Origin of the sequence: Vibrio frigidus (assembly GCF_042465995.1) — a bacterium.
GTDB lineage: Bacteria > Pseudomonadota > Gammaproteobacteria > Enterobacterales > Vibrionaceae > Vibrio.
The window spans coordinates 57672-115342 of the sequence record NZ_JBCDMC010000011.1 but is presented as its reverse complement, the minus strand read 5'-3'; the positions used below and the strand labels follow the sequence as shown (position 1 = coordinate 115342).

Sequence of the window (57671 nt, the reverse complement as noted above, 5' to 3'; positions counted from 1 at the left end):
CGAAAATGATAGTATCACCAACTTTAACGTCCAAAGGCTGAACAGTACCGTTTTCTAAAATACGGCCATTGCCTACCGCTAGAACTGTGCCGCGAGTAGATTTCTCCGCAGCAGAGCCTGTTAGAACAATGCCACCTGCAGATTTTGATTCAACTTCTTTGCGTTCAACGATAACACGGTCGTGTAAAGGACGAATATTCATTGGGTCGTCTCTCCTGATTGTTGTTTCCATTAATGTAATTTAGTACTGAATTATCAGCGCGTGAAAGTTAAGTGGGGGACAAGAGGCAAAATCCCAAGGGTAAAACCAAATTTTTTACGATAGAAGTCATTTTTTTTTAGCCTAAACCGAGTTTTTTAGACAAAAGTCCGTTTTTGTATGACTGGACGTACTAATTGCACTGCACCTCAGACTAGTTCAGAATCGAACTAAGTGTCTAACTGGTACAAAAATCATGGCTTGTAAGGATTGTGAAGATAACTGGTTTTGGAAAAAAATAGGTCGTTGCAAACGATGTATGGACCAACTAACCGTGCTTTCTGTTCTTTGCTGGATCGTGTGGTGGTTTGGTTACAGAGATGACTTTAAAAGTGTCGAGTCCATTGCATTAATATTTTCTGGTTTTGCCTTTAATATTCTTCTTTTTTTGCACCTCTGGTTTAAATTTGTGATATTCCCAATGCAAAAAAGAAGACATCGCGAAGGTAAAAAAACCGCCCGTAGACGGTAATTCCGTTCGCATAAGAAAAAGTATTCGTCGTCATTCCCCTGAAAACGGGAATCTGTGTGGGTTTAGATCCCCACTTTCGTGAGGATGACGAAGTTTGATGTCTTTAAGTTAACAGCATTAGCTCGTAGGCGGCTTAAAGTCAGCATTAACTCTTTCTATTTAGAAAGAGTTAATGCTTCATTCATAACATGATAAAGATAGTTCTGCTCAACCACACCTTGGAACAGGTAAGCCTGTGGACCTCGAGCAAATACGGCTACGTCTTCCCCTGAGTGTGTTTCTGAACTTAAACGAACGAGTGACTGTTGCTTATAATCTAACGCCATTACTTGCGACTCGGTTAAGTCTGAGCGCTCTCCTTTAACGGCACCGGGACCATTTCCATAGGTGAGCGTGGTGTACTTTTTACCAAACTCATCTTGGCTAAATTTGCCCTTTGATTTAGATAAACCCAAAATATTGTTACCACGAACTGAGTAACCATTCATGACAAGTGTATGCGCGTGGTCAGCAGTAACAATGACTAAGGTGTCGTCTAAGTTCGTCTTCTCCAACGCCGCTTTGATTGCCTCATCATAAGCAATGGTATCTTCTAGCGCACGTTTTGCATTACCATCATGGTGAGCATGATCTATACGTCCAGCTTCAACCATCAATACATAGCCTTCGTTGTTTTTAGACAGTATATCAATCGCTTTAGAAGTCATTTCTGCAAGAGAAGGTTCATCATTACCACGATCCGCCTCATATTTCATGTGACTGCTTTCAAACAAACCAAAGGCGCGGGTTGTATTCGCATCAAGCTTGTCGAAACCCGTTTGATCATAGACATATTGACCTTCAGGGTGTTTAGCCTGCCACTCTTCTACAAGGTTACGGCCATCTTTACGCTTTCCGTTCTTACCTTCTGAATCCGTCACACTTGCCGGTAAAAACTCACGGCGACCGCCACCAAAAGCGACCTGAATACCGTCACCTTTATCAAAGTTCACAAACTGAGTAGCAATATCGACACAACCTTGATTTTTAGCAATATTAGGAACATCGTGCTCCCAATTACGATCAGCGCTATGTGCATACGTTACCGCAGGTGTCGCGTGAGTAAGTCGTGCTGTACTTACAACACCAACCGACATACCTCGTTCAGCCGCCAGTTCCCAAGCAGTTGTCGTCTCATTACCTAACGCCGTATTACAAAAGCCACGCTGTACATTGTCATTGACCGAGATAGTACCCGCTTTGGTCTTAACACCTGCGACCATCGCAGACGCTGTACCTGCCGAATCAGGAATCTGCATATCTGTATTGTATGTTTTAACCAATGCCGCATGAGGTAAGCTTTCCATCGCCAAGCTATATTCTTCCCCCAATAAACCGCGACGTTGACCTTCAAATATACGGGCTGCCGTAATAGTACCAACGCTCATTCCATCACCTATGAATAAGATGACATTTTTTGCTGGCTTGTCGATTGGCATCGTAGTTTTCGCTTTGGCGATAGCGGCTTGTGCCTCGGTGTACCACACATCGTTTTGTTGTGGTATTTCAACCGCTGTTGTGGTGCTTGAACTATTGCTGCTACAACCCACTAGGCCTACGAGCAAACCGCTGATAGCGAGTGTTAATTGACGTCCTTTCACAAGGTTTCTCCAATTTAGAATTAAATGATTTATTGCATACATGATTAACAGCTAAATAGGCTAACGAACGATATGTGACAGGAGATAACACTCAAGTGAAGGTTTTTTGAAGGTTTTGTTAACTGGTAATGATATAACATAACAAAAACAATGTGTTATGTTGTGCCAATTTAAGTAATTTTGTGCATAATTATACCAATTTCACTCACTCACTGGCTATAAAAAGAAAAAGCCCCTAATCCAAACCGGATAGGGGCTTTCTTAGATTCTTCTAAGAAAAAGCAGTGGTACTTAATAAGACCGGGCTTTTCCTAAAATGTTCCCCAAAAAAGATCATTTATTTTTTATATGTGCTAATACCTGTCTCTTTTACATTTTATTTCAATAGATTAGGCAACGCTAACACGAATAATTGTTTGCTCACAAAGATCAATCTCTAATGCAACTTCATCACAAGCATGGATTCTCGGACACTGCTCACAATCTTTCAGTACTTTTTCAGGAAGCAAGCTTTTCGACGTCGGTAAGAAATTCTGTTTCATAAAGAACTCTGGAGTACGCGTTAGCACAAAAACTTTCTGTATCGCCATCTGCTTAGCTTTCGTCACTAAATGTTGCACAATTGCGGTGCCTTGGCCTTGTCTGTGCCACCCAGCTTCAATCCCTAGTGATCGTATTTCAGCTAGACCAGAATCATATACATAGAGTGAAGCACAACCGGTAACCTCACCTTGATGCTCTACCACAGCAAAGGAACCAATATCTCGAATAAGCTCACTGCGATTACGAGGTAAGTTTTCACCCATATTAGACCAATAAGCCACCATTCCCTCTAATGCATCGATATCGGTAAGTCTCGCAACTCGAACCTTAATTGCAGAGACATTTCTCTTCTCTAAACGTTGTTGTGCATGATCTACGGCATAAGCGACCTGTTGAGGAGAAACCCCACCAAGCGCAGAACGTTTATCTAAACATGATTCTATCGTCAGTATCTCGTATACGTCATCTTCAATAACGTTTGAGAACACCTTCAATTCCTCAATCGAAAGTTCTTCTAAAGCGCACCCTTTTTCTATCGCTCCCACTACCGCAACACCGACGATATGATGCGCTTCACGGAATGGAATATCTTTCGCGACTAAATAATCGGCTAACTCTGTCGCATTCGCGTAACCTTGCTTAGCCGCTTCTAATGTACGTTCACTATTTACTTTCAGACCATCGAAGCAAAGCGCCGCCATTTCCATGCAATCGTTCCACGTATCTAACGCATCAAATAGTCCTTCTTTGTCTTCTTGCATGTCTTTGTTATAAGCAAGAGGAAGAGCTTTAACCGTCATCATCATGGCCGCTAATGAACCATATACACGACCACATTTACCACGGATAAGTTCTAATGCATCCGGGTTTTTCTTTTGCGGCATCAAAGATGAACCAGAGGTGACGGTATCGGCTAACTCTATGAAGTTAGACTCACCTGAATTGTAGAAGATCATATCTTCAGCAAGACGAGAAAGGTGCAGCATTGAAATAGAAGCAATAGACATCAGCTCCATCACATGATCACGGTCAGAGACTGAATCTAAACTATTACGAGTGGCCCGACGAAAACCCAAGTTATGAGCAAGATCTTGACGATCCATTGGATAAGCGGTTCCCGCAAGGGCACCAGACCCCAATGGGCATGTATCAAGACGATTTATTGCATCCCCCAAACGTGAGTAGTCACGCTCAAACATCTCGACGTAAGCGAGGCACCAATGGGCAAATGTTACTGGTTGCGCTCTTTGTAGGTGTGTATAACCGGGTAAAACGGTACCTTGATGTTGCGATGCAACATTAACGAGTTGGTTTTGCAAACGATCTAGAACAATAAGAAGGTGTTGGCCTTGTTGACGACACCATAGTTTTAGATCGGTTGCTACTTGGTCATTACGTGAACGGCCTGTGTGAAGCTTCTTGCCAAGATCACCGACTTTACTAATGAGCTGTTGCTCTACCCAACTATGAATATCTTCTGAATCAGATTTAAGAATCTGCTCAGGATCTTCCATGACTTCTAACTTTAATTCGTTTAAAGCTAGCTCTAATTTTTGCTGTTCTATCTCGCTTATAACGCCCACAGAACGTAATGCTTTCGACCAGGCTATTGAACCGACAATATCTTGCTCAGCTAATCGGTAATCAAAGCGAAGTGAATCGTTGAACTCTTTGAACCGAGTATCTGCTGCTTGGGTAAATCTGCCACCCCATAATGCCATTGTGTATCTCCTGATCTAAACGGAAGCTAATTATTATAGTTAGTTAGTGTGCTATTGGGTGCTAAACACCCGGCTGTAGATACTAGCGATATACAACCGAGAATCAAGCTTCTGTTATATTACTTTTGCGAATTACCTTTACTTCTGCATGTTCATAGTACGAATACGGCTTGCTAGTGAATATAAACGGATGAATCCTTCGGCATGGCTTTGGTCATAGACTTCATCTTCACCAAATGTCGCAAATTTTTCACAATATAGACTGTTTTCAGAACGTTTCTGAGTCGCCGTAGCCTGACCCTTGTAAAGTTTAATTACCACCTCACCGTTTACGTCTTGAGCAAGGCTCTCTGTTGCTGCAAGGATAGACTCGCATAACGGAGTGAACCAACGGCCATCATAGATTAGGTGAGCGGCTTTTACGCCTAATTCTTCACGGAATTCAAATGAGCTTTTATCCAGTACGAGTTGTTCAACGGAACGGAGTGCTTCCATCATAATAGTGCCACCCGGCGTTTCATAACAACCACGTGACTTCATTCCTACTAAACGGTTTTCAACGATATCAATACGACCAATGCCGTGCTCAACACCTTTCTCATTCAGGTACATTAGCGCGTCGTATGGCTTCATATCTACGCCATCAACAGCAACAACTTCGCACTTTTCCACTTTGATTGTTACATATTCGGCTTCGTTAGGTGCCTCTTCAGGGCTTTTTGTCCATGCCCAACAATCATCATTTGGTGCATTCCACGTTTTTTCAAGAACACCACCTTCTGTTGAGATATGCCATGCGTTCGCATCACGAGAGTAAATCTTTGTTAAAGACGCAGAGCATGGAATATTGCGTGCTTCTAGGTAATCTAAACATTCTTCACGGCTCACTAAATCCCACTCACGCCAAGGGGCAATAACGTGTAGATCCGGGGCCAACGCAGCGAATGCACCTTCAAAACGAACTTGATCATTGCCTTTACCGGTACAACCGTGTGCGAGTGCATCCGCACCAACCTTCCGAGCGCACTCAACCTGCGCCTTGGCGATTATTGGGCGAGCCATTGAGGTACCTAAAAGATATTTACCTTCGTACAATGCACCCGTTTTTAAAGAAGGATAGATATAATCCTTAACCATCTCTTCTTTAAGGTCTCCTATATAGACTTCAGACGCGCCAGAAGCGAGGGCTTTTTCTTCAACACCTTCTAACTCTTCAGCACCCTGTCCAACATCCGCCACAAAAGCGACCACTTCACAGTTATAATTCTCTTTCAACCATGGAATGATTACTGATGTGTCTAGACCGCCGGAATAGGCTACGACTACTTTTTTTACTTCAATCTTGCTCATTGTGTTTCTCCTGGTCTCCCGGACTGCTCTGGCGGTCAGTACATCGGGTATAAAATCTGTTGTGTTAAAAGTTATGTTTATCTAAATTTTTACTGCGGCAAGAACTGCGTACCTATGCTCTTACCTGCGAACAATTCGCTTAATTTGTCTGGATAACGCCACGTTGCAACTTCGATTGGTCTGCCAAGTTCGTTAGCGGCATCAAGTGCGGCTTCTACTTTGACGATCATACCGTCTGTAATCACCTTGCTTTGAATCAGGGCCTGTGCCTGTGTTTTGTCTAGGTTAGGCAGCAAGTGCCCCTTTCCATCCAACACACCACTGACATCAGAAAGCAGCACTAGCTCTGCGTCTAAAGCGCTTGCTACGGCGACCGCGGCTTGGTCGGCATTCACGTTCATCATCTGGCCTTTGTCCGTTAAGCCAATCGAGCTAATAATAGGCAATGCACCTGTGGCTAATATCGCTTTCACCACCGCCGGGTCACCGGCGCTCGCTTTACCTACTGCCCCGAGTGCAGGATCCAGCTCTTCCACCTTACAAAGACCACCGTCTGCCAAACAAAGGCCGACGGCTTTGAGTCCATTTTTAACGGCTTCACCTTGCAGTGATTTGTTTGCTGTCCCAGCCAATGCGCCCGCAATAACCGGTATTTGGTCATAAGGTGTAACCCGCAATCCATTTTTCTTTACTGTCTTAAGTTGAAGCTTATCCATCAGATCATCAACAAGGTAACCGCCACCATGAACGATAACGAGTTCCCTATTTGCCTGATGTTTATAGTGGTCAATAGCGTTAAAAAGTTTGCCTAGAGTATCGGTACTTGAAAGTGCTGCGCCGCCTAGCTTAATCACTAATGGTTTTAGATTTTGATTCATATTTATTCTCACAGAAGCGAAGTAAGCGGCTCAAAGCCGTTACGAATATTTAAACACTGCATCGCGTGGCTAGATGCCCCCTTCAAAAGGTTATCGATAGCCGAGACAACGATGACGTGTTCACCTTCCACCTTCCAACCGATATCGCAAAAAGGGGTAAACTCTACATCTTGTATCTTTGGAATGTCTTGTTGCTTTAAACGAACTGCAGGTTTATTTTGATAGGCTTTCTCGAAAGCGTTACTTACATCTTCAGCCGTTACGCCGACTGCAAGCTTCATTGTAATCGTGGCTAAGATGCCCCTTTTAAAATTACCTAAATGCGGAATAAAAATAACGTCACAGCCGAGATGAGACGCAATTTCAGGTTTGTGCCGATGACTGAACAGCCCGTAAGGTTGTAAGCTCACTTCACAAAAGCTATTGGTCATGCTCGCTTTGCGACCCGCCCCCGTTACGCCACTTGTCGCGTTAATAATTGGCCATTGATTAAGGTCTAACATGTTCATTTCGACCAATGGTTTTATCGCGAGTTGTGAAGCTGTGGGATAACAACCTGCAACAGCAATAAGGTCTGTATTTTTGATCTCTTTTTCATTCCACTCAGCAAGGCCATATACCGCGCCTTTAAGTAGATCAGAATGTTGATGGTCAAAACCATAATATTGGGAATAAAAGTCATCGGCTTGAACGCGATACGCCCCAGACAAATCAAAAACCTGACAACCCTGAGCCAAAAACTCAGGAGCCAAGTCATGACTAACTTCGTGAGCCGTCGCAAGAAAAACAACATCGCACGCCTCGGCGACAGCTTGAACGTCCGTCAGGGGTTGAACAAGCATTTCAACAACACCAGAAAGTTTACCGTGTAATGCGCTAATCTTTTTATTCGCGTCTAGACTATTGGCGGAAACATACAATCCTGTTAGCGTTAGCTCTGGATGTTTTGTGACCATGAGAGCAAGTTCCGCTCCGGTATAACCGCTTGCACCAATAATTGTGGTTTTTAACATCTTAACTTATCCAAATATTTGGGTAACTGACGACAGTCAAACTTGACTATTCATACTCAAAAAACGTCATTATTCGGTTTTTTATTCATAAATAATGATTTAATATGCTTTTTAACGTCTTAATGGTTATCTGTCAATAGGAGAAGCGAAGATAATATGCAATTACCTAAATTTATCGATGTATACAAGGGACTCATTTCGACCTCTTCTATCAGTTCAACAGACCCAAGTTGGGATGAAGGGAACAGCCAAGTCATCGAATTATTGGCTGATTGGTTAAAACAGATGCACTTTGAAGTGGATGTGGTTGAGGTTGAAAAAGGCAAATGCAACTTAATTGCTAAACGAGGTCAAGGCGAAGGCGGGCTGTTATTAGCAGGACACACTGACACTGTCCCCTTTGATCAAGGACAATGGAGTTTTGATCCACATACACTGACCGAATCGAACAACCGTTTTTATGGGCTAGGTACTGCGGATATGAAAGGGTTTTTCGCTTTCATTATTGAAGCGGTAAAAAAAATAGATTGGAAAACTCAAACCAAACCTCTGTATATACTCGCGACATGTGATGAAGAAACAACCATGCTCGGCGCGCGTCACTTTACCGATGATGCACCGATAAAACCAGATTATTGTATTATCGGCGAACCAACTAGCTTAGTTCCCATTCGCGGCCACAAAGGACACGTTGCCAATGCGATTAGAGTCACCGGCAAATCTGGCCATTCTTCAGACCCAGCATTGGGCGTTAACGCCATTGAGATAATGCATGAGGTGATGTACGCCCTAATGCAGCTAAAAAACCAGTTGGTGAAGGAATACCACCATCCGGGATTTGCCATCCCGTCACCAACGTTAAATTTAGGGCATATTCATGGCGGAGATAGTGCAAACCGAATTTGTGGTTGTTGCGAACTCCATTACGATGTACGGCCTCTACCTGGAATAAGCCTTGATGGCCTAGACAACATGTTGCGCGGGGCGTTAAAAGAAGTGGAAGCTAAATGGCCGAACCGTATTGAGATCCGTCCTTTACATGAACCTATCCCAGGATATGAATGCTCCAACGAACACTCTTCTCATCAACATTCATCACATGAACATACGTCACAAGAACTCGCTCCTCAAAAAAATAGTTTCATTGCAGGGATGGAAGCCATATGTGGGATGGAATCAGAGACCGTAAACTATTGCACTGAAGCGCCTTTTTTACAGCAGTTGTGCCCAACATTAGTTTTAGGTCCTGGATCTATAGATCAAGCCCATCAGCCAGATGAATTCTTAGCGTTTGAATTTATCGACCCAACTATTAACATTCTTTCTAAGGCAATTCGCCAGTATTGCTTCTAATCTTTAACCATAAGATCCAATCGTTGATCTTATACTTTTGATGCCATGTATAGGGTTGTGAAATTTTATTTCACAACCCTATAACTTAATCTGTTTTAGATGTGATCGTGGTCAAGTTAACGCCATTAAAATCATTGTGTCTTTGTCTTTATTTGACTCAAAGCACGGATATTCGCTAGATTGTACAGCTAGGAAGAAAATACACTGTAATTAAATTACGAGGCAGAAAGGAAATGAACGAGAAATATGCTGCTTTAAAAAGTAACGTGAGAACACTAGGTCACTTACTTGGCAACACAATTAAGAATGCGCATGGCGAAGAGATTTTAGAAAAAGTCGAACTAATACGCCAACTTTCAAAGTCTGCCGAGAGAGAAAACGATCAAGAAGCTCGTGAAGAACTCATTCAGGTAATATCTAACCTACCGGATAACCAGTTAAATCCGGTTGCGAGGGCATTTAACCAATTTCTGAACCTAACGAATATAGCAGAGCAATACCATACGATTTCTCGCCATTGCGATGCAAATATCTGCGAACCAGACGTTATCCACACACTCTTTTCAAAGCTAACGCAAAACAGTGTGAGCAAATTAGACACCGCACAGTCTATTAAAGATCTCAATATTGAACTGGTTCTTACTGCGCATCCGACTGAGATAGCTCGTCGCACCATGATAAATAAATTGGTGAAGATTAATAAGTGCCTTTCACAGCTCGAACTTAGTGACCTCTCTCCTAGAGAACGTGTAAAGCAAGAACGCCGACTAGAACAACTGATAGCTCAATCTTGGCATTCTGATGATATGCGTAAAGAACGCCCAACACCGCTTGACGAAGCTAAGTGGGGCTTCGCTGTTGTTGAAAACTCCTTATGGCAGGCGGTGCCCGAGTTTCTGCGTGAATTCAATGACAGCGTAACTGACTACCTTGGCGAAGGGATCCCTATTGATGCTCGTCCGATTCATTTCTCTTCTTGGATGGGTGGCGATAGAGATGGAAACCCATTTGTTACCCACGAGATTACTCATGAGGTTCTGCATCTATCACGCTGGAAGGCGGCCGACCTCTATCTAGCCGACATTATTGAGCTCGTCAGTGAGCTTTCAATGATCGAATGTACAAATGAATTAAGGCAACTAGCTGGTGATGCACATGAACCTTACCGTGCTGTACTTAAACAGATAAGAACACTACTCACAGACACACTCGAAGTACTGGATGCAAAAGTAAACAAAACGGAAGTTCCTAACAAAGCCATATTAGAGAAGGTAAGCCAATTATGGGATCCTCTCTACGCCTGCTACCAATCATTGCATCAATGTGGAATGGGCGTCATCGCTGACGGAGCATTGTTAGATAACCTTCGTCGGGTTAAAGCATTTGGTGTCCATCTTGTACGCTTAGATATCCGCCAAGAGAGCACTCGCCATTCAGATGTACTATCTGAACTTACTCGCTATTTAGGTATCGGCGATTATGACCATTGGAATGAACAAGATAGAATTTCTTTTCTAGTCAATGAATTAAGTTCAAAACGTCCACTTCTACCTCGTAACTGGCAACCTTCTGAACAGGTACAAGAGGTTTTAGACACCTGTAGGATAATTGCAAGTCAGTCTCGCGAAGCCTTCGGTTCTTATGTTATTTCAATGGCACGGACCGCATCGGATGTGTTAGCCGTTCATTTACTGCTTCAAGAGTCTGGCTGTCAGTTCCGTATGGACGTATGTCCACTATTCGAAACACTCGATGACTTGAATAATTCAGAAGCCGTCATCAAACAGTTGCTCGAGATTGATTGGTATAGAGGCTTTATCCAAAACCACCAAATGGTCATGATTGGCTATTCTGACTCAGCTAAAGATGCAGGAGTTATGTCTGCGGGTTGGGCCCAATATAGTGCCATGGATGCTTTAGTACGTGTTTGTGAAGAAGCCAACATCGAACTCACACTCTTCCATGGCCGTGGAGGCACCATTGGCCGTGGTGGTGCGCCAGCACATGCTGCGTTACTTTCTCAACCACCGAAAAGCTTAAAAGGGGGGTTGCGTGTAACGGAACAAGGAGAAATGATCCGCTTTAAGCTTGGGTTACCGGATATCGCAGTAAATAGCTTTAACCGCTACGCCAGCGCAATTCTTGAGGCCAACCTTTTACCGCCCCCAAGCCCGAAACAAGAGTGGCGCGACCTAATGGAAGTCTTGTCACAGGTCTCTTGTGAAGCATACCGTTCAATCGTTCAGGGGGAGCCCGATTTCGTTCCTTACTTTAGAGCGGCGACCCCAGAACGAGAGTTAGGCAAGCTTCCTCTCGGATCGAGACCATCAAAGAGAAATCCTAACGGTGGAGTGGAAAGTCTAAGGGCGATTCCATGGATATTTTCATGGAGCCAAAATAGATTGGTTTTACCCGCTTGGTTAGGGGCAGGTGAATCGATACAATACTCAATCGACAAGGGACACCAGAACCTATTAGAAGAGATGTGTCGTGAATGGCCTTTCTTCTCTACTCGCCTTGGTATGTTAGAGATGGTGTACACCAAAACCAATATCGAAATTTCCCGATATTACGATCAGAGACTAACGGACAAGTCACTTTGGCGAATAGGCGATCAATTGCGGGACCAACTGCAAAAAGATATTAAAGCTGTTCTCAATGTTGAGAACAACGAAAACTTGATGCAGAGCGACCCATGGGGGTTGGAGTCTATCCGATTGCGTAACGTCTATGTTTTACCTATGAATATTCTTCAAGCTGAGCTTCTATACCGAACTCGCCAATCAGATCAACCCTCTTCAGAACTAGAAGAAGCATTGATGGTGACTATAGCAGGTATTGCTGCTGGTATGCGCAACACTGGGTAGAATAAAAACCTAACAACAGGACAGTATGACTAGCAAAACTAGCATACTACTCTGTTTACAATCCAATTCGAGAGGTTTATCATCCTTTTGAGACAATTTGCCCTTTTTTTTTATTTTTACAACAAAATTTAGTGGTATGCTTACGCCCCGTTGTGCCCCAAAGATCGACTATACTCATAATAGGCATAATAATATGGAATCAAACTCCGCAAGTATCTAGGTGGAATTCGGCTGAAGATAGGGAATGACGAACAAACATAGATTTGTCGCTATTCTGAACTGCTAATAAGCAGATCTGTCGTTATTCTGAACTGCAAAATAATTAGTGTCACAAAAAGCACGGAAGCAGTTCAAAGTTGTGAGTTATTTGTATTACTAATTATTGGATTTAAGATATGTCATTACCACATGTAATCCTTACCGTTTTAAGCACTCGCGATGCTACCGGATATGATATAACCAAAGAATTTTCATATAGCATCGGCTATTTTTGGAAAGCGAGTCATCAGCAAGTTTATCGAGAGCTCAATAAAATGGCTCAAAATGAACTTGTCACCTGTGTTTTGCATCCCCAGGATGGGAAGCCAGATAGAAAAATTTACTCCATTGCCGAAGCTGGGCGTCGTGCACTCGGTGAATGGTTTGAACAACCAACAGCACAGGCAACAATAAGAGATGAGTTCAGCGCTAAGTTAATGGCTTGCGCAATCCAACCTACTGCTCCTTTCAGAGAACAAGTATCTATACTTATTGGTGAATCCAAACAGCTAGTCAGTCATTACAAAGAGATTGAAGCGACTTATTATGGTGATCCAACCAAGCTAGACAAGCACGCTAAATTAGAACGCCTTACTTTAAGACGTAACCTGTTAATACGTGAAGCTTGGATTAATTGGGCGGAAGAAGTTGTTGCTGAATTAAAACCCATGGACTAAAACGGCTTCGTTCTAGTCTTTGCTTTTAAATAAAAAGGGGTCATGTGAAAACATTGACCCTTTTTATTTATTACAGTTTATCTTGTTGGTCTTACTCCTAATGTATGGCACAACGCAAACGTCATTTCAGCACGATTAAGAGTATAGAAATGAAAATCTTTCACGCCTTCTCTGCTTAAAATTCTTACCATATCAATAGCTTGACTCGCACCAACCAATTGTCGAGTTGTTGGGTCATCTTCTAAACCGCTAAATTGCTGTGCCATCCAACCCGGTACTTTCACGTTATTCATTGCGGCAAAACGAGAGGCTTGCGTAAAGTTAGAAACGGGCAGAATCCCCGGTATTATCTCTGCGTCAATACCCGCACTCACACAACGATCTCTAAATCTTAGGTAGCTTTCAACATCAAAGAAAAATTGAGTTATTGCACGATTAGCACCTGCATCCACCTTTCTTTTTAAATTAAGTAAGTCTGACTGTGCACTTTTTGCTTCTGGGTGAACCTCGGGAAACGCCGCCACTGAGATATCAAAATCATGTCGCGACTTGAGCAAAGTAACCAAGTCCGATGCATACATATTTGGTACACCACCACCAGCCGGAATATCACCGCGTAGTGCGACGATATTGCGTATACCATTTGCCCAATAGTCATCCGCAATATCTATAAGCTCATCACGGCTTGCGTCAATACAGGTTAAATGTGGCGCAGCCACCAAGCCTGTCTGATCTTTAATTTCTTTGATAATAGAATGGGTACGGTCACGTTCACCAGAGTTTGCCCCGTAGGTAACCGACACAAATTTAGGTTGAAGTGTTTTCAAACGGTGCACAGAGTTCCACAACGTTTCTTCCATTTTTTCGCTACTTGGCGGAAAAAATTCAAAAGAAACATTAATATCACCAAGCTCCGCGATATTCTGATTTAAGGCATCTAGATGACTAGCGTGTGAATAACTCATAGTTCTCTCTCATTCGGGCTGATCGAATTTGTATTTCTGTTTTGACGTTTAGACGTCTATATGTCTGTAGAATGTAATGAAATGGGATTAATGTCAACATGATGTTCATGAAAATTTTTCATGATATTGGTGAGAGATATTCAAGGGGAATGTAGGACGGACTAAGGTTGGTTAACATGAATTCGGCTCTGGAGATAGATCGATATCCCCATGATAATGACAAGTAAAACCGCCACTGCCCCTTTAAAGGCAGTAGCTAGCGTTTATATTTAAAACAGGTTTGATAATCGATTAATATCCGATTGGATCGCCCCGGCGGTCACTTCTCTGCCCGCACCTGGTCCTCTAATCACCAACGGGTTGTCCTTATACCAAGCACTTTCTATCGCAAAGATATTGTCACAGGGAAGCAAGTTAGCCAAAGCATGCTCTTTATTTAGCGCCTCAATGCCTACGGTTGCTTTACCACCTTTCTGTAAACGAGCCACATAACGCAGTACTCTATCTTCACGCTGTGCTTTTTCTAGACGTTCAGCTAGCTGTTCACTTAGCAACTGACCTTGGTCGAAAAACTGATCGATGGACAGATCTTTCAACTCGTCCGGAACAAGAGACGCCACTTTTACGCTCTCTGGTTCAATCGTCAACCCTGACTCACGCGCCAAAATAATAAGTTTCCGCATTACATCTGACCCGTCTAAATCGCAACGAGGATCAGGTTCCGTTAACCCTTGTTGCCAAGCCAATTCAACCAACTCGCTAAATGGAATAGACCCATCAAATTGTTGGAAAAGCCACGATAGAGTACCTGAAAATATTCCAGAGAATGCTGTGATTTCATCGCCACTTTCGCGCAAATCACGAACCGTATGATTGATCGGTAACCCTGCACCCACAGTTGCATTATATAGCCAATGACGCCCTGTTTTTGCAAATGCATCCTGTACTTTATGGTAAAACTCACTTGAAGCAGAACCCGCAACTTTATTGGCAGAAATTAGGTGTAAGCCTTTTTCAGCAATAGTGGGGTATTTCATTGATACCGCCTCACTCGCCGTCACGTCGAGTACGATTACCTCATCATACTCTTGTTGGTGACTGAGTTGCTCTAGCCATTCATTACCATCACTTTCTATTGCTTCATCTTCATAACGACTAAGTACACTCGAGGCCTCAATACCGGCCATATTCATCCAATACGTCTGGCTACCCACGACACCTATTAATTCAAAACTCATACCTCGACGTTTTTCTATTTCGCCTTTCTGTTTAGCGAATAGTTCGAGCCAACTAGAACCGATATTGCCTTTACCACATAAAACCAAACCAATTCGCTTTTGTGCTTGAAAGAGTTGAGTGTGAATTCCCTGAACTAAAACAGAGGTATTAGACGTACGTAAAACGGCCGCTAGGCTCAAACCTGATTCCGCTTCACACATAAATTCGACTGGTGCATTTTTTAGCTGCTGATAAAAGCCATGACTATGAATTGGGTTTTTCGTTACACCAGCACCAACAGCGGCGACCATTGAATAGCCTTCTTTAAGCCGAATATCTGCCTCCGTTGCCGAGTCATGTAGATAACTAAGGGCACCGGATGCGACTTCTGCTGTGTAGGCAAGAAGCAGCTCGCCTTGATCCGCTTGAACTTCATAAGCCAACGGTTGTAACTGAGCGCGTTGGAGTCTTTGTAGCACTTCTTCTTTGGCTCTTTCAAATTCATGTGCGTGGCTAAATATCAGCTCAATAAGCAAAACTTCATCAAGGGAGGTCACTATCTTCGCCCCTCGACCCGAAGCCAACACCCTTTCGATTCTGGTTGAGCCGGCTTCTGGTTGGTAGCTACATCGAAGCTCTAAATCCATCGCACTTTGAGCCACGGGTTGCAGTGTTCTGCTATGTAGCACAGGTGCTGCCAACCTAGCTAACTCACTGGCCTCATCTAAGCGTAGAAGAGGCAATAAACAGGCATCATTAACCTTTCGAGGATCGGCACTATAGACACCACAGACATCGCTCCAAATAGTCACTCGATGAGCTTCCGCTAATGCACCAATAACCGTCGCAGAGTAATCAGAACCATTTCGGCCAAGCAAAACCGTATCCCCTTGACGATTCTTGGCCATAAAACCGGTAATTACTAATCGGTGTTGAGAATGCTGTGCCAATACGTCTTTCAATAATGGCCATGAGCTCGAACGATCAACCTCTGGTTGCGTGCCGATATCCGCTCTCAAAAAGTCACGTGAATCGATAGCGACTGCCGCCATTTTTGCTTGACACAAGAGCTGTGAAAGCAACCTTGAAGACCACACTTCCCCAAGCCCAAGAACCTGAGCTTCTTGCTCTATTGTTAATGGGCTTTGTAAATCACCTAGGGCAGTAAACTCGGTATGAAGATGGTCCAACATTTTATTGGGTTCATCAATTAACTGTTGTATCAAATCTGACTGAAATCGACGCAATTCCGTCAGTATCTCATGTGCCGTTCGTCCATCTTTCTTTAAAGCACTCAGCCAATTGATGAGTTGATTGGTCGTGTCTCCAGCCGCAGAAACAACAATTAAATCTTCACTTTGAGAGTACTCGGCAAGAATATTTCTTACTCGTTTATAACACTCTGGATTGGCTAAGCTGCTTCCACCAAATTTATGAAGTTGACGTGTAGCGGTCATTTAAGCTGTCTCCTGAACTTTTTTAAATGCATTATCAAGATCTTCGATGAGGTCTTCACTATCTTCTAGCCCAACCGATAGCCTTAACAGTGTTTGTGCTATCCCTGCCTCTTTTAAGGCCTCTTCACCCATTGCTCGATGTGTCATTGAGGCAGGATGACAGATTAAGCTTTCTACGCCACCAAGGGACTCGGCTAATGAAAAGAGCGATAAAGCGCCAACAAACGCTTCAAGCTTATCCATCGGGCCATTAAAATCAAAACTCAACATAGAACCAAAACCGGATTGCTGCTTTTTCGCAATTTCGTGGCCTGGGTGATCTGGTAGACTTGGGTGATATATAGTGCCAACAAGATCCTGTTTTGAGAGAAACGCTAAGATCTCACGAGAACTCTCTTCATGAATTCTCATTCGAGCGCCTAAGGTTCTTATGCCGCGTAACGTCATGTAACTATCAAACGGCGTTCCCGTCGCCCCAATACAATTTCCCCACCAAGCAAGCTCTTCGGCATGCTCTTCTGTCTTGGTAACGATAACCCCACCAATCACGTCCGAATGACCATTAATATATTTGGTTGTAGAGTGAATCACAAAATCCGCACCCAGATCTATAGGCTTTTGGTATATAGGTGTCATGAAGGTATTATCAACCGCGACCAGCGCGCCAACAGTGTGCGCTTTCTCGCACGTTTCTTGAATATCAACCACTCTAACCAATGGATTAGATGGTGTTTCTAGTAGCACCAACTTCGGTTTTTTGGCTAATGCTTCATCCAGTGCGCTTAGATCAGACTGATCAATAAATAAAACGTTAAAGTCCCCTTTTTGAGCCCGAGTATTAAAAAGTCGGTAGGTACCGCCATAACAATCATTCGGTGCAATAATAAGGTCATTAGGCCCAATAAAAGTAGAAACCCAAAGGTTTAGCGCTGACGTTCCGCAATTAGTGACTACCGCACCCTTTCCCGACTCTAGATCGGAAAGGGTTTGCTCTAACATGCCCCGATTTGGATTTCCTGAACGGGTATAATCATATTTAGGCACATCACCAAAACTTGGAAAGCTATAATTGGTCGACAAGTAAATTGGAGGCACAACGGCATGAAACTGAGAGTCAGATTCAATGCCCGTTCGAACGGCGATAGTGGCGGGTTTCTTTTGTTTCATGTGCTGGCTTTCCTTTGCGATCAATTCAGTTTTCATTTTTCTTTATCCGCTAACTATAACTGAATCTCGAACGTTAGAATTAATAACAAGACACTTTACTGTTAGTTTTTTAAGACGTCAATAGCTCTAGACGTCTATATGTCTTTGCTTATGGCAGTAAATCCCGCTAGAATTCTATCCCATAATTGTTTTATGACTATTTTGACAAAGGTGAGCAATGGCTGATTGGAATGGCGAATACATAAGTCCATACGCAGAACATGGAAAAAAGAGTGAGCAAGTTAAGAAGATCACCGTTTCCATCCCTCTGAAAGTTTTGAAAATTTTGACTGATGAACGAACTCGTCGTCAGATTAATAACCTACGACACGCAACGAATAGCGAACTGCTTTGCGAAGCATTCTTGCACGCTTATACAGGTCAACCATTACCAACAGATGAAGATTTGAGAAAAGATCGCCCTGATGATATTCCAACTGAAGTTAAAAAATTAATGACAGAAATGGGAATTGAATTTGAAGCGTTTGACGAAGAATAATTAATCGGTTGGGGGAGATACTTCAACCAATTGAATTATTTACACAAGCGGGATTATTTTTCTATTTACTTAATACCCATAAACCCGTCATTCCTGATATCACAGGAATGACGGGTTTATGGGTTAAAAACGATCAATGTGTTCTATTTTGAATCGCTGTTAGCACATGTAGTTCTCTGGTAGTTCAATTCTCGCAACACCAGACTCTACTGCGGCTACCGCGACGGCTCTGGCAACACGTGGAAGCAAGCGTGGGTCCATTGGCTTTGGTATAATATACTCTTTACTGAACTCTAGTTTACTTACCCCAGCAGCCTTCAATACACCTTCCGGTACAAGCTCTTTAGTCAATTGACGAATCGCCTCAACTGCGGCCAATTTCATCTCTATGTTTATTTCACTTGCACGCACATCTAACGCGCCACGGAAAATAAATGGAAAACAAATAACATTGTTTACCTGATTTGGGTAGTCTGAACGACCCGTCCCCATAATTAAGTCATCTCTGACTTGGTGTGCAATCTCGGGTTTAATTTCAGGATCTGGGTTTGAGCAAGCAAATACAACGGGTTTATCAGCCATCAATTTCAATGCTGCAGCTGGTAACAGATCTGGCCCTGATACACCTAAGAACAGATCAGCACCTTCAATAACATCCTCCAACGTACGTTTGTCTGTATTGTTGGCAAACATTTTTTTATATTCATTTAGATCTTCGCGACGAGTATGGATAACTCCCTTGCGATCCAACATGTAGATTTTCTCACGCTGAGCACCACACTTAATTAAAAGTTCCATACATGCTGTAGCGGCAGCACCTGCACCAAGACAGACGATGGTTGATTCCTCAAGCGTTTTACCTTGAAGCTCTATGGCATTAAGCATGCCTGCTGCTGTAACAATCGCAGTGCCATGTTGATCATCATGGAATACAGGTACATCACAACGCTCGATAAGTTGACGTTCAATCTCAAAGCAGTCAGGGGCTTTAATATCTTCTAAATTGATACCACCAAAGGTATCCGCAATGGCTGCGACTGTATTTACAAACTCTTCGGTAGTCCGATGTTTTACTTCAATATCGATGGCATCTAAATTAGCAAACCGCTTAAAAAGCAGTGCCTTACCTTCCATCACTGGCTTTGACGCCATTGGACCTAAGTTACCTAAACCTAAAATAGCAGTACCATTAGATATGACAGCTACCGTATTGCCCTTCGCCGTGTACTTGTACACGTTATCAACATTCTGTGCTATCTCGCGTACTGGCTCGGCAACGCCGGGGCTATATGCCAGCGCTAGATCTTCGGCAGAATCGGCAGGTTTAGTGAGTGCTATCGCCGTCTTACCTGGAGTCGGGTAAGCGTGATAATTAAGTGCTTGTTGACGAAAGTCATCTTGTTGGTTGTCTTCGGACATCAGATTTATTTCCAGTTGTAATTGGCAGGGGAGGTTTTTAGTATTCAGATAGATAGTAAATGATCGCGACAGAACTTCCTACATAGAAAAAGGTTTAAGTCATAAAGTTTATTTTTACTGTGAGATCAAAAAAAGGACGCATAAGCGTCCTTTTTTATTCGGAATTACAGCATAGCAATTACTTGCTAGATAGTGCACCGAAACGTTTGTTGAAGCGATCTACACGTCCGCCGGTATCAACGTTACGTTGCTTACCAGTGTAGAACGGGTGACATTTGTCACATACGTCTAAGTGGATAGATTCTTTTGCAAGAGTTGAGTTAAACTCAAAAGAATTACCGCAAGAACAAGTTGCGCTAACTGCTTTGTATTCTGGGTGGATACCTGTTTTCATGGGAAAACCTCATTATAGGCCGTGTCGCCATTCGATTCTAAGCCGAACACCACACGTATTTACACAAATTGGCATAAATTGATATACCGTCAAGGCGCAGTATACTAATGAAACACGCCATTGGAATCAACTCATTTGAATCTTTTTTCAACAAATTCTTCTTTTCGCGCCTAAATGACTCGCTCTGCGCACATTTTATGTCTACCACCTCCCTCTCGTAATTACATTGCGCATCAACTACACTATCTCCCTCGTTTCATTAAGCTGACTACTCATCAATAATGCGTCCAACCATTGCTCAAATAGCCCTACCAGTGCCGCTAGACAAGAGGTTTGATTATCTCATTCAAGCTCATCAATTTCCGGTTATCGGTGGTCGTGTATCCGTTTCATTTGGTAGACAAACACTTGTTGGAATAGTTACTGCAATGGTTCATCAATCCGACTTCCCAATAAATCAGCTAAAAAGCATCAAGCAGGTATTAGATGTCGAGCCTATTTGGCCAGATAAGCTTTACACACTTCTTAATTGGTGCAGTCAGTTCTACCAATACCCTTTGGGCGAAACTCTTAGTAATGCGCTACCAACGGCTCTAAGAAAGGGCAAAGCTGCTGAGTTTGCCTCGCTTATAGAATGGCAGATCACTGAAACTGGCAAAAATCAATTAATGAGTGGCCTTGGTCGTGCCGTGAAACAAGCTAAGGTAATGCACTTACTTGAAAATGGTTCGATAACACATCAACAAATGATTGATGAAGCGATATCCAGTTCAGTATTAAAAACCTTGGATGAAAAAGGTTGGATTGTTTCTACAGAAACAAAACCCAAGACGGCTTGTTGGCCTGAGGAACTAGAAAATGCAGATGAAAAACCAAAATTAAACGAAGAACAAGCAATTGCTATCGCCACAGTAAACAGCAATAGCAACTTTGGTTGTTATCTATTAGAAGGCGTAACAGGATCCGGAAAAACAGAGGTTTATCTGAATCTGATTAAACCTATTTTAGACGCTGGCAAGCAGGCCCTAGTTCTTGTCCCCGAGATAGGACTCACACCACAGACCATCAATCGATTCAAAAGAAGGTTCAATGTTCCCGTTGCCGTTATTCATTCTGGATTGAATGACACTGAAAGGCTCAATGCTTGGTTATCAGCAAGAGAACAACAAGCCGGCATTGTTATCGGTACTCGCTCCGCATTACTAACTCCATTTAAAGATCTCGGTATTATTATTGTCGATGAAGAGCACGACACGTCTTATAAGCAACAAGATAGCCTGAGGTATCACGCTCGCGATGTGGCCATAATGCGAGCTCATAAAGAAAATATTCCTATTGTTTTAGGTTCGGCCACGCCTTGCTTTGAAACCTTGCAAAATGCCATATCAGGCAAATATCATCATCTTATATTAAGTAAACGAGCAGGTAATGCCCTACCAGCCACACATAAGGTTTTGGATATAAAAGGCCTCTATTTAGAGGGCGGATTATCGGCGCCTTTAATTGCTGAAATGAGAAAGCACTTGGAGTCGGGCAATCAAGTCATGCTATTTCTAAACCGTAGAGGGTTCTCTCCTGCATTGATGTGTCATGAGTGCGGATGGATAGCGGACTGTAAAAGGTGCGATGCATACTACACCTACCATCAAAATAAAAATGAAATGCGATGCCATCATTGCGGCTCTCAACGACCAGTAGTCAATCAATGCCAGGGCTGTGGTTCGACGCAACTCGTCACGGTAGGCGTAGGCACAGAGCAATTGGAGCAGCAACTCGAATCACTATTCCCTGAATTTAAAACATTGCGGATCGATCGCGATAGCACAAGACGAAAAGGCTCATTGGAAGCAGCGTTAGAGAGCATTCGGAACAATGAAGTTCAAATACTTATTGGCACTCAGATGCTCGCAAAGGGCCACCACTTCCCTGATGTTACTTTAGTCGGTTTACTTGATGTGGATGGTTCTTTATTCAGCAGCGATTTTCGAGCCTCAGAGCGTTTAGCTCAACTCTTTATTCAGGTTGCAGGTAGAGCGGGTAGAGCAAGCAAACCGGGTGAGGTTTTATTGCAAACACATCACCCAGATCACCCTTTATTACAAGCACTTCTCTACAAAGATTACCACCACTTCGCACAAACTGCGTTGCTAGAAAGGAAGCGGGCGATGCTCCCTCCTTTCACCTATCTAACGTTATTTAGAGCGGAAGCAAATAACAGTGATTTGGTAGAAAACTTTTTGAGACAGGTCAGACACACACTTGAGTCCAATCCATTATTTGACAACTATTCTATGATCATGGGACCCACACCTGCACCTCTAGCAAAACGGGCAGGGAAAGCGCGATGGCAACTCCTACTGCAAACGCCACACAGAAGCACGATGCAAAAACTTTTACATAGTGCAAAGGCGGCCATACAATTGTTACCTTTAGCCAAGAAAGTTCGCTGGTCTATAGATATAGAACCCCAAGACTTAAGCTGATGATTCATCAAGCGAATGCATCGCGCTATTTATATTCGCCAATGCGACAAAGCTCACACAACTTATGCAAAATTTGTTACTCTACCCGTAAATTACATTTCTCTAAAGCAATACACTTAGAGCATAAACATATAGTTACATAACAGTTATCATCGTTAGGATATCAGAGGTTAATTATTTATGGCGACAATGAAGGATGTTGCCCAGCTTGCGGGTGTTTCAACCGCTACGGTCTCTCGCGCTTTAATGAACCCAGAAAAAGTTTCTGCGTCAACTAGAAAACGTGTAGAAGACGCTGTACTAGAAGCTGGATATTCCCCAAACTCTTTAGCTCGAAATCTCCGTAGGAATGAATCCAAAACAATTATCACCATTGTTCCAGATATTTGTGATCCATATTTTACAGAGATCATTCGTGGCATTGAAGACGCAGCGATGGAACATGGTTATCTAGTTCTACTTGGTGATAGCGGCAAACAGCAAAAAAGAGAAAGTTCTTTCGTTAATCTGGTTTTTACTAAACAAGCTGACGGTATGTTACTGCTTGGCACCGATTTACCATTCGATGTCAGTAAACCTGAACAAAAAAACCTCCCTCCTCTGGTAATGGCTTGTGAATACGCTCCGGAATTAGAACTACCAACCGTGCATATTGATAACTTAACATCCGCATTTGAAGCGGTTAATTATCTAACTCAAATGGGTCACAAAAAAATTGCGCAAATTTCTGGTCCAGAAAAGGCAGCGTTATGTAAATTCCGACATCAAGGTTATCAGCAAGCTTTACGCAGAGCCGGAATAGCACTCAATTCAACTTACACCACTCAAAGTAATTTCACCTTTGAAGGTGGCGCTAAAGCACTTAGAAAACTACTTTCATTACCAGACGCGCCAACAGCCATATTTTGCCACAACGATACCATGGCGATTGGTGCAATACAGGAAGCGAAAAAACTGGGTTTGCGTGTGCCTCAAGATCTGTCAGTGGTTGGTTTTGATGATATTCAATTCTCTCAATATTGTGATCCTCCATTAACCACAGTTTCTCAACCTCGTTATGAGATTGGACGCCAAGCAATGTTAATGATGCTAGAACTACTTAAAGGTAGAGACGTAAGAGCTGGTTCAAGATTACTTGAGACAAAACTTGTTATCAGAAATAGCGCAGCTCCCCCTAGAGCCTAGTGATTCAATCTGAAATAGAGATCTCTAGTTCACTCTCAAGCGGTGCTTTATGGCGCCGCTTTTTAAACTACAATTGTCTTCCAGATACATTTTGGATTACCATATTGATACCTAAATTTGGCTGACATGTTATGGCAAATAGAGATTACGTAAAACGGGGTCAAGGCACTCGTAAAAGCACGAGAAGCAAAAAGACGCCTACAAGAAAGCCGTGGAAAGCGGGTTTACTTGCCGTCCTTTTATTAGGAGGGTTTGGTTATGGCCTATATATCTTGAGTAATGATCCTGAGCCCCCTATTCCACCTGAAGTGAAACAAACGTCCAAACCTAAGACAACAACCAAAAAGAAAACCAGCTTGCCGGAATTGCCCAAAGAAGAATGGGATTACGTGAAATCTCTGCCGAACAAAGAGATTGAAGTAGAGGCAAAAAAACAGGTCGTATCAACCGTTCCATATATTATGCAATGCGGTGCCTTTAAGTCGCTGAGCCAGGCAGAAGAACGCAAAGTTAATATTGCCTTTCAAGGCATCAGCAGCAAAATTCGCAAGAAAGAAGGCAGCAGTTGGTATAAGGTGGTTTTAGGACCATATAAGCTCAAACGAAACGCAGAAAAAGACAAGCACGCATTACAAAGGGCCAAGATTGAACCCTGTGCTATTTGGAAAGAAACGCAATAAGCGACGCAAAAACAGAATATTATTCCCCCAAAAGCGAGATAGTTAACTATCTCGCTTTTTTCGTCCTTGAAATCCTTCTAGATTATCCTCATATATTCGCTATCTCACTAGTGAAATGAAAAGAGGCTATTCTCGTGACTACCATTGTATCTGTACGTCGTAATAATAAAGTTGTTATTGCTGGTGATGGACAAGTATCCCTAGGCAATACCGTAATGAAAGGGAATGCTAAAAAAGTTCGTCGTTTGTATAACGACAAAGTGATTGCAGGGTTTGCAGGCGGCACTGCTGACGCGTTTACTTTATTTGAACGTTTCGAAAGCAAGCTACAAATGCATCAAGGTCACCTCACAAAAGCCGCCGTTGAACTCGCCAAAGACTGGCGCAGTGATCGTGCACTTCGTAAACTAGAAGCGATTCTAGCTGTCGCAGACGAGACAGCGTCACTCATCATCACGGGCAATGGTGATGTGGTTCAACCAGAGAACGACTTAATTGCTATTGGATCTGGCGGCAACTTTGCTCAAGCTGCGGCTATCGCACTCTTAGAAAATACCGAACTGGATGCACGTGAAATAGCAGAGAAATCACTAAACATAGCGGGTGATATTTGCGTATTTACTAACCATCACCACACAATCGAAGAATTATAATTCTCTGCTCAGAATTGAGGAATAAATACATGTCGGAAATGACACCCCGTGAAATTGTTCACGAATTAAACCGCCACATTATTGGTCAAGAAAAAGCAAAACGTGCTGTGGCAATAGCACTGCGTAATCGTTGGCGTCGAATGCAACTTGATGAAAGCCTACGCGTAGAAGTGACGCCAAAAAATATTCTGATGATTGGCCCCACTGGTGTTGGTAAAACTGAAATAGCACGCCGCTTAGCCAAACTTGCGAATGCGCCTTTCATTAAGGTCGAAGCTACTAAGTTCACGGAAGTCGGTTACGTTGGTAAAGAGGTAGAAACCATTATTCGAGACCTTACCGATGTTTCGATTAAAATGACCCACCAACAAGCGACTGAAAAAGTAAAATATAGAGCTGAAGAACAAGCTGAAGAACGTATTCTAGACGCATTACTCCCACCAGCACGCGATGCATGGGGCGAGAATGAGAAACAAGAAGATACCTCGTCGAACACACGTCAGATTTTCCGTAAAAAATTGCGTGAAGGCAAACTAGACGACAAAGAGATAGATATTGACGTTGCGGCTCCGCAAATGGGTGTAGAGATAATGGCGCCTCCTGGAATGGAAGAAATGACCAATCAGCTTCAAGGTATGTTCCAAAATCTGGCGGGCAACACACAAAAGAGCCGTAAGATGAAAATCAAGGACGCCTTTAAAGCGCTAATTGAAGAAGAAGCCGCCAAACTCGTCAACCCTGAAGAGCTCAAAGAACAAGCTATCTACAATGCTGAAAATAACGGGATCGTGTTCATAGATGAAATTGATAAAATCTGTAGACGAGGTGAAAGCTCAGGCCCTGATGTGTCCCGTGAAGGTGTGCAGCGTGATTTATTGCCTCTGATTGAAGGCAGCACAGTGTCAACCAAACACGGCATGGTAAAAACAGATCATATTCTGTTTATTACCTCTGGTGCATTCCAAGTATCGAAGCCTTCAGATTTAATCCCTGAACTTCAAGGCCGTTTACCTATTCGAGTAGAACTAGAAGCGCTTTCTAGTCATGACTTTGAACGCATACTTACAGAACCAAAAGCTTCCCTAACTGAACAGTATATCGCCTTATTAAAGACAGAAGATGTTGACATCGAGTTCTCTGAAGATGGTATCCATCAGATAGCCGAAGCTGCGTGGCGCGTAAATGAAACCACTGAAAATATCGGCGCCCGTCGACTGCACACTGTCATGGAGAGATTGATGGATGAAATATCCTTTGACGCAACAGAAAAACCCGGTTCTAAGATGGTAATAAACTCAGCCTATGTACACGAACGTTTGGCTGAATTTATTGAAGATGAAGATCTCAGTCGATTTATTCTTTAATTAATAAATCTTGATCAAGCCCGTCTACCTCTTTAGATGGGCTTTTTATTATTTGTGCAATTGGTATACTGCTCTCAATAATGTAAGGTAAACAATCTAAATGAAGCAGTCACTTGTAATCTGGTTAGACGCAGCAAGGCCAAAAACGCTACCACTCGCACTCGTCACTATAACGACGGGCAGCAGTTTGGCCTATTCCAATGGTAATTTTTCTTTTGCTGTTATGGCCCTCGCTCTACTTACCGCGATTCTTCTACAAATATTGTCTAATCTAGCCAACGATTATGGCGATACCCAACAAGGTACTGATAACGATGACCGCTTAGGCCCAACACGTGCAATGCAGTCGGGTGTCGTCACTCAGGCAGAGATGAAGCATGCTATTCTCCTAAATATTTTCTTAACGATTCTTTCCGGTTTGGCACTGATTTTCTATTCCCTAGAAAGTTTTACCAATATCCTCGCATTTTTAGGCTTGGGCCTACTCGCTATATTAAGTTCCGTCGCTTATACCGTCGGTAATAGACCTTATGGTTACGTTGGGCTTGGCGACTTATCTGTATTTGTATTTTTTGGATTACTCGGTGTTGGTGGAACCTATTTTCTTCACACTGGATTTATTGATTTTGATATTTTCATCCCTGCGATAGGATGTGGATTATTAGCTGTCGCTGTACTTAATATTAATAACATGCGTGATATCGATAATGATCGTGCATGTGGCAAAAAAACTATCGCAGTAAGACTGGGAGAACAACCAGCGAAGTATTATCACATCGTATTGATTGGATTAGCCTTTGTCTCTTATGTTTACTACCTATTTAGCCACAGTACGACTATTTGGATAATTGTTCCTTTCTTTTTATCTGCTATTACGTTGGCAAAACATGGTAAAGAAGTACTCCAATCAAGCTCTCCCGTCGCCATTGCGCCAATGATGCCCATCATCGTCAAATGCGCTTCAATTACTAACATTTTGTTTTCATTGGTAGTTGTAGCTCAAACAATAGTTAGATAATTGAGCCTTGTCATTGCATTGACTCAATGAGTCGATATAATTAAAAACCTTTCAGTAGCGAATAGAAGACAACGCATATGGAATACAACACCTCTGCACTTTGTGATATTTACTCAGACCAAGTCGATGTAGTAGAACCAATGTTCAGTAACTTTGGTGGAAGTGCCTCATTTGCAGGTCAACTTACTACCGTAAAATGCTTTGAAGATAACGGTATTATACGTTCCATATTAGAAGAAGATGGCGCTGGTCGTATTCTATTAATCGATGGTGGTGGTTCATTACGTAGGGCTCTTATTGACGCGGAAATTGCTACATTAGCAGAAGATAATGACTGGGAAGGCATTGTTGTTTATGGCTGTGTTAGAGAAATCGATGAGTTAGAAGATATGAGCATTGGCATTCAAGCTCTCGCATCAATCCCTGTTGGCGCAGCAAGCCAGCAAATTGGTGAGATAGACGTTCCTGTCAACTTTGGGGGTGTAACCTTTTTACCTGAAGATTATCTTTATGCTGACAATACCGGCATTATTATCTCACCAGAACCATTAGACGCAGATCTAGAGATTATTGCAGAGAGTGATGTTGAAACTGACGACAACGATTTTGAGCGCTAAATAATTCGTCAAAACTATTCTTCTGACATTACACCATACCCATATGAAAAGCGGCCCACTCGGCGGCTTTTTTAATTTATAACAACGACATTCTCATTTATAAACTGGCCCAGTCATTCCCTTTAAGTTGCTCTAACGCATCATGACGGCAATGTACGTTCATTTTCTTGTATAGTTTATAAATATGCGTTTTAACCGTACTTTCTGCTAAAAATAAATCATTAGCAATTTGCTGATTTGATTGGCCATTTGCAATATGGGATAGGATTTGCCTCTCTCGTTTTGTAAAGTCTAGCTGCAAGGTATTAGCAAACACACTAGGGTGCCTATAGTACCTCACCATTTTTTCTAAACAATTACGAGGCATCCACATACCGCCACTCAAAATGTGGTGAACACTTTTTCTAAGGTGCTCTATAGGAGCAGTATACGGAAGCACTCCTTTTACGCTCTTCCACTTCATTATTTTTTCTTCTACACTCCCCTTGGGAGCGCTGAATATAAGTATATCGTAACCCAATCCATCTACAAAAAAACCATTACAAAGCCCATCCTCAAGTACTGAAAAATCAAGCATGACTAAATTAATATCTTCTTGAACTTTATGCAATTTAAGTTCTTTAAGTGTCATATGCTCGACGTCTAAACCTGGCATCTCTGATAGTTCTTTTTTTATTAAACTTATTTTAAATATTTCATCCCCAACGACAACCAATTTATAACGCATAACATCGCCCTCACCATCTATCCATATAATACTCACACATAAATTTACACTTAATTTTTGGATTAAATTTTATACCAAGTATAATCCAAGCTGACCTTAACATCCAAAGTCACATGATAATTAATATATAATTTCATTGTTAGAAACATACCAATCCTCATATCAAGACTTGTTACATTCATTTCACAAACAATTGAATTAACATCATAATATAACGCCCACATAAAACAACTCACGCTAATAAACAACGAAAAAAAACAACATATACAACTAGTTAATCGTATTTAAACCCGCTAATACAGGTTCCTTAAAAAAGTTATTAATTTAATTAATCATTTGATTACAATGACTTACACTTTACCTGAGAATATGGTAAAATGTAAAATACAACTACAAGATCACACTACTAATAAAAAGGTTTATATTACAAAAAACAAGTACCCAAAAAACAGCACTTCGAACAACCAATAAACACAACCTTCTAATACCTTTATAATTAAACTACAAAATTATTAATACTTTTCATATAGTTGAAATAGAAATGATTTCATCCATTTAATAAAAAAACGCTCTGAAAATAAAAGTCTCACCAGTGAGACTTTTATTTTTTGCATTTTCCCTATACTCAACATTACCTACCTCAGATAGGTATGCAACAATAAATAGCAATATACTTTTATAAGTTAACAATACAAAGAAGTAACTCAATAAAATATGGAGCACAATCATGAAATTTAACAAAACAACTCTAGCTATGTCTATTCTCGCTTTTACATTCACTTCTGGATCGGTTTACGCTATAGACGATATTACGGCTGATGATATTGGTATCGACAATGATGATATCAGTCTATTAAGTGACAATAACACTGAACTTCTCAGTGATAATGATCTTCAAAATGTTGGTAACTCTGACAATGACCAATACGACAGCAATAATGACTATAATGCCGAAGATTTCGGAAACGTCGATGATGTAGGTAATGTGGACGATTCTGGTAATGTGGAAGATTCTGGCAATACAGACGACAGCTATAATGATGTATTAAGTCATAACACACTCCAATCTCAATCTTGGGATAATGACTCTATGACGAATACCGCCACTAGCACTATCAATATCGATTCTACTACTGTCGTGAACTACTCCGAGATGGATTCTAGCGTATCTGGAGCTACCGTTTCTTACGGCTTGAATGATACTGACGCAGACTTTGCTTTATTTGGTCTCGAAGTTGGTGGACGTGACAGAGATAGAAACGCAATGTCAGTGAGCCAACAAAATAACATTAATGGTTCATTTAATGCTGCAGCGGGTATTACAACCGCAGCTCAAAATGCCGGTAATGCATCTTCAATTCAACAATCGGTATCTACCAACGCGACAATTATGCCATAAGAGATTTGGAGAAAGTCATGCGTACAGCGCTATTGCTAATAGGCACTATGCTTTCGGCACCGTCTTTTGCAGACCAATTATTGCTTCCTGATGACGCGGTCATCTCTGAAGAAGAATTGGAAACCTCTCGAGGTGGTCAATATCTGGTCGATATTGATTATGTTTCAGCGACATCTGAACTCGATGGCTCTAGTGTTGGCAACAATGCATTGGGAACCTACTCCGGTAATAATGTTATTACCAATGGTTCGCTAAGCAACAGTTCTGGTATTTCGAATGTCATTCAAAATACAGGTAACAATGTTGTTATTCAAAACTCAACTGTCGTGAACTTAACGTTGCATTGATGAATATGAAATGTTTCTTATTAACTTGGGTTGCGGTGCTTTTAAGCACCTCAACCCTTGCATTAGATTACCTCCCAAGCAGAGGTGTTTATAATGTTGCTGTAAAAAGTTATCAAGAACAATTGTTTGGCGATGTACTTCGCCAAAAGTATGATTTTAGCTGCGGTTCCGCCGCCCTAGCTTCATTGCTCTCTTATCACTATCAAACGCCTTCAAACGAGGAAACTATATTTACGGTCATGTTTGATAAAGGTGATCAAGAGCGTATCAAGCAAGAAGGATTCTCGCTTTTAGACATGAAACTGTACTTAGAAGGTATTGGTTTTGATGCTGATGGATTTCAGTTGAGTACCACCAAAATAAAGAAGGTTGGCGTTCCCGGGATTACCTTAGTTAATTTTGATGGCTATATGCACTTTGTGTTGGTTAAGGGCATAAATTCAAAACATGTCATTATTGGTGACCCATCTAGAGGAACGGTAAAGATGCGCGTAGAAGATTTTAATCGCTATTATCAAGGGATAATTCTTCTCATAAAGAACCATGCTGAAAAAGGGAAAGCGTCATTTATATTTGATGACAGCTTTGCAATTTATACACCATCACCTGTTAATTCTGCGGTAACTCGTGACTCACTCGGTATTTTTAGCACGACACTCCGAGAATCGGGTGAAAACTAAAAGGAACGCGTTATGAAAAAACAAGGTTTAAGAATCTTTGGCATTTCGCTGTTGCTATGCACCTTGCCAACATCTGCAATGTCCATCAAAGATGTAGGAGTGCCGCTATCTAACACCGAATTAAGTCAGTATAGAGGGGGCTTTAGCTTTCCGTCTAATCGGTTCATAAACATCGGTATTAGTATCACTACATCTTTAAATGGTAGAACTTTTTTCAATTCGCACATTGCTAACCTTTTGATTAAAAATGGGCAAGTTGAGTTAGATACTCAAAAACCAGCGAGTGAAACGGGCATAACTAATGTTGTTCAAAATGGTTCGGGAAATCAATTTGAGGGTATTTCTTCGCTTAAGGACGAGCAACATAAAATTACTAAACAATATTTAGCAAACACTACTCATACTGAGAAACCAGTGACGAGCAGTTCCGCCACCATCAGCAATATTATCCAAAATACCGTAAACAATAGTGTACTTGGAATATCAACTGTCGTTGATATAAATGCTCCTGGAACAATAATATTAAGGAGTTCACAGTTAAGAATGAAATTAGACGATGCGATCATGTTAAGTCTGCCATAAATGCCGCGGTCAACATTACTTGCATTGATTTCCGGATGACGGCTAATACTTCTACTCTAGAAACTATAAGGTACCCTGATTGTTAATTGAAAATCAGGCGTATCTTCTGTCAATCCTGCCGCTGCACTCACGTTTACCGATAATTTCGGATTAATGGCCAAGTTGGCACCAAAGCTTACCGTATCCAATTGCAACAGTTGAGCACTATCAGCACTGGACCCATTGACTTCACTTTTAAGGATAGTTTTGTGAGCAAGACCAAGAGAAAAAGAGAAATTAGGATTAACAGCAAAGCCCATTCCAGCTCCTAAAGAGATCGTATCACCTAGTGCAATGTCTGCCTCGCTGTCACCAAAATCAACCGTATCTTCAAAGTTGTAGATATAACCAAGATTCACAAAAAGAACCGCAGGGTCTGTCGGGTATATCATTGTTAAACTTGGTTCAACACTCCAAAAACCCGACCCCGTTGGAACATCGGTAAACGTATTGGTTGTTGTATCGAGCTCCAAATCATAAGGGGATTTACCCGTTGTCGATTTAACTTTTAACCCACCTACCCAAAATGGCGCGCTGTCCATATTTAGCTGATAACGCAATGCCGCTTCAATATCTCCCATAGCAGATCCATCCAACGTCAACACTTCTGTGTCATCAGAGGCGCCATCTTGAATTGGTCGCGTAGAAATTTGGTCATTTCGATAAACCCACGGAATACGCACCTCAGCTTCAAGTCGATTGGTAATACCATATCGCCCCGTTAGTCCTACGGTGATAGTCGTACGATCTGAGTCACTGACTTCTATTCGTCCAACGATTAACGTTGGCAAAATTGTATATCCTACGATAGAAACTTTGTTTGATGAGTTCTGAGAATAATTAAATGAGGCGTCTAAAACGAAGGTACCCCGTGGCGTTAATACACCGGGCTGCTCAAATACATCCGCCACCGTTTGGATTCTTTTTTGAGGCTCTTCTTGTTGAGTTTGGTTTGATGGGCTTTGTTCGCCTTCCGCCAGACATACCGTTGGCAATAAACTGCAGCACACCCAATATAATTTACTATTGATTTTATTCACGGCTCACCTCTCCAACACTATTATTTTTTACTCATTAAGAAGTAATAGTTGTTGTACTAGGAAGACGCCATAATGCTTAAGGACCAAATCATCCGCATCAAATAATGTTAGAAGTACTACTTGATAAATAAAAAATAGACTGCTGCTATTTTCAATACTCTGATAGACAGCCGAACCATCGAAAAGAGAGTACCAGTGCCATCGCTCTGATAATCTCTTTACTCTTGTTCAGACGAGAAAATGTTACTCTACGTCTTCCATCTTACCTAGTAAAATACGAATTCTTTGTTGCCAAGCCTCATGCTCTTCGACCATCTGTTGGTTTTGCTGCTCTAGGTTTGAACAGTTATCTCTTAGTGACGTTGTTTCTTGCTCCAAACCTTGGTTTTTTTGCTTAACTTCTTCTAATTCCATCTGTAATAGAGTGATGGTATCAACGGCTGTTTGGATTTTTGTTTCTAACTGCTCTAGCACTTCTAAAGACATACATTCTACCTTTACTTTGTTCTGGTTGACTAAAAGATAATTCAGTCACGAATAGCTTCATTCTACTCACGCTTTTCAATATAAACACGTCTAATATCATGATTCTTGAGTTACATGCTCATTTTTAGAGCACCAAGCTACATTATCCTGAATTTTCACGTGTTCCGTCAATGTTCATATCGCTCTAAACCAACCTAAATATATACATCGACTCAATCAAACCAAGTGACCAATGAAGCAGGGCCAAAAAGGCAAACGTTTACTATTTTGTATGATAGAATCCCCGCAAATTTTTTACCTCTTTTTTACTATTTTGGAGTAGTCATGAAACGCGATTTAGCATTGGCATTTTCTCGTGTAACCGAAGGTGCCGCGCTTGCTGGTTATCATTGGCTTGGACGTGGCGATAAAAACGCCGCAGATGGGGCCGCTGTTGAGGTAATGCGTACGCTACTCAACAAAACAGAAATAGAAGGCGAAATTGTTATCGGTGAAGGTGAAATCGATGATGCGCCAATGCTGTTTATCGGGGAACATGTTGGGTTAGGAGGAGATGCCGTAGATATCGCTGTCGATCCTATTGAAGGCACTCGCATGACCGCAATGGGTCAAGCAAATGCTTTGACTGTCCTCGCTGCTGGTGAAAAAGGCAGTTTTCTTAAAGCACCTGACATGTACATGGAAAAGCTCGTGGTTGGCCCACAAGCAAAAGGTGTTATCGACTTAGACAAATCACTGACAGAAAATTTAGAGAATATTGCCAAAGCGATGGGTAAACCTCTAAATACACTAGTGGTGACAACCTTAGCTAAACCACGTCACGACAAAATAATTAAAGAGATGCAAGCGATGGGCATCCGCGTCTTTGCTGTTCCAGATGGCGATGTCGCAGCGTCTATTCTCACTTGTATGCCTGATAGCGAAGTCGATATTATGTACTGTATTGGTGGTGCTCCAGAGGGTGTTATATCCGCTGCTGTTATTCGTGCACTTGATGGTGACATGCAAGGCCGCCTGCTGCCACGACAGGAAGTGAAAGGCGATACCGAAGACAATCGTATCCACGGCAACCAAGAACTGGCTAGATGCAAGGAGATGGGCGTTGAGGCACGTGTTGTATTAAAAATGGAAGACATGGCATCTAGTGACAATGTTGTTTTCTCAGCAACAGGGATCACTAAAGGCGACTTGCTCGAAGGGATCACTCGCAAAGGCAATATCGCCACAACGGAGACGTTAGTGATTAGAGGTCGTTGTAGAACGATTCGTCGCATCAAATCTATCCACTATTTGGATCGTAAAGACTCTGAGATTAAAGACTTCATTCTCTAATTTGACCCCAACAGATCACGAGGCGTAGCTATTTTAGCTGCGCTTTTTCATTTGTCGACTAATTAACCTAAACATAGGTTAGTTAAGAATTTGCTTTATTAATTACTTTATTCATAATGAAAGCTGTAGTTATAAGTTACGAGCATAACCTTAGGTACTTGCGGTGAAAACAGCGGATAGAATATTACAAAAACTCAAAAGAGAAGGTTCTTTGACAGCAAAAAAACTGTCCGAAGACCTCGATATGACGAGCATGGGTGCGCGACAACACTTACAAGTGTTAGAAGAGAACGGTTTGCTTGAGTATTTTGATTTAAAAGTAAAAATAGGACGCCCTACTCGTCATTGGCAGCTTACACCTAAAGGGCATGAGCGGTTTTCTGATCGCCACGGTGAACTAACAGTCCAAGTCATCGAGGCTGTTGGGACACTTTTTGGTGAAGATGGTATAAAGAAAATCGCATTAGAAAGAGAAAAACAGACGTTGGAAAAATACGGTCAAGCATTATCAGAATGTAATGGCCTTAAAAGTAAGTTACAACAACTGAAACAACTACGTGAAGATGATGGCTATATGGCTGAGCTAACGGAAATCGAAAATGGCTTCGTCTTAATCGAGAACCATTGTCCAATCTGTAAAGCCGCACAAAACTGCCCTAGCCTATGTCAATCAGAGCTCAATGTGTTTCAACAATTGCTTGGCGAAAACTGCACGATCATACGCACTGAACACATTATCAAAGACGATAGAAGATGTGTTTATCACATTCAGGAAGCAAAAGGTTAAGTCGCTGATTATATAGCCGAATACCGTTTACTTATCAGATCTCATTTTATTGGCTACACTTATATAATGTAATTTGTAGTTAATTATAGGTGGAGCTTATGGATCAAGCTCAATATGAACAAACACTCCCATCCTTTGATGAGCTGGTCGAATTGGCTCAAAACAACCCGGAAGAGTTCGAGCAATTCAAACGCAAAGCGTGCGAGCAAGCGATAACCTGCTCTTCAGAAGAGATGGAACCCAGGTTGCGGGCACAACAGAGTCATATCGATCGCGTAATTAGCCATTGCAAAAACCCCCATCACATCAATATAGTATTAGCTCGCGAACTTAGCTTGCAGATCGCTAAAATGCATGAAGTTTTAGAAGGCGAACAATCGACTAAACGAAGCGCAGAAATCATCCCTTTCGTTCCGCGCCATTAAATTTATAGCCTACCTTGTTGGGCAAGGGCCGTATTGGTTCTCTTTCTGATCGCCTTCAAACAAACCGCATTCAGCAAAAATCCATGCGCCACATGCCATCGCAGAAAGAGAAATAGCAGACTGGAACATAGTCGGTTGAAATGCGTTTTCGACGCCAGCTAAGGGGACCATGAATCGGGTTAATACTAAAGGAATATGCAACCCTAGCCAATACAACGACTTATTCCTATCATGCCAACGCTTTGCCGTTATCGCCAAATCTGGAATAACCAACAAAACTAAAATCGTAGGCAGCACCATGCTATCCGATTCAGGAAACAATTTTTTCACCAAAGTGGCGACAGAAATAATCATCAGAAAATAGAACGCATTCCACAACCAAAACGTTCGACGACTTACTCTTCCTCGAAATGAGAACAACAGCTCAGGTATTGACATCAATGTTTACCTTAAATTTAATTAAGTACCTTTTGGAAGGTACCCCTATCCATATCACGTATGTTCACCGACAAGCTTTTTACCGTTCCAGCCTGCGATGTAAGAACATCAATTAATTCATGAGACAAGCTCTTTTTTTGTTCATCTGACCGTCCAGCTAACATTTCAAAGGTAATATGAATAAAACCTTCACTATCATCATGCTCGCCAATCAACCAATGGTGGCACCTCAACGCGCGCGATTTCACATCATCAGCTTGAAATAGACCACAGCTCAACGCTACCTGATGGAGATCTTCCAATAACCCTTGAATGTTCACCCTATCCTCGACGGAATTAGTGTATTCCAATATTATATTTGGCATTAATTATTTATCCTTAAGTCAGATTGATTCAAAATACAGCAATCCAAGCAAATTTCTAAAATTTAGCTATTATTTTGTATGCTGGATCAAATTTGATTAACAACCGCCCAGTTCAAAAACCAAAGATTCGATGAAGAAATGATTCGTGTCATGATCTAATGAGCTTTATCTGTTATATTCTTTCGAAATATTGTTTATTTTTTACATTAATTACTTTTTGGAGATATTCTTATGCGTCATCCTGTAGTTATGGGTAACTGGAAACTTAACGGTAGCAAAGCAATGGTAACTGAGCTACTAAACGGACTTAACGCTGAGCTTGAAGGCGTAACTGGCGTTGACGTTGCTGTAGCTCCACCAGCACTTTATGTTGACCTAGCAGAGCGCGTAATTAAAGAGGGTGGCAGCAAAATCATCCTTGGCGCTCAAAATACTGACCTAAAAAACAGCGGCGCATTCACTGGTGATATGTCTCCAGAAATGCTTAAAGACTTTGGCGCTACTCACATCATTATCGGTCACTCAGAACGTCGTGAATACCACAACGAATCTGATGAGTTTGTTGCTAAGAAATTTGCATTCCTTAAAGAAAATGGCCTAACACCTGTACTTTGTATTGGTGAGTCTGATGCACAAAACGAAGCTGGTGAAACATTAGCGGTATGTGCTCGTCAACTTGACGCAGTAATCAAGACTCAAGGCGTTGAAGCACTAAACGGCGCTATTGTGGCTTACGAACCAATCTGGGCAATCGGTACAGGTAAAGCAGCAACAGCAAAGCAAGCTCAAGACATTCATGCTGCTATCCGAGCTCACATCGCGCAGTCAAGTGAAGAAGTTGCTAAAAATCTTGTTATCCAATACGGCGGTTCTGTTAAAGATAGCAACGCAGCAGAACTTTTCGGCATGCCTGATATCGATGGCGCGCTAGTTGGTGGTGCAGCACTTGATGCAAAAGGCTTTGCAGCAATCGCTAAAGCAGCAGCAAAAGCAAAAGCTTAATTAGAGCCTATCATCTGGGTTTTCAAACCTAGTGGTTATTAAAGTCAGCCTCGGCTGGCTTTTTTGTTTTTTGGCGTAACCAAAACCCGCCAACAAAGCAGATAGTCGATAATCCTCCTACACCTGTGCCTTAGAAGGCACTTAGGGTGTAAAAAAACGGCCATTAGTCTCCTAATGGCCGTTTCAATTATTCTCTAATTAAATCTTAGAACAACTCATCTGCAACTTTATATAAGTCCGTGCGAACTGGACGTTTCATATTCTCGATAGCATCGATAATATCATGGTGAATAAGTTGCTCTTTCTGAATACCAACACAACGACCACCTTCACCTTCCAATAGAAGATGAACGGCATAGTTACCCATACGAGAAGCTAATACACGATCAAATGCCGTCGGACGACCACCACGTTGAATATGGCCAAGCACGGTGGCACGGGTTTCACGCCCCGTCGCTTTTTCGATATCTCTTGCAAGCTCATTGGCATCCATCATTAGCTCTGTTAACGTAATAATTGCGTGCTTCTTACCTTTGGCGATACCGTTCTGTAAGCTCTCAATTAGCTCTTCTTTACTCCAAGGTTGTTCTGGAGTGATGATGTACTCACAACCACCTGCGATCGAAGCCATCAAAGTTAAATCACCACAGTGACGACCCATAATCTCAACAATAGAGATACGCTGGTGCGACGATGATGTATCACGCAGGCGGTCAATGCTATCAATAACGGTATTAAGCGCGGTCAAATAGCCAATCGTGTAGTCAGTTCCCGCAATATCGTTGTCGATAGTGCCTGGTAAGCCAATACATGGGTAGCCCATCTCAGTCAGCTTCTTCGCTCCCATGTAAGAACCATCACCACCGATAACAACTAGCGCTTCAATACCATGTTTCTTCAGGTTTTCAATCGCTTTTTCACGCGTAGCGACTTCTCTGAATTCTGGAAAACGTGCAGAGCCCAAGAATGTACCACCACGGTTAATCACGTCAGAAACACTAGACCGGTCTAACTTTTCAATGCGATCTTCGTATAAGCCTTGATAGCCATCGTAGATACCATAGACTTCGACACCCGCAGTAAGTGCGGTACGGACTACGCCACGAATTGCTGCGTTCATCCCAGGGGCGTCTCCGCCACTTGTCAAAACACCAATTTTCTTAATCATGCTCACCCTCGATTTTCAAATCAAATTTACAAATTTTAATTGCCAATTTGTCACTACTTAATGTTACTAAAGAACAATATCGGCAGAATTTTTAATAGTCATTTTCTATACCCGCTCATTGCGCTTTCTTGCGTCTTAGTGAGCCAGTAAATGATGTATTTTTTTCAATTATGAAAGAGTATTACATTTTGTCCGATAACTTAGTTGATTCACATCAGAATCAGTTTCAGTTTCCATCATTCAAACAAAAGATAGCTCAATATAGTCATTTTTGTTGATGTTATTTCTGAAATAAATTTACCAACCCAGTTCTTTTTGCCCTATTTCAGATCCATATACAACAGAATAAGGGTCCTGATGAATCAACACATCCGCCCTTGGAAAGGCGTTAATCAGTCGTTCTTCAACCTCATCAGAGATCTCATGAGCTCGAATCAATATCATATTGTCTTCCAATTCCAAATGTAGTTGAATAAATCTTACCGGTCCTGCCATCCGTGTTCTTAACTGATGTACACCTAAAACACCTTCAACAGACATGGCCACTTCACGGATTGTATTGAGCTCGTCTTCTGGTAACTGCCTATCCAATAGAGATTGTACTGCCTCTAATGTCATCTTAATGGCACTAATCAATATAAAGACCCCAATACCAACGGCAAACGTGGCATCCGCTTGGCTCACTCCAAAATAACTCAAACCAAGAGCAACCATGATGGCAATATTCATGTATATATCTGTCTGGTAATGCAATGAGTCTGCTGATATTGCTTGGCTTCCTGTTTTTCTCACTACATGTTTTTGAAACATGACTAACCCCGCAGTAACTACGGTAGCAAATAGACTTACATAGACACCGTATTCTGGAGAGGTCAATTCGTGCGGACGGAAAAATCGGTCAACACCATTAAGAATAAGAAAACAGGCGGATCCAGAGATGAACATAGCTTGAGCCAATGCAGCTAAAGACTCCGCTTTCCCATGACCAAATGTATGCTGTTCATCTGCAGGTTGAAGGGCATATCGAATGACCACTAGATTTACACCCGATGCCGCTAAGTCTAGTAACGAATCAATCAGTGATGCTAATAGACTAACCGAGCCAGTAACCCACCAGGTGGCCAGTTTAACTATCAGAAGTAATGTCGCAATTCCGGTCGCCATCCATGCAGCCATTGAGACTAGGCGAGCGTATTCTTCTTTCATATCAGATCAATTTAGGAAGATTTACTTGGATTATAGCCATGATTTTGTGACTTGGGTATCATTTTATTTTTACAGGAGGTAACACGAAGAAAAGCAGCACAATGCTGCTTTTTTTTAGGCGGTTGGATAACGAAATGAATAAAGTATTATTTGTTTCTACCTTTGCCCTTACCCATACGTTCGGACATTTCATCCATACGCTCTGCTTGCAATTCTTTTAACTGATCTTTTTGCTCATCCGTTAAAATGCTCATCATTTCATGTTGTGCAGCTAACATCTTTACCCGACGCTCCGTTTGTTTCTCAACCATTGAAGCCGCGAGTTCTTTCGCTTTTGCTTGGTCAAAATCTGCGGCTAATACGAGGTCTTGCGTTGCAGCGTGTTGTGCTTTCATCTCGGCTTGGCGTGTTGCTCTGTTTGTGTCGCGGTCAGCTTGCATCTCGTCACGTTTAGCTTCGCGTAAATCACGGAATTGATCTTTCTGCTCTTCCGTTAAATCTAACTGGCGAATTAAGCCTTTATCAAAACTTCCAAATTTTCCGTGATGGCCGTCCATATCTGAACCGCCTTTACCACCATATGCAAATGCACTTGCTGTTGCAAAAAGCATTGGAAGGGCAGCTGCCGCAATGACTAGTTTTTTCGTCGTTTTCATAGGTTATTCCTCACGTTATTCTTTTTAGGTAGCTGCCTTCACAGCGGTTAAGCATAGAATAGAGGCTGCACAGTAAAGTAACGTCTAGAAAGCGTAAAAAAGCGTAAAGACAAAACAAGTGGTTAAGTTTATAGGTAAGATCAATCATACTGAACGTAACAAATGCATTAGAGGTAGTAGGAATGGCCAATATCTTATTAGTTGATGACGACACAGAACTTACAAGTCTGCTGAAAGAAGTTCTTACATTTGAGGGTTTCAACATTACCGAAGCTAACGATGGTGAGGCTGGACTTGCCGCCGTAAATGACCAGATTGACCTCATACTGTTAGATGTCATGATGCCTCGAATGAATGGCATGGACATGCTAAAAAAGTTACGTGAATCTTGGCAGATTCCTGTTCTTATGCTCACGGCAAAGGGCGAAGAGATAGATAGGGTCATCGGCCTAGAATTGGGCGCAGATGACTATCTCCCTAAGCCATTTAGTGACCGAGAATTGCTCGCTCGAATTAAAGCCATTCTTAGACGAACACAAACAAACACGGCCTTAAAATCTACTGACTATATCGAATATCAAAATATCAAGGTTTATCCTGGTAAGCAGGAGGCTTATGTTGGCGAAATACTTTTGGAATTAACGACAACCGAATTCGCACTACTTACCCATTTTATCCAACACCCCGGCGAATCTTTGACAAAAGAAGTATTGAGCCTAGATGTGCTAGGTAAACGTTTGGCCCCATTTGACCGTGCCATTGATATGCATGTATCCAACCTTCGAAAAAAATTACCTGAACGCAGCGATGGAAAACCACGAATAAAAACCCTAAGAGGGCGCGGCTATCTACTTGTTGAGGAGGGATAATGAGACTCCCAAAATTCTCCAACCTTTATGGCCGTATTTTTGCCATTTTTTGGTTCACCATGCTCTTGGTCTTGATCGCTGTTTTGCTTGTGCAAGACTCAGATCCAAGACAAACGCATCGTATCCAACAAAATAATATTGAAAGGCTTTCAAACTTTGCCCAACACCTTGAAGACAAGTACAAAAACCACCATTCCATTAATGACGTATTCTTTCGGGTTAATGACAAAAGGAAAGGTGACAGAAAGGATGGGAAACCAGTAATCTATTTATCAGATCTCAATGGCAATCTAATTGGCGTCAATAGCCGAATGCAGCGACGTGCAATTCAAAACTTTATTACTAGTTTAGAGTCTTTGGATAAACCTCAGCAAAGGCTATATGGTCGTTACATGATAGCGGGTCCAATGCCAGTGACGATTGCTAATCAACAAGTACTTCTATTTATCGCTGGAGAGTGGGATCAAACCCCGCCATTTCTTCTTCAACTATTCGATCAACCCATCCGGCTCCTGTTACTCGTTATGATGGTCAGTACTCCTTTATTGCTTTGGCTAGCTTACGCATTAAGCAAACCCGCTCGCCTTCTTGAAAATGCGGCGAGAAGAGTCGCTAATGGAGAGTTTGTTGAAGATCCAAATCTAGAAAAAGGAAGTTCTGAATTTCGTGAGGCTGGGGCCGCTTTTAATCAGATGGTATTGGCCATTAATCAAATGATATCAGGCCACCAGAGGTTACTTTCTGACATCTCTCACGAGCTTCGTTCTCCCCTTACTCGCTTAAGAATGGCGAACGCTTTAGCGACGAGGAAACAAGGTGAATCAGCAGAGTTAACACGCATCAATACGGAAGCTGAGCGATTAGAAAAAATGATCAGCGAGCTATTGGAACTGTCACGTATGCAAGTGAATAGCCATCAAATAAGAGAGACCCACTCAGCGACGACCCTTTGGGAAGAAATCATTGCAGACGCTCAATTTGAAGCGGAACAAAAAGAGAAATCATTCATCTATAGCCAAATGCCTAACTGTTCCATTACTGGTAATCCAAACCTACTGATGAGTGCAATTGAAAACATTGTCCGCAACGCTATTCATTACGGCCATACTTCTATTCGCGTCGGTTTCACTCACGTCAACGATACACTTTCCATCTGTGTTGAAGATGACGGTGATGGAGTACCAGAAACAGAGCTTACTGACATCTTTAGACCTTTTTATCGAGTGTCCACAGCGAGAGATAGACATTCAGGAGGCGCAGGATTAGGCCTCGCGATAACTGAAAGTGCAGTGCGTCAACATAACGGCACTATTCGCGCAGAAGAAAGCGACCTAGGAGGGTTAAAAATCACCATTACCCTACCAACTGAAGCATAACCTGAGCTCAACTCATGTTTGTTATACCGAGTTCAGATTAATTAGGGTCGGTTCTTCTTTGAAACCGAACTGACCCTAGTTATACTCGCTCTTCCAGCAACCAATTACGTTGATAATCATGCTCGACATTGCACTATTTGAACCAGAAATCGCCCCAAATACCGGTAATATCATCCGCTTAAGCGCCAATTGCGGAGCAAACTTGCACCTTATTGAACCGTTAGGCTTCGATCTGGAAGAGAAAAAAGTGCGCAGAGCAGGCTTGGATTACCACGATCTTGCACGAGTAAAAAGGCATAAGGATCTGGCGACGTTTATGGATTACTTGGAAAATGAACGTGAAGGGTCATTCAGAATTTTTGCTTGTACAACCAAGACTACAGGTCATCACGTAGACGCAAAGTTCCAAAAGAATGACGTGTTATTATTCGGCCCCGAAACGCGTGGGTTACCCGCAGAGCTGATTGAAAGCCTACCGTTAGAGCAGAGAATCCGTATCCCTATGATGCCAGATAGCCGAAGCTTGAATCTCTCTAATGCGGTTGCCATTATTGCCTTTGAAGCATGGCGTCAATTAGGATTTGAAGGCGCGATTTAATAAAGAAAGGATAAGCTTCTAGGTTATCGTACCTAGAAGCCAAAGGTTCTAATTCAGACGATTATTTGATCCATCATTGTCATCATCATCTTTTTTTTCATACTCTCCTTCGAAAGTATTGCCATCATCACGGGGTGATTGGAAAGGATTTTGTCCAAACGGACTTTGACCAAATCCACTTTGTGCGTGAAAGCCACCACCACTTGCCATCGTATTAACCTTAACTCTTTTCATCAACTCTTTCGCCATTTTTGCTCGAGGCGCAGGTAATAAAACAAGCATTCCAAATGCGTCAGTCATAAAACCAGGAGTCAATAAAAGCACGCCTGCGACCGCTAACATAACCCCTTCAACAATTTGTTGAGCCGGCATTTCACCTTGTTGCAAACGTCCTTGAACTGACATGAGTGTCGCAATACCTTGACTGCGCACAAGCGATGCACCAGCAAATGCAGTAACAAGCACCAACGCTATAGTAGGCCACAACCCAAGAAACCCACCGACTTGAATAAATAGGCCTATTTCAATAATAGGGACACAGATAAAAAGCAATAATAAAATAGGAAACACACGCTCTCCAACTATAAATTTGGTCAATAAGTTTGGTCAATAAGTTTACTTGCAAAACCATAAAGCCAACAGTGCAATTACGATATTTTACAGTATTAATGCAAATGATCGTTATTTTACAAAATATAGAGCAGAAATATGATCGAGCGACTATTTTTGTAATACAATTTGAGTATGATTTACCTCAAAACTCACAAGAGTTTTATACTAACTAAACTATCAAAAGTAAGCTACAAAGCAGAAATGGCCATTCATTCATTATTTTTTGGAATAATCATCCGAGGCTAAACTATGAGCAAACTAAATAAAACAGCGTCAATATCAAAACCTGCCACAAGAATTGAACACGACCTCCTCGGCGAACGCCACGTCCCCATTGATGCTTATTACGGAATTCATACACTCCGTGCAATAGAAAACTTTAATATCTCAAACAATACCATATCCGACGTGCCTGAATTTGTACGCGGAATGATAATGACAAAAAAAGCGGCAGCTCTGGCAAACAAAGAACTGAGTGTTCTTCCTAGTGATGTTGCCAACCATATCATTAAAGCCTGTGACCTTATTTTGCAAACAGGTAAGTGCATGGATCAATTTCCATCCGATGTTTTTCAAGGTGGCGCCGGCACATCGGTCAATATGAATACCAACGAAGTGGTCGCCAATGTTGCTTTGGAACTGATGGGCAAAGAAAAAGGCCAATACGAATTTATCAATCCAAACGATCATGTCAACAAAAGCCAATCTACTAACTGTGCCTATCCGACAGGGTTCCGCGTTGCGGTTTACACCAGTATTTATCACCTTATTGAAGCCGTCGAATACCTCAAAGGCGCATTCGATTTAAAGAGCAAAGAGTTTAATTCGGTTATCAAAATGGGACGTACTCAACTTCAAGATGCAGTGCCCATGACCGTTGGTCAGGAATTTCGCGCTTGGTCTGTAACCATCAACGAAGAGATCCGTAATCTAAAATACATTGCTGAGTTGTTGTTAGAGGTGAACCTTGGAGCAACAGCCATCGGTACAGGTTTGAACGCCGCAAGCGGGTATCAAGTACTCGCTGTTAAGCACCTCGCTGATGTCACGGGATACCGTTGTGTCCCTGCTGAAGATCTAATAGAAGCGACGTCAGACTGCGGTGCTTATGTCATGGCGCACAGTGCACTAAAACGACTAGCCGTGAAACTATCGAAGATCTGTAACGACCTGCGATTGCTTTCATCGGGCCCTCGTGCAGGCTTCAATGAGCTAAACCTGCCTGAACTCCAAGCGGGTTCATCGATTATGCCTGCAAAAGTCAATCCAGTCGTACCTGAAGTGGTCAACCAAGTCTGCTTTAAAGTGATGGGCAATGACACCACCATTGCATTTGCCGCAGAAGGTGGGCAACTTCAACTTAACGTCATGGAACCTGTTATCGCTCAGAGCATGTTCGAATCATTAGACCTACTAAAAAATGCCTGCGTTAACCTACGTGACAAATGCGTTGATGGTATTACCGTCAACAAAGAAGTGTGTGAAAATTTTGTATTCAATTCTATTGGTATAGTCACTTATCTCAATCCATATATTGGCCACCATGAGGGCGATATTGTAGGGAGAATTTGTGCCGAAACAGGCAAAAATGTCCGCGAAGTTGTACTTGAAAGAGGCCTACTTACCGCAGAGCAGCTAGACGAAATATTCTCTGTAGAAAACTTAATAACGCCCCAGTACAAGGCGAAACGCTACGATTAACGCTATATTCTTTCTGACATAACCCAAAAATAAAGGCGGCTTCAGTCTCCTTTATTTTTGTTCATGTTAGTTTATTCACTATTTTTTCGACTATTCTCTAGTATGATGAAACCTTTATAGACCTTGCTCGGTCTTATCTTTATCTTATTTGGCTTAGTAGTTACTTATATGCGCGTTTTTTTTACCTTAGTACTTGTTGGATTGCTCTCATTTTCTGGTTCAGCTTTCGCACTTTTTGATAGTAATAGCTCATCAAGTACAGGTGCCGGCTTTAATAATAACAATTCTGATTTTGTTACGGTTCAGCAAGCCTTTCCTTTTTATGCAAGTCAAATAGGGGATACGGTTCATCTTGAATGGGATGTACTGGAAGGTTACTATCTATATCAACAACGCCTCTCCATTAGTGTCGAAAATGCCCAAATAGATGCCTTAAATATCATCGATGGCACGCCATATAAAGATGAGTTTTTTGGGTCAGTCAATATCTATACCGAACCTTTAAGCGTTAAGGTCCCTTTGCTTTCTGTTAATGACGGGGCGAAACTTATCGTCCAATATCAAGGCTGTGCAAAAGCAGGTTTTTGTTACCCTCCGGAAACAAAAATAATCGACCTAAAACCGATTTCACAAGCAAGTACTCCGGCGGCAATTGTTGACTCTATAAAAAGCAATACCGCAAATCTAGAAGCCACCTCAGCAAAGAAAGCTCCATTATTAAGTAAAGAATCTGAACTTGCCGGGAGCCTAGCCGACAGTTGGTGGACGCCTCTCATGTTTTTAGCGCTCGGTGTTGGCTTGGCGTTTACACCATGTGTCTTCCCTATGTACCCTATCCTTACTAGCATTGTATTGGGCAGTGGAAAACTCAGCCCGGCGAGAACATTTGGTCTTTCCTTTGTTTATGTTCAAGGCATGGCCCTAACCTACACCTTACTCGGTCTGGTTGTCGCCTCGGCAGGGCTTCAATTTCAAGCAGCTCTGCAGCATCCATTGGTACTGATCGGATTGAGTATCCTGTTTGTCTTCCTCGCGATGTCGATGTTTGGTTTTTACACCATTCAGTTACCAAACCGTATTCAAACGTGGCTTAGTCAGCAAAGCAATAAGCAGAAAGGTGGCAACCTAGTTGGTGTATTCGCCATGGGCGCTATTTCTGGGTTGGTTTGCTCACCCTGCACCACGGCACCACTATCTGGTGCTCTACTTTATGTCGCACAAAGTGGTGACCTATTAACAGGTGCCGTGGCGCTCTATGCGCTTGGTTTAGGCATGGGTATTCCACTCATTATTGTGGCCGTATTTGGTAATAAGTTACTGCCAAGAGCCGGTGCATGGATGGATAGAGTTAAAATTTTATTTGGATTTATTCTTTTGGCTGCTCCCGTATTCTTAATCGAAAGAATTATCCCTGAGCAATGGGCGATCACCCTGTGGGGTATTCTTGGGGTCACAGCCTTTGGTTGGCTTTATCATGCTAAAAATAGTTTGGAATTCGGAGGGTGGAAGCAAAGTTTTATCGGCATTATTGCTGTTTTAGGGCTGATTGCTTCCGTAATGCCTGTATATAACCAATGGTTTGGGGATGGGTCTGTGAATGCTTACCAACCTCAGGTAACTTTCACTCGTATCAGCTCTGTCGATGAACTAGATAAACAACTTGTACTGGCAAACATAGCCAACAAACCGGTCATGTTAGACTTTTATGCCGATTGGTGTGTCGCCTGCAAAGAATTTGAAAAATATACCTTTCACACGTCAGAGGTAGAAAGCAAATTAAAAGACTTTGTGCTATTGCAAGCCGACGTAACCAAGAATAGCCCTGACGATATCGAACTGTTTAAACGTTTAAAAGTGATGGGCTTACCAACCGTCGATTTTTGGGACGCAAATGGTAACTATGTCATCAACGCAAGATTAACGGGTTTTGTCGAAGCAGAACCGTTTCTTAAGCATCTAGAAAACCAAATTATCGGCAATTAATTCTGTCTACAGCCTGAGAGGCTTCGTCAATCACGATGTGGTAGATACGCCGATAAAAAACATGAACGTAGCACCCTCTGTTGCGTTCATCTGCCTTACGAATCTTTCCCAATCATTTCAACTTCGCCACATTTATTATCTATCCAGCAAAACAACATCGCAAAAAACCGTAATTTCATGTATCGCCAACACTAAATATTACTTAAAAGTCGATACTGTTCAGAAATTTAGCGTTCAAATATTGTTCATTGCCACAAAGCATACAATACTTAATTTTGAAGCTATTATTAAACTAAATTATAAAGAGCCCTTAACGTCATGGAATCGACTTATACCATCATCATAGCTGATGACCATCCACTGTTCAGAAATGCATTATTTCAGTCTGTACACATGGCGATCAGTGGTGCAAATTTACTCGAAGCGGACTCGCTTGAAGCTTTATTAAGTTTGCTCAACAAAGAGGCGGAACCCGACCTCCTTTTACTCGATCTAAAAATGCCAGGGACTAATGGCATGTCAGGCCTTATTCAGTTAAGAGCTGAGTATCCTGATCTGCCTATTGTGGTCATTTCAGCAAACGAGGAACCAAATGTTGTCGCCCAGGTGAAAACCCATGGCGCCTTTGGATTCATTCCAAAATCAAGCGATATGCGCGCTCTTATTAGCGCCCTAAATCAAGTATTAAACGGTGACCCTTTCTTCCCAGAAGAGCTTCTCAAAAACAGTAATGTTAATACTGATCTTGCAGAAAAACTCGCATCGCTTACTCCTCAACAATATCGAGTGCTTGGCATGCTGTCGGATGGCCTGCTGAATAAGCAAATTGCGTATGAATTAAGTGTCTCCGAGGCGACGATCAAAGCCCATATGACCGCCATCTTCCGTAAATTAGGTGTACAGAATAGAACCCAAGCGGTCATTCTTCTTCAACACCTTGAATTTGAGAGTTAGACCTTAGGTGTAGAGTATTAGACCTTAGGCTATGTTAATAAATTGTTAACATACGTTTTTTATAACCGACCTATCATAAACGCCCTAATTACGGGCGTTTTCTCATTTCCTCGCTCGACTAAAGTTGCACTGAGATATTTTTAGAGTACTGCTAATCTATATTCCGTAACAGTTTGTTAACACCCAATAACTAAACGGAAGGAGAAGGCAATGTCATTCGAATCCTCGGATCACGCTCAAGCCTACTGGAAGGAAAACCTAAAAATCATGGGCTCACTACTCGCAATATGGTTCCTAGTGTCATTTGGCGCTGGAATTTTATTTGTAGACGCTTTAGATACTATCAAAATTGGTGGCTTCAAATTAGGTTTCTGGTTCGCTCAACAAGGTTCAATCTACACATTCGTAGTGTTGATTTTTGTTTATGTTGCGCGCATGAATGCGCTCGATAAGAAATATAACGTACAGGAAGATTAAGAGGCTTTAGAAATGGATATTCAAACTTGGACGTTTATTCTTGTCGGTATTACATTTGCATTGTATATCGGCATAGCAATTTGGGCTCGCGCTGGCTCAACAAGTGAGTTCTACATTGCAGGCGGTGGTGTTCACCCAATCGCAAATGGCATGGCAACGGCGGCAGACTGGATGTCAGCTGCATCGTTTATTTCAATGGCAGGTATCATTTCATTCATCGGTTACGATGGTGGCGTATACCTAATGGGCTGGACAGGTGGTTACGTACTACTTGCGCTTTGTCTTGCACCTTACCTACGTAAGTTCGGTAAATTTACTGTACCCGATTTTATCGGTGACCGTTATTACTCAAGAACCGCTCGAATGGTAGCCGTATTCTGTGCAATCTTCGTATCGTTCACTTATGTCGCAGGTCAGATGCGTGGCGTAGGAGTGGTATTTGCTCGCTTCTTAGAAGTTGATATCAATATGGGTATCATCATAGGAATGGGTGTGGTGTTCTTCTATGCTGTTTTAGGTGGCATGAAAGGTATTACCTATACTCAAGTCGCTCAGTACTGCGTACTTATCTTTGCTTTCATGGTTCCAGCAATCTTTACCTCTCTTATGATGACCGGCTCTCCAGTTCCGCAACTAGGGTTCGGTTCAACCGTGACAGGCAGTGACGTCTACCTATTAGACAAACTTGATGGACTAACACAAGAGCTTGGCTTTACCGCCTATACCGATGGGTCGAAGAGTATGGTTGACGTATTCTTTATCTGTGCGGCTCTAATGGTTGGTACTGCGGGACTACCTCACGTAATAATTCGCTTCTTTACGGTTCCTAAAGTATCTGATGCGCGTATCTCTGCAGGTTATGCATTGATATTCATCTCTATACTTTACACAACAGCGCCAGCTGTGGCCGCGTTTGCTCGTGTGAACATGATAGAGACAATCAATGGACCAGATATGCAAGGGGTCCAAGGTACTGAGGCACCAACTTGGTACAAAAACTGGGAGGATACAGGTTTAGTCTCATGGGACGATAAGAATGGCGACGGTAAGATGTTCTACTCTGGCGATGAACGCAACGAGATGAAGATCAACCGAGATATCATTGTATTGGCATCACCTGAGTTAGCTAAGCTTCCAAACTGGGTCGTTGCTTTACTAGCCGCGGGTGGCTTGGCAGCAGCACTATCTACAGCAGCAGGTTTGTTACTGGTCATCTCTACGTCGATATCCCATGATTTATTGAAGAAAGGGTTTAGGCCAAATATGACGGATAAACAGGAGTTGTTTGCCGCTAGGATGGCCGCCTTCTTCGCTATTGTATGTGCAGGTTATTTAGGTATTAATCCACCAGGCTTTGTCGCGCAGGTTGTCGCCTTTGCCTTCGGCTTGGCAGCATCCTCCTTCTTCCCAGCAATCATCTTGGGTATCTTCTATAAGAAGATGAATAAAGAAGGGGCTATCGCAGGTATGCTTTCTGGTATCGCATTTACAACGGTTTATATCATCTACTTCAAGTTTATCAACCCGGCAGCAAACGTGTCTGATAACTGGTTGTTTGGTATTAGCCCAGAAGGTATCGGTACATTAGGTATGTGTGTGAACTTCATCGTGTCTATTGTTGTAAACAAATTTACGGCTGAAGTACCACAAGACGTTCAAGATTTGGTTGAGTCTATCCGTTACCCTAAAGGTTCGGGTGCCGCTCACGACCATTAATCAAAACCTTGATTAAACCGAAAACCGAAAACCGATGCTTTATGCATCGGTTTTTCTTTTTTGTTGCTGAACCCGTAGAAGGTGATTTTATTAAGAATACTGAAATATCAGATATTGGATATTTTCCGCTAGATAAACGTCCTATTCTCTCACACGATCGAGCACTTGATGAAGATATACGATCGGGTTATCGCGCCTTTAGTCGGCCAATTATTGACGTTCAGGTAGACTAATTCACAACGACAATGACTTGAACTCACTTATGATAGTTAACGTGCCTATCCATTAACTCGGTTAAGAACGGCTCTAAGTTTTAGTGGTTTAACTGGCTTAGCGATGAATCCGAACCCGTTCGATTTTATCGCACTTAGCATATCTTCCGTTCGATCCGCACTGATGATAATGCCTTCAAAACTATCACCTAAACGTAATCGACACTGCTGTAGCACCTCTAGCCCAGTTCTGTCATTATCTAATCGATAATCAGAAAATATTACGTCAGGAATCCAATCATCGTGTATCAACTGTAGGCTCTCGACTAGATCTTGAGCCGTTCGAACATCACAGCCCCATCGCTCTATTAAATTTCTCATCCCAGTGAGTATATCTCGCTCGTTATCCACACAAAGCACCTTAACATCTAATAATGCCAAATTGTTTTGTGTTGGAGCCGTCACGATATCAGCTTCAGTGATTTCACCTCGATCCAACATAATTGAAAAAACGGAACCTTCACTAGGCCATGAACGCAAACCAATATCATGTTCTAGTACGCGAGCGATGCCTCGAGAAATAGCGAGACCAATACCAAGCCCTTGGGAAACATGGCTTGGATCACCACGGGTAAATTCATCAAAGATCTCCGATTGTTTATCTTGGGCAATACCAACCCCATTATCCCAAACTTCTATTCTTACCTGACCTTTTACCCTACGAGTACCCAATAACACCTTCCCTTTCGGGTTATACCGAAAAGCGTTTGTTAAAAAGTTCTGTAACACACGACGTAGCAATTTAGGATCTGAATGAACGATGAGATTGGATGGGGTCATCTTGAAATCAATACCTTGTTGCTTCGCTAACGCACTAAACTCTGCATTAAGATTATTCAAGACCTCGTTGAGTTTAAATCCTCTTATATCCGTTTTTAGTTTTCCTGATTCAAGTCTGGATATATCCAATAAGTCACCAATTAACTCTTCCGCCGCACCCAATGCACTTTCTATGTGGGTAGACAATTGCTTGGTTTCACTCTCTTTTGCCACCTCAGAAAGTGACGATGCAAAAAGCCGTGCGGCATTAAGTGGCTGCATCAAATCATGGCTAACTGCCGCTAAAAACCGTGTTTTAGATTGTGATTCGGTATTTGCGCTCCGTGTGGCGGACACTAACCGTTTATTAAGGTCTTCGAGTTCTTGCGTTCGCTCTAATACTCTCGTCTCTAGGTTCTCATTCACCTCTTTTAACGTCTTTTCGGCTTCCCGGAATACGGTGATATCAGAAAAACTCATCACGAACCCACCACCGGGCATAGGGTTCCCCTGAACTTCAATAACCGTTCCATCTGGATAAACACGTGAGGAAGTATGCTGCGTACCACACTCTAAATGATAGACACGTTTGCGAACATGATCTTCTGGGTCACCAGGGCCACACAACCCCATTTGCGCATTGTGACGAATGACCTCGGCTATCGGCCTCCCAATCTGAATTAACCCCGACGGAAACTCAAACAGCTCTATATATCTCTGGTTCCATGCCACGATCCGAAGTTGTTTGTCGACGACAGTAATCCCTTGGCTAATATGTTCAATCGCACCTTGCAACAATCCACGACTAAAATCATACAGCTCAGATGCTTCATCTACTATCGTCGCAACTTCTTCTAGTTGCATGTTTTTACCTTGAAGAGCAGAAGTAAGCACTAACTTAGCGGAAGATGCACCAAAAACGCCAGCGAGTACTCTTTCAGTATGACGAATCAACCCAGATGAAGCCTGTTGATTGGGCTGCAAAGTATGTTCTTCTTGTCGCCAATAATGATTAAAGGCCGTTCTCGCTCGGGTTCGACCGACAAAGCGACCAGCCAACATTTCTAGTTCCAAAACCGTCACTCGGCTTTGGTACAAACTTATATTCTCACTTTCTGGCAACGGGGTTCCAACAAAAGCAGCCGATTGTAAGCGCTCACTTAGGCTAGAGCGTGTAACCAATGAAATGAATACATAACACAGGGTATTGACGATAACACTCAGTGCCATCCCCCAATCCGATGAAGTAAGTGACCAATCCACTAAAAATTGCGGGGGTCGAATAATCCACAGCAAAAAATTACTTTCTGAATCACCGGCCAGCATACTGGTTTGGCTCATTAGCGTGACGAGCCAGATTGTGAAACCTGCTAACAAACCAACATAGACACCTTTTTTGTTACCCAATCGCCAATACATGCCACCGATAAGTGCAGGGGAAAATTGGGCGATCGCCGCAAAAGAGAGCAAACCAATAATCGATAACGACCGGATATTATCCAGTGCCATGTAAAAACCCCAAGCCCCGAACAAAATAAGCAGAATCAACACCCGACGAACATTGAGCAATAGCCCTGAAAAGTGAGTATGAGCATGATGGGAGAGTTTTATTCTACGAAGCAACAGTGGAAAAACAAGATCATTAGAGACCATAATGGCTAGGGCAATGGTAGACACAATCACCATACCGCTCGCGGCCGATGTTCCACCTAAAAATGCCAATAGTGCAATGTCATTGGCTCCTACAGAAAGCGGCAAACTGATCACATATGCATCTGCGGGACTTCCAGCTAAAAGGCTTTGCCCTACCCAAGAAATAGGCAAAACAAACAAGCCGATGAGCACGAGATAAGCAGGAAATACACGCCTCGCCACATGAAGATCTTGTGCCCGTTCATTTTCAACAACCATAGTGTGGAACTGCCTTGGCAAGCAGACTATCGCCGCCATCGTCAATAAGGTATGTATGACTAATGCTGGAACGTTTGGTGGTTTGTAGGTCTCTATCGCTATGTCAATTAATTCAATTTCAGGGCGACTCAATGCGAGATAAAATATAAATAATCCCACCACTAAAAAAGCCGCAAGTTTCACAATAGATTCAAAAGCAACGGCCATCATCATACCGCGATGATGCTCAGTATTGTCGATATGGCGCGTTCCAAATAAAATGGTAAAGACTGCCAACGCCCCCACAACAAACCAAGATACATGGCCGTCTTCGTAACCCAACTTAGAGGTGAGCTCTGGAGCGATGATATCTAACCCCATCGTTATTCCCCTTAATTGCAGTGCAATATAAGGCAATATTCCCACCACTGCTATCAAGGTAACGGTAACCGCTAACCCTTGCGACTTGCCGTACCTTGCCGCTATAAAGTCAGCAATGGAGGTAATGTGTTCTCGTTTCGCAATGAGTATAAGCCGCGCGAGTACTCGCCAGCCAAATACAAAGACTAAAATTGGAGCAATATAAATAGGAAGAAATGACCATGGGTTATTACTGGCTTGTCCAACGGTTCCATAGAATGTCCATGAGGTACAGTACACAGCAATAGATAGGCTATAAATCCACGGACGCCAACGCGACAACCACTTGGTTTGCCTGTCACCGTACCATGCGATTAAAAATAGAATCCCGAGATACGCTAAAGTCACAGGAACAACAATCCATCCTTGCATTACACCTTCCTTGAACCGTTTTTAGACACAAAAAAAACCAGAATACTCGATTCCGTTTTTAGACACAAAAAAAACCAGAATACTCGATTCCGGTTTTAGTGTAGTAAAACAACTGTTAATTCTCAGGTGGTTAGCTCTCAATCTGTGGCTCAGGTAGCCCTTTTTTTGGATCCACCCTAACAAAGAGCGCCAAAATGCCCATTGAAGCCATAACCCAAAATACGTTCGCGTTCCACAACTCAAAACCGACACCACTTAATGCCGTCATTACCGCAGTAAACGCCCCCATAGGAATGGCATTGTACAGCGCTTGTAAAGGCACCATTTCGTTCTGCTTTGCTCGCTGAATATACCGAATGGCGGCTAGATGTGCAGTTGCAAACGTCACACCATGCAGTAATTGAATCACGCCCAATGCCCAAACATCCGTGACAGTAGCGGTTAAAGACCAACGCAGTGCAATACCCGCAGAAGCAATCAAGAACATGGTTCGCAGGCTCATACCACTAAATAACCTTCTGCTGGTTGCAAAGACAGTAATCTCTGCAATAACACCAATGCTCCATAGGTAACCAATCACATTCTCTGGATGACCTATCGATTTCCAGTAGATGGTACTAAAGCTGTAATACGCAGCATGACTCCCATGGATAAGAGAGAGTAAAATCAAAAATCGAAACACATCCGGTCTCTTTACCAAAGTAAGTAGTTTGGGCCTAACTGAATCTTCATCCGTTACACTGATCGGCGGAGGGTTCGGGGTTCGCATAGACAACAACAGACCAACAGCGGTACCCGCTAACGCAGTATGGACTATCATATCTGTGCCATATAGCGAAATTAAATAACCGACGACTGTTGAGCCAAATATAAAGGCGATAGAACCCCACAAACGCGTTCTTCCGTAATCGAGCTTGCCAAGCTTCGCGTAGTAATTTGTCATCGCATCAGAAAGAGGGATTGCAGGACCACAACAAAGATTGAACAGAATGGTGGCACCCGCCATCATCCAGAAGTTTCCACCAGTAAAGAAGTGAAACCAGATAAAAATGACGGAAAAGAAACTAAGCCAACGTATAGCCGGAAGTAGGTGCTCAACTTTATGTAGCCTAGGTGTAATGAAAAGATTCGCAATAAATCGAGTCGCGAATGCCAGCCCCATCAACAAACCTATATCACTCGCCGAGACGCCCTGCTCTTTAAACCAGAGTGCCCAAAATGGGATATATACGCCGTAAGCGAAAAAGAAACCAATAAAGTACTGCGAAATCCAGCCATAAGGCGATGGGGAAAACATAATTAACCTAGCTATTTAGAGTGTTATAGAAATCGTCGCCATTATGCCTACGATCCCTTAACTTAAAAAGGGAACAATTGTTAATTTTCCATTCCCTATTACTCCACCATTAGACCAAAGTCGTCTGGAGGTTAAGGAGAAACTTGCCAGACTAGTAAGTAAGGTTTTACTAGGAGTAAATCTTGCCATGCCTGACAAATTTAATATGCAATCACCCCCATTTGACCGTTTATCTGAAACGCAGCAGTTAGAATTACGTTCTTCTCTCGATGTCGCCTACTACAGAGAAAAAGACGTGCTACTAAAGGCCGGTGAAAAATGTCATTTTTTGCATATTTTAATCAAAGGTGCGGTAGAAGAACGCTCAGCCGACGATCTGGAGATATTTGCCCATTACGCAAACGACGATATTTTTGACGTTCGCTCTCAATTTGATGACTTCGCAAAACATAAATATGTCGCGCTCGAGGATACATTATCCTATCTATTACCTACTCAAAAGTTTCTCGATCTGTACAACGCAAATGGTCAGTTTGCAGCCTACTTTGACACCAATTTAGCAAAGCGTCAGGAGCTAATTGAGGCGGCGCAACAGCAACAGAACCTTGCAGAATTCATTTTAACCAAGGTGGATAGCACAATTTATCACCCTCCTTTAGTCCTTGAGCCTGATCTTCCCCTAATAGACGTCACAAAAATGCTAAAAGAAAAGGGGGTAGATGCGGCACTTGTTAGACTTAGTGATAACGACAAACGAGTGTTAGAAAACGCCAACGAACATCCGTATGCCATTGTAACCAGAACCAATATGCTGCACGCCGTCATGTTAGAAGAGCAACCAATGGACACCGCGGTTGGTGATATAGCCACCTTCCCTGTATTCCATGTTGATGATGGTGATTTCCTGTTTAATGCAATGATAACCATGACAAAACAGAAAATGAAAAGGGTCATGGTGTGTGAAGGAAATGACGCCGTAGGCATGTTAGATATGACCCAAATATTAAGTGCATTTTCTACTCATTCTCATGTACTGACTTTAAGTATTGCACGAGCGAGCAGTATCGATGAGTTAGCGCTTGCTGCAAACAAACAGAGAAACTTAGTTGAGAGCTTAATCACCAACGGTATTCGTACTCGATTTATCATGGAGCTAATATCTGCGGTCAATGAGCAGATAATTGAAAAAGCGTTCGAGCTTGTCGTTCCACCCGCTAACCATGATGATATCTGCCTGATTGTTTTAGGTTCAGAGGGTCGTGGAGAGCAGATATTAAAAACCGATCAAGATAACGCCCTGATCATCAAAAATGATATAGAGATAGCAAACCTACCCTCTATTATGAATAACCTAACACACACGCTACAACAACTTGGATATCCACTCTGTCCCGGCAAAGTCATGGTAAATAACCCTGATTGGGTGAAGCATAGCGCCGACTGGGAAAAAACACTCGGCAGTTGGATATCAGCAGCAAGACCCGAACAAGTAATGAAGCTTGCCATC

At 42.3% G+C, this 57671-nt stretch carries 51 protein-coding genes and 1 pseudogene (2 of these 52 cut by a window edge); 30 read left to right on the top strand and 22 right to left on the bottom strand.

The features are described 5' to 3' along the window. Nucleotides 1-202: the 5' portion of a co-chaperone GroES gene (locus tag AACW90_RS18250; protein ID WP_195704535.1), read on the bottom strand. Its footprint begins 89 nt before the window's first position; the window shows 202 of its 291 coding nt (coding positions 1-202); its start codon is at nt 200-202; its stop codon lies off the left edge, out of view. A gap of 253 nt (nt 203-455) precedes the next feature. On the opposite strand from AACW90_RS18250, the gene AACW90_RS18245 reads away from it, so the two are divergent. Then, a complete protein-coding gene (locus AACW90_RS18245; RefSeq protein ID WP_390237241.1) occupies nt 456-731 on the top strand; it encodes a DUF3624 domain-containing protein in 276 nt (91 codons plus the stop codon). A 155-nt stretch (nt 732-886) separates the two neighbouring features. Here AACW90_RS18245 and AACW90_RS18240 read toward each other — a convergent pair whose 3' ends face one another. The 5 genes from AACW90_RS18240 to argC all read right to left on the bottom strand — a co-directional run bounded on the left by AACW90_RS18240 (nt 887) and on the right by argC (nt 7876). Beyond that, nucleotides 887-2371: an alkaline phosphatase family protein gene (locus AACW90_RS18240; protein ID WP_390237239.1), complete on the bottom strand. Its 1485-nt coding sequence runs from the start codon at nt 2369-2371 to the stop codon at nt 887-889. A gap of 389 nt (nt 2372-2760) precedes the next feature. After that, nucleotides 2761-4635 (bottom strand): argininosuccinate lyase, encoded by a 1875-nt coding sequence (gene argH, locus AACW90_RS18235; protein ID WP_390237237.1) that lies wholly within the window; start codon nt 4633-4635, stop codon nt 2761-2763. 138 nt (nt 4636-4773) lie between these two features. Continuing rightward, on the bottom strand, nt 4774-5985 hold the full coding sequence (locus AACW90_RS18230; protein WP_390237235.1) for an argininosuccinate synthase: 1212 nt from the start codon (nt 5983-5985) through the stop codon (nt 4774-4776). Nucleotides 5986-6074: 89 nt separating this feature from the next. Then, the gene (gene argB / locus AACW90_RS18225; RefSeq protein WP_390237233.1) at nt 6075-6863 is read right to left on the bottom strand and encodes an acetylglutamate kinase; all 789 of its coding nucleotides are present in this window, start codon (nt 6861-6863) and stop codon (nt 6075-6077) included. A gap of 8 nt (nt 6864-6871) precedes the next feature. Next, nucleotides 6872-7876 carry an N-acetyl-gamma-glutamyl-phosphate reductase gene (gene argC, locus AACW90_RS18220; protein ID WP_390237231.1) on the bottom strand — a complete coding sequence of 335 codons (1005 nt, stop codon included), beginning with the start codon at nt 7874-7876 and terminating at the stop codon, nt 6872-6874. A gap of 156 nt (nt 7877-8032) precedes the next feature. Between argC and argE the strand changes: the two genes are divergently transcribed. The 3 genes from argE (at nt 8033) to AACW90_RS18205 (ending at nt 13031) form a co-directional block, all read left to right on the top strand. Then, a complete protein-coding gene (argE, locus tag AACW90_RS18215) occupies nt 8033-9229 on the top strand; it encodes an acetylornithine deacetylase (protein ID WP_390237229.1) in 1197 nt (398 codons plus the stop codon). A gap of 233 nt (nt 9230-9462) precedes the next feature. Next, on the top strand, nt 9463-12096 hold the full coding sequence (gene ppc, locus AACW90_RS18210) for a phosphoenolpyruvate carboxylase (RefSeq protein ID WP_390237227.1): 2634 nt from the start codon (nt 9463-9465) through the stop codon (nt 12094-12096). 395 nt (nt 12097-12491) lie between these two features. Then, entirely contained in the window at nt 12492-13031 is a 540-nt protein-coding gene (locus tag AACW90_RS18205; protein ID WP_390237225.1) for a PadR family transcriptional regulator, read from the top strand. A gap of 77 nt (nt 13032-13108) precedes the next feature. Here the strand turns inward: AACW90_RS18205 and metF are convergent, their stop codons facing one another. The 3 genes from metF to AACW90_RS18190 all read right to left on the bottom strand — a co-directional run bounded on the left by metF (nt 13109) and on the right by AACW90_RS18190 (nt 17838). Next, the gene (gene metF / locus AACW90_RS18200; protein ID WP_195704544.1) at nt 13109-13996 is read right to left on the bottom strand and encodes a methylenetetrahydrofolate reductase; all 888 of its coding nucleotides are present in this window, start codon (nt 13994-13996) and stop codon (nt 13109-13111) included. A 269-nt stretch (nt 13997-14265) separates the two neighbouring features. Then, nucleotides 14266-16671 carry a bifunctional aspartate kinase/homoserine dehydrogenase II gene (locus AACW90_RS18195; RefSeq protein ID WP_390237222.1) on the bottom strand — a complete coding sequence of 802 codons (2406 nt, stop codon included), beginning with the start codon at nt 16669-16671 and terminating at the stop codon, nt 14266-14268. Continuing rightward, nucleotides 16672-17838, bottom strand: a complete 1167-nt coding sequence (locus AACW90_RS18190) for an O-succinylhomoserine (thiol)-lyase (RefSeq protein WP_390237384.1) — start codon at nt 17836-17838, stop codon at nt 16672-16674. Nucleotides 17839-18055: 217 nt separating this feature from the next. Between AACW90_RS18190 and metJ the strand changes: the two genes are divergently transcribed. Further along, on the top strand, nt 18056-18376 hold the full coding sequence (metJ, locus tag AACW90_RS18185; protein ID WP_195704547.1) for a met regulon transcriptional regulator MetJ: 321 nt from the start codon (nt 18056-18058) through the stop codon (nt 18374-18376). Nucleotides 18377-18535: 159 nt separating this feature from the next. On the opposite strand, the gene AACW90_RS18180 is transcribed toward metJ, so the two are convergent. Both AACW90_RS18180 and rpmE read right to left on the bottom strand, forming a co-directional pair. Beyond that, nucleotides 18536-19795: a malic enzyme-like NAD(P)-binding protein gene (locus AACW90_RS18180; protein WP_390237219.1), complete on the bottom strand. Its 1260-nt coding sequence runs from the start codon at nt 19793-19795 to the stop codon at nt 18536-18538. 178 nt (nt 19796-19973) lie between these two features. Beyond that, complete coding sequence (gene rpmE / locus AACW90_RS18175; RefSeq protein WP_195704549.1) at nt 19974-20189, bottom strand: 50S ribosomal protein L31; 216 nt, start codon at nt 20187-20189, stop codon at nt 19974-19976. A gap of 281 nt (nt 20190-20470) precedes the next feature. Here rpmE and priA point away from each other — a divergent pair, with 281 nt between their 5' ends. From priA to rraA, 7 genes are all read left to right on the top strand, one after another. After that, nucleotides 20471-22672 carry a primosomal protein N' gene (gene priA, locus AACW90_RS18170; protein ID WP_390237217.1) on the top strand — a complete coding sequence of 734 codons (2202 nt, stop codon included), beginning with the start codon at nt 20471-20473 and terminating at the stop codon, nt 22670-22672. Between the two features lie 180 nt (nt 22673-22852). Further along, complete coding sequence (gene cytR, locus AACW90_RS18165; RefSeq protein ID WP_195704551.1) at nt 22853-23857, top strand: DNA-binding transcriptional regulator CytR; 1005 nt, start codon at nt 22853-22855, stop codon at nt 23855-23857. A 131-nt stretch (nt 23858-23988) separates the two neighbouring features. Continuing rightward, the gene (locus AACW90_RS18160) at nt 23989-24537 is read left to right on the top strand and encodes an SPOR domain-containing protein (RefSeq protein ID WP_275135036.1); all 549 of its coding nucleotides are present in this window, start codon (nt 23989-23991) and stop codon (nt 24535-24537) included. A 134-nt stretch (nt 24538-24671) separates the two neighbouring features. Then, the gene (gene hslV, locus AACW90_RS18155) at nt 24672-25190 is read left to right on the top strand and encodes an ATP-dependent protease subunit HslV (protein WP_275135037.1); all 519 of its coding nucleotides are present in this window, start codon (nt 24672-24674) and stop codon (nt 25188-25190) included. Nucleotides 25191-25219: 29 nt separating this feature from the next. Beyond that, nucleotides 25220-26554, top strand: coding sequence for an ATP-dependent protease ATPase subunit HslU (hslU, locus tag AACW90_RS18150; protein WP_195704554.1), 1335 nt, complete (start codon nt 25220-25222; stop codon nt 26552-26554). A gap of 100 nt (nt 26555-26654) precedes the next feature. Further along, the gene (locus tag AACW90_RS18145) at nt 26655-27572 is read left to right on the top strand and encodes a 1,4-dihydroxy-2-naphthoate polyprenyltransferase (RefSeq protein ID WP_390237213.1); all 918 of its coding nucleotides are present in this window, start codon (nt 26655-26657) and stop codon (nt 27570-27572) included. 77 nt (nt 27573-27649) lie between these two features. Beyond that, complete coding sequence (gene rraA, locus AACW90_RS18140; protein ID WP_390237211.1) at nt 27650-28189, top strand: ribonuclease E activity regulator RraA; 540 nt, start codon at nt 27650-27652, stop codon at nt 28187-28189. A 97-nt stretch (nt 28190-28286) separates the two neighbouring features. On the opposite strand, the gene AACW90_RS18135 is transcribed toward rraA, so the two are convergent. Then, entirely contained in the window at nt 28287-28916 is a 630-nt protein-coding gene (locus tag AACW90_RS18135) for a helix-turn-helix transcriptional regulator (protein WP_390237209.1), read from the bottom strand. A gap of 727 nt (nt 28917-29643) precedes the next feature. Here AACW90_RS18135 and AACW90_RS18130 point away from each other — a divergent pair. The 4 genes from AACW90_RS18130 to AACW90_RS18115 are packed head-to-tail and all read left to right on the top strand — an operon-like array spanning nt 29644 to nt 31924. Continuing rightward, complete coding sequence (locus AACW90_RS18130; RefSeq protein WP_390237207.1) at nt 29644-30315, top strand: hypothetical protein; 672 nt, start codon at nt 29644-29646, stop codon at nt 30313-30315. Nucleotides 30316-30332: 17 nt separating this feature from the next. Next, nucleotides 30333-30662 carry a carbon storage regulator gene (locus tag AACW90_RS18125; RefSeq protein WP_195704559.1) on the top strand — a complete coding sequence of 110 codons (330 nt, stop codon included), beginning with the start codon at nt 30333-30335 and terminating at the stop codon, nt 30660-30662. Further along, nucleotides 30662-31342: a C39 family peptidase gene (locus AACW90_RS18120; protein WP_502226700.1), complete on the top strand. Its 681-nt coding sequence runs from the start codon at nt 30662-30664 to the stop codon at nt 31340-31342. The genes AACW90_RS18125 and AACW90_RS18120 overlap by 1 nt, the downstream gene beginning before the upstream one ends. A 12-nt stretch (nt 31343-31354) precedes the next feature. Beyond that, complete coding sequence (locus tag AACW90_RS18115; protein WP_390237205.1) at nt 31355-31924, top strand: hypothetical protein; 570 nt, start codon at nt 31355-31357, stop codon at nt 31922-31924. Between the two features lie 56 nt (nt 31925-31980). Here AACW90_RS18115 and AACW90_RS18110 read toward each other — a convergent pair whose 3' ends face one another. Further along, nucleotides 31981-32994, bottom strand: coding sequence for a transporter (locus AACW90_RS18110; RefSeq protein ID WP_390237379.1), 1014 nt, complete (start codon nt 32992-32994; stop codon nt 31981-31983). A gap of 252 nt (nt 32995-33246) precedes the next feature. Then, nucleotides 33247-33489, bottom strand: coding sequence for a cell division protein ZapB (gene zapB / locus AACW90_RS18105; RefSeq protein ID WP_390237203.1), 243 nt, complete (start codon nt 33487-33489; stop codon nt 33247-33249). Nucleotides 33490-33813: 324 nt separating this feature from the next. Here zapB and glpX point away from each other — a divergent pair, with 324 nt between their 5' ends. From glpX to AACW90_RS18090, 3 genes are all read left to right on the top strand, one after another. Continuing rightward, a complete protein-coding gene (gene glpX, locus AACW90_RS18100; RefSeq protein ID WP_390237201.1) occupies nt 33814-34821 on the top strand; it encodes a class II fructose-bisphosphatase in 1008 nt (335 codons plus the stop codon). A gap of 163 nt (nt 34822-34984) precedes the next feature. Further along, nucleotides 34985-35608, top strand: a complete 624-nt coding sequence (locus tag AACW90_RS18095; protein WP_390237199.1) for a helix-turn-helix transcriptional regulator — start codon at nt 34985-34987, stop codon at nt 35606-35608. A 98-nt stretch (nt 35609-35706) separates the two neighbouring features. Beyond that, entirely contained in the window at nt 35707-36033 is a 327-nt protein-coding gene (locus AACW90_RS18090; RefSeq protein WP_390237197.1) for a DUF3135 domain-containing protein, read from the top strand. Between the two features lie 9 nt (nt 36034-36042). Here the strand turns inward: AACW90_RS18090 and AACW90_RS18085 are convergent, their stop codons facing one another. Then, nucleotides 36043-36471, bottom strand: coding sequence for a DUF805 domain-containing protein (locus AACW90_RS18085; RefSeq protein WP_390237195.1), 429 nt, complete (start codon nt 36469-36471; stop codon nt 36043-36045). 17 nt (nt 36472-36488) lie between these two features. Next, on the bottom strand, nt 36489-36836 hold the full coding sequence (locus tag AACW90_RS18080; protein WP_390237193.1) for a 5-carboxymethyl-2-hydroxymuconate Delta-isomerase: 348 nt from the start codon (nt 36834-36836) through the stop codon (nt 36489-36491). Between the two features lie 231 nt (nt 36837-37067). Here AACW90_RS18080 and tpiA point away from each other — a divergent pair, with 231 nt between their 5' ends. Next, entirely contained in the window at nt 37068-37838 is a 771-nt protein-coding gene (gene tpiA, locus AACW90_RS18075) for a triose-phosphate isomerase (RefSeq protein ID WP_390237191.1), read from the top strand. A gap of 205 nt (nt 37839-38043) precedes the next feature. On the opposite strand, the gene pfkA is transcribed toward tpiA, so the two are convergent. The 3 genes from pfkA to AACW90_RS18060 form a co-directional block, all read right to left on the bottom strand. Next, nucleotides 38044-39006 carry a 6-phosphofructokinase gene (pfkA, locus tag AACW90_RS18070; RefSeq protein WP_195704568.1) on the bottom strand — a complete coding sequence of 321 codons (963 nt, stop codon included), beginning with the start codon at nt 39004-39006 and terminating at the stop codon, nt 38044-38046. A 297-nt stretch (nt 39007-39303) separates the two neighbouring features. Continuing rightward, nucleotides 39304-40212: a CDF family cation-efflux transporter FieF gene (gene fieF, locus AACW90_RS18065; RefSeq protein WP_390237188.1), complete on the bottom strand. Its 909-nt coding sequence runs from the start codon at nt 40210-40212 to the stop codon at nt 39304-39306. 146 nt (nt 40213-40358) lie between these two features. After that, entirely contained in the window at nt 40359-40868 is a 510-nt protein-coding gene (locus tag AACW90_RS18060) for a CpxP family protein (RefSeq protein ID WP_390237186.1), read from the bottom strand. A gap of 182 nt (nt 40869-41050) precedes the next feature. On the opposite strand from AACW90_RS18060, the gene AACW90_RS18055 reads away from it, so the two are divergent. The 3 genes from AACW90_RS18055 (at nt 41051) to AACW90_RS18045 (ending at nt 43711) form a co-directional block, all read left to right on the top strand. After that, the gene (locus AACW90_RS18055; RefSeq protein ID WP_390237184.1) at nt 41051-41737 is read left to right on the top strand and encodes a response regulator; all 687 of its coding nucleotides are present in this window, start codon (nt 41051-41053) and stop codon (nt 41735-41737) included. After that, complete coding sequence (cpxA, locus tag AACW90_RS18050; RefSeq protein ID WP_390237182.1) at nt 41737-43113, top strand: envelope stress sensor histidine kinase CpxA; 1377 nt, start codon at nt 41737-41739, stop codon at nt 43111-43113. Before AACW90_RS18055 ends, cpxA begins: the two co-directional genes overlap by 1 nt. Nucleotides 43114-43231: 118 nt before the next feature. Further along, complete coding sequence (locus AACW90_RS18045; protein ID WP_390237180.1) at nt 43232-43711, top strand: tRNA (cytidine(34)-2'-O)-methyltransferase; 480 nt, start codon at nt 43232-43234, stop codon at nt 43709-43711. Between the two features lie 48 nt (nt 43712-43759). On the opposite strand, the gene AACW90_RS18040 is transcribed toward AACW90_RS18045, so the two are convergent. Next, a complete protein-coding gene (locus tag AACW90_RS18040) occupies nt 43760-44281 on the bottom strand; it encodes an FxsA family protein (RefSeq protein WP_390237178.1) in 522 nt (173 codons plus the stop codon). Nucleotides 44282-44572: 291 nt separating this feature from the next. On the opposite strand from AACW90_RS18040, the gene aspA reads away from it, so the two are divergent. The 6 genes from aspA (at nt 44573) to AACW90_RS18010 (ending at nt 51387) form a co-directional block, all read left to right on the top strand. Then, nucleotides 44573-46024, top strand: coding sequence for an aspartate ammonia-lyase (gene aspA, locus AACW90_RS18035; RefSeq protein ID WP_390237176.1), 1452 nt, complete (start codon nt 44573-44575; stop codon nt 46022-46024). Between the two features lie 168 nt (nt 46025-46192). Continuing rightward, a complete protein-coding gene (locus AACW90_RS18030; RefSeq protein ID WP_390237174.1) occupies nt 46193-48007 on the top strand; it encodes a protein-disulfide reductase DsbD in 1815 nt (604 codons plus the stop codon). Between the two features lie 318 nt (nt 48008-48325). After that, entirely contained in the window at nt 48326-48961 is a 636-nt protein-coding gene (locus AACW90_RS18025; protein WP_195704577.1) for a response regulator, read from the top strand. Between the two features lie 210 nt (nt 48962-49171). Then, nucleotides 49172-49438, top strand: a complete 267-nt coding sequence (locus AACW90_RS18020; protein WP_195704578.1) for a DUF4212 domain-containing protein — start codon at nt 49172-49174, stop codon at nt 49436-49438. 12 nt (nt 49439-49450) lie between these two features. Further along, nucleotides 49451-51154 carry a sodium:solute symporter family protein gene (locus AACW90_RS18015; protein ID WP_390237171.1) on the top strand — a complete coding sequence of 568 codons (1704 nt, stop codon included), beginning with the start codon at nt 49451-49453 and terminating at the stop codon, nt 51152-51154. A gap of 41 nt (nt 51155-51195) precedes the next feature. After that, nucleotides 51196-51387 (top strand): NUDIX hydrolase, encoded by a 192-nt coding sequence (locus AACW90_RS18010; RefSeq protein WP_390237169.1) that lies wholly within the window; start codon nt 51196-51198, stop codon nt 51385-51387. A 45-nt stretch (nt 51388-51432) separates the two neighbouring features. Here AACW90_RS18010 and AACW90_RS18005 read toward each other — a convergent pair whose 3' ends face one another. Both AACW90_RS18005 and AACW90_RS18000 read right to left on the bottom strand, forming a co-directional pair. Further along, nucleotides 51433-54867 carry a PAS-domain containing protein gene (locus tag AACW90_RS18005; protein ID WP_390237167.1) on the bottom strand — a complete coding sequence of 1145 codons (3435 nt, stop codon included), beginning with the start codon at nt 54865-54867 and terminating at the stop codon, nt 51433-51435. Between the two features lie 130 nt (nt 54868-54997). After that, on the bottom strand, nt 54998-56164 hold the full coding sequence (locus AACW90_RS18000) for a 3-phenylpropionate MFS transporter (RefSeq protein WP_390237165.1): 1167 nt from the start codon (nt 56162-56164) through the stop codon (nt 54998-55000). Nucleotides 56165-56351: 187 nt separating this feature from the next. Between AACW90_RS18000 and AACW90_RS17995 the strand changes: the two are divergent. Beyond that, nucleotides 56352-57671: pseudogene (locus AACW90_RS17995) on the top strand (DUF294 nucleotidyltransferase-like domain-containing protein) (it continues 514 nt past the right edge of the window).

Bases quoted from the DNA above. Each gene is read 5' to 3' on its own strand.
- AACW90_RS18245 (WP_390237241.1), top strand. From the start codon at position 456: ATGGCTTGTAAGGATTGTGAAGATAACTGGTTTTGGAAAAAAATAGGT.
- argH (WP_390237237.1), bottom strand. From the start codon at position 4,635: ATGGCATTATGGGGTGGCAGATTTACCCAAGCAGCAGATACTCGGTTC.
- AACW90_RS18230 (WP_390237235.1), bottom strand. From the start codon at position 5,985: ATGAGCAAGATTGAAGTAAAAAAAGTAGTCGTAGCCTATTCCGGCGGT.
- argB (WP_390237233.1), bottom strand. From the start codon at position 6,863: ATGAATCAAAATCTAAAACCATTAGTGATTAAGCTAGGCGGCGCAGCA.
- argC (WP_390237231.1), bottom strand. From the start codon at position 7,876: ATGTTAAAAACCACAATTATTGGTGCAAGCGGTTATACCGGAGCGGAA.
- argE (WP_390237229.1), top strand. From the start codon at position 8,033: ATGCAATTACCTAAATTTATCGATGTATACAAGGGACTCATTTCGACC.
- ppc (WP_390237227.1), top strand. From the start codon at position 9,463: ATGAACGAGAAATATGCTGCTTTAAAAAGTAACGTGAGAACACTAGGT.
- AACW90_RS18205 (WP_390237225.1), top strand. From the start codon at position 12,492: ATGTCATTACCACATGTAATCCTTACCGTTTTAAGCACTCGCGATGCT.
- metF (WP_195704544.1), bottom strand. From the start codon at position 13,996: ATGAGTTATTCACACGCTAGTCATCTAGATGCCTTAAATCAGAATATC.
- AACW90_RS18195 (WP_390237222.1), bottom strand. From the start codon at position 16,671: ATGACCGCTACACGTCAACTTCATAAATTTGGTGGAAGCAGCTTAGCC.
- AACW90_RS18190 (WP_390237384.1), bottom strand. From the start codon at position 17,838: ATGAAACAAAAGAAACCCGCCACTATCGCCGTTCGAACGGGCATTGAA.
- metJ (WP_195704547.1), top strand. From the start codon at position 18,056: ATGGCTGATTGGAATGGCGAATACATAAGTCCATACGCAGAACATGGA.
- AACW90_RS18180 (WP_390237219.1), bottom strand. From the start codon at position 19,795: ATGTCCGAAGACAACCAACAAGATGACTTTCGTCAACAAGCACTTAAT.
- rpmE (WP_195704549.1), bottom strand. From the start codon at position 20,189: ATGAAAACAGGTATCCACCCAGAATACAAAGCAGTTAGCGCAACTTGT.
- priA (WP_390237217.1), top strand. From the start codon at position 20,471: ATGCGTCCAACCATTGCTCAAATAGCCCTACCAGTGCCGCTAGACAAG.
- cytR (WP_195704551.1), top strand. From the start codon at position 22,853: ATGGCGACAATGAAGGATGTTGCCCAGCTTGCGGGTGTTTCAACCGCT.
- AACW90_RS18160 (WP_275135036.1), top strand. From the start codon at position 23,989: ATGGCAAATAGAGATTACGTAAAACGGGGTCAAGGCACTCGTAAAAGC.
- hslU (WP_195704554.1), top strand. From the start codon at position 25,220: ATGTCGGAAATGACACCCCGTGAAATTGTTCACGAATTAAACCGCCAC.
- AACW90_RS18145 (WP_390237213.1), top strand. From the start codon at position 26,655: ATGAAGCAGTCACTTGTAATCTGGTTAGACGCAGCAAGGCCAAAAACG.
- rraA (WP_390237211.1), top strand. From the start codon at position 27,650: ATGGAATACAACACCTCTGCACTTTGTGATATTTACTCAGACCAAGTC.
- AACW90_RS18135 (WP_390237209.1), bottom strand. From the start codon at position 28,916: ATGCGTTATAAATTGGTTGTCGTTGGGGATGAAATATTTAAAATAAGT.
- AACW90_RS18130 (WP_390237207.1), top strand. From the start codon at position 29,644: ATGAAATTTAACAAAACAACTCTAGCTATGTCTATTCTCGCTTTTACA.
- AACW90_RS18125 (WP_195704559.1), top strand. From the start codon at position 30,333: ATGCGTACAGCGCTATTGCTAATAGGCACTATGCTTTCGGCACCGTCT.
- AACW90_RS18120 (WP_502226700.1), top strand. From the start codon at position 30,662: ATGAATATGAAATGTTTCTTATTAACTTGGGTTGCGGTGCTTTTAAGC.
- AACW90_RS18115 (WP_390237205.1), top strand. From the start codon at position 31,355: ATGAAAAAACAAGGTTTAAGAATCTTTGGCATTTCGCTGTTGCTATGC.
- zapB (WP_390237203.1), bottom strand. From the start codon at position 33,489: ATGTCTTTAGAAGTGCTAGAGCAGTTAGAAACAAAAATCCAAACAGCC.
- glpX (WP_390237201.1), top strand. From the start codon at position 33,814: ATGAAACGCGATTTAGCATTGGCATTTTCTCGTGTAACCGAAGGTGCC.
- AACW90_RS18090 (WP_390237197.1), top strand. From the start codon at position 35,707: ATGGATCAAGCTCAATATGAACAAACACTCCCATCCTTTGATGAGCTG.
- AACW90_RS18085 (WP_390237195.1), bottom strand. From the start codon at position 36,471: ATGTCAATACCTGAGCTGTTGTTCTCATTTCGAGGAAGAGTAAGTCGT.
- AACW90_RS18080 (WP_390237193.1), bottom strand. From the start codon at position 36,836: ATGCCAAATATAATATTGGAATACACTAATTCCGTCGAGGATAGGGTG.
- tpiA (WP_390237191.1), top strand. From the start codon at position 37,068: ATGCGTCATCCTGTAGTTATGGGTAACTGGAAACTTAACGGTAGCAAA.
- pfkA (WP_195704568.1), bottom strand. From the start codon at position 39,006: ATGATTAAGAAAATTGGTGTTTTGACAAGTGGCGGAGACGCCCCTGGG.
- fieF (WP_390237188.1), bottom strand. From the start codon at position 40,212: ATGAAAGAAGAATACGCTCGCCTAGTCTCAATGGCTGCATGGATGGCG.
- AACW90_RS18060 (WP_390237186.1), bottom strand. From the start codon at position 40,868: ATGAAAACGACGAAAAAACTAGTCATTGCGGCAGCTGCCCTTCCAATG.
- AACW90_RS18055 (WP_390237184.1), top strand. From the start codon at position 41,051: ATGGCCAATATCTTATTAGTTGATGACGACACAGAACTTACAAGTCTG.
- cpxA (WP_390237182.1), top strand. From the start codon at position 41,737: ATGAGACTCCCAAAATTCTCCAACCTTTATGGCCGTATTTTTGCCATT.
- AACW90_RS18045 (WP_390237180.1), top strand. From the start codon at position 43,232: ATGCTCGACATTGCACTATTTGAACCAGAAATCGCCCCAAATACCGGT.
- aspA (WP_390237176.1), top strand. From the start codon at position 44,573: ATGAGCAAACTAAATAAAACAGCGTCAATATCAAAACCTGCCACAAGA.
- AACW90_RS18030 (WP_390237174.1), top strand. From the start codon at position 46,193: ATGCGCGTTTTTTTTACCTTAGTACTTGTTGGATTGCTCTCATTTTCT.
- AACW90_RS18025 (WP_195704577.1), top strand. From the start codon at position 48,326: ATGGAATCGACTTATACCATCATCATAGCTGATGACCATCCACTGTTC.
- AACW90_RS18020 (WP_195704578.1), top strand. From the start codon at position 49,172: ATGTCATTCGAATCCTCGGATCACGCTCAAGCCTACTGGAAGGAAAAC.
- AACW90_RS18015 (WP_390237171.1), top strand. From the start codon at position 49,451: ATGGATATTCAAACTTGGACGTTTATTCTTGTCGGTATTACATTTGCA.
- AACW90_RS18010 (WP_390237169.1), top strand. From the start codon at position 51,196: ATGCATCGGTTTTTCTTTTTTGTTGCTGAACCCGTAGAAGGTGATTTT.
- AACW90_RS18005 (WP_390237167.1), bottom strand. From the start codon at position 54,867: ATGCAAGGATGGATTGTTGTTCCTGTGACTTTAGCGTATCTCGGGATT.
- AACW90_RS18000 (WP_390237165.1), bottom strand. From the start codon at position 56,164: ATGTTTTCCCCATCGCCTTATGGCTGGATTTCGCAGTACTTTATTGGT.